Raw genomic sequence first — 57,671 nt, forward strand, 5'->3', positions numbered from 1 at the left:
CCCACTGAAGCCGAATGGGAGTACTCCGCCCGCGGCGGGCTCGCCGGGAAACGCTACGCCTGGGGCGATGAGCTCACGCCGGAGGGCGAACACCGCTGCAACATCTGGCAAGGCACCTTCCCCACCCTGAACACGGAAGAGGACGGCCACTTGGGCGCCGCCGCCGTGAAATCATTCCCGCCCAACGGCTACGGACTCTACGAAGTGGCCGGGAACGTGTGGGAATGGTGCGCGGACTGGTTCCTGCCCAAGTACTACCGCAACTCCCCCGCCCACAACCCCCAAGGCCCCACGATCGGCGCTGGCCGGGTCATGCGCGGCGGCTCCTACCTCTGCCACGATTCCTACTGCAACCGCTATCGCGTCGCCGCCAGAACCTCCAACACCCCCGAATCCTCAAGCGGTAACTGCGGCTTCCGCACGGTGGCAACAAGGTGACCGACTGAGCCCCTCGCACGATACTGCGCGCGGAATGGGAGGGGGCTTCTTGGAGAATCCGCCAAGCAGCCGCATCACACACGGCTAGTGCGCTTCGCTCGCCATGACGGGCAGATCTTCAATCCCGAGCGCGATCGCCTGTTGCCGTCGTTTACGCATCGAGGGAGCCGCGAGGGAGCCGATTATCGCGAGGACGGCCACGGCGGCGCAGACCCAGAAGCCGATCGTGAATGCATCGTTCGTCAGCAGGCCTCTCGGTGTGCTGTGCGAAGAGATCAACGCCGCGATGATCGCCGTGCCGACACTGCTTCGAATGGTACGGGCGATGGTATTCGCCCTGATCGCTTCTCCGGTTTGGGTGGCCGGGACGCTTTCGATGATGGCGTTCGAGGTTGCAGCGAGTGCCATGCCGATGCCTGCGCCCGTAAGCATTCCAGAAGCGACGATCTGCCAGAGCTCGCCGTGGGCGATCGCGGGGAGAATAAAAGCCGCAGTGACCCGCTTCGAACGCAGAACTAGCGGTCTGCCGGCTCTCCCCTGCTCGCAACGATCAGGCTTCCCCCTTGACAGAAACCTGAGCTTAGTCATAATTGATTGTGATCATATTAGTCCTTTCAAGTCCAGGGAGTGCCGTACAGACCGCTGCACGCGGAAAGGGCTCCCGAGACATATCGCTGCACCAAGGAACCAACTACTAACGAACACCTCCAGAAGGAGCATCACAGCATGCGGGCATTCGTCGTCACCAAGTACAAGGAGCCGCTGCGCGAAGCGGAGGTTGCTGAGCCGACCGTCGGCGAGAGCGACGTGCTCGTGCAGGTTCAAGCGGCAGGCCTGAACCAGTTGGACGAGAAGATCCGGCTGGGCGAGTTTAAGCAAATCCTCCCCTACAAGCTCCAGCTGATCCTCGGCAATGACGTGGCCGGCACCGTCCTGCAGGTCGGGGCTAAGGTGCGCGGGTTCAAGCCCGGTGATGAGGTTTACGGCCGCCCCGATAAGGACCGCATCGGCACGTTCGCGGAGCGCATCGCCGTCGCCGAGGATGACCTTGCGTTGAAGCCTGCATCGGCCAGCATGGAGGAGGCCGGCTCGCTGCCGCTGGTGGCGCTGACCGCATGGCAGGCCCTCGTTGAGCGGGGCAACGTGCGCCCCGGACAGAAGGTTCTCATTCACGCGGGAGCCGGTGGGGTCGGCTCTATCGCCGTCCAGCTCGCCAAACACCTCGGCGCGACCGTTGCAACCACCGCGAGCGGCTCGAACGCCGGCTTCGTGCGCGACCTCGGAGCCGACATCGTGATCGACTACCGCACCCAGGACTTCGAGCAACTCCTCAGCGGCTACGACCTCGTGCTCGACAGCCTCGGCGGGGAGAACCTTGAGAAGTCACTGCGCATCCTCAAACCCGGTGGCAAGACCATCGGTATCTCCGGACCGCCGGATCCGGCGTTCGCCCGCGAAGCCGGGCTGAATCCTGCGCTTCGCCTGGCAATCACTGTACTCAGCACTAAGATTCGCCGGCATGCCAGGAAGCTCGGCGTCAGCTATGAGTTCCTCTTCATGCGCGCCAGCGGCGACCAACTGCGCCAGATCGCATCGCTGGTCGACGACGGCGTGCTGCGCCCCGTCGTAGGGAAGGTCTTCAGCTTCGACCAGACCCGAGAGGCGCTGCAGTACCTGGCCGAGGGCGGCATCCGCGGCAAAGCAGTGGTCGCCCTGAGCAACTGAACCGCCACCTTTTCCACCTCACGAACCACGCAGGAGAACAACCGTCATGGACAACACCGGCACCCCGCACGACTCTGTCGTTACCTCGTACGCGATAGCACCTACCAAAGCCATCACAGCCGAAGGTGTCACCTACGCCTACCGGGAGCTGGGGCCGAAGGGCGGCATCCCCGTCGTGTTCTTCGTGCACCTAGCCGCCACATTGGATAACTGGGATCCCCGGATCATTGACCCCATCGCGAAGAACCGCCACGTCATCACCTTCGACCAGCCCGGTGTCGGCGCTTCCACCGGGCAAGTTCCCCGCAACATCGAGGCAATGGCCGACGACTCCTACACCTTCATCAAGGCCCTCGGGTTCGACAAAATCGATGTCTTCTCCTTCTCATTGGGGGGCATGATCGCCCAGGACCTGGCCCTCAAACATCCCGACCTTGTCCGCAAGCTCGTGCTCACCGGAACCGGCCCGCGCGGCGGCAAGGATATCGACAAAGTCGTCGGCACCACCTACTGGGACATCCTCCGCGCAATCCTGACAAGGTCCGATCCCAAGGAGTTCCTGTTCTTCAACCGCAACACCACCGGCAAACCCGCAGCGAAAGCGTTCATCAAGCGCCTCCAGGAGCGCAGCGCCGACCGTGACAAGCCGATCAGCACCCACGCATTCCAAACGCAGTTGAAGGCAATCCAGGCCTTCGGCCGCTCCGCCCCGTCAGACCTGTCCACACTCACGCACCCCACCCTCATCGCCAACGGCGACAACGACCGCATGGTGCCATCCGTCCTCTCCGAAGACCTGCACCGGCGCATCCAAGGATCCGAGCTGATCATCTACCCCGACTCCGGCCACGGCGGCATCTTCCAGCACCACGCCACATTCACTCCGGCCGTCGTCGACTTCTTGGCCACCTGACCAGAAATGCCGCTCGCGGAGGACTACACTCCTAACTGAGCCCAGTCAGTTATCTCGAGAAGAGAGAGGAGCCTGCATGCCTGTCGCATCCCAGCCGCTTGGACGGCGTGAGCGGAACAAGCAGCAGAAGCTGGACCGCATCACCGCCGCAGCCAGCGAGCTGTTCGCCAAGCACGGCGTGGAGGATGTCACCACCCAGCAGATCGCCGATAAGGCTGACATCGGCACCGGAACCCTGTTCCTCTACGCCAAGACCAAGGGAGAACTCCTCCTGCTCGTGCAGAACGCCCACTACGCCGAAGCGCTCGAGCGGGGCCGGGCCGATGCTGAAACCATCCCGAATGCACTGGATGCAGTGCTGTCCATCGTGCGGCCGATCGTGGAGTGCAACCGTGTCCAGGTCGATAACGGACGCACTTATCTGCGGGAAATGGTCTTCGGCGACCCGGCCGAGCCGCAACACAGCCATGCTCTCTCCATCGTCGCTCAGACCGAGGAAGCCATCGCCGCCGTCCTGGGCCGCGATGAACTTCTCAATGCCGATGATGCCGCAACAACCGCACGCATCGTCTCGGCGATCATGTTCCTCAGCATGGCAGTGAATGCAAATCCCGCTCTTCGCACCGAGGACATTGTGCAGGACATCAGGACCCAGATCCGCCTGCTCCTGCCCCGCTGACATGAACCTTCAGCTATCGCCGCCAGGCTTGCCGCATGTCAGCCGGAACTACACCCCAACCTGAAGTCAGGCAGGTAGCCGAAAGGCTGTCCGAATAGGGTCCGATTCGGCACTTCTAGCAATGGCTCCAGGGGATTCTCAGATCCCAACCTGACAGTAGTGTCTACTAAGACTTGCGAGGACACCGAGATCGAGCCCCGTTGCGAGACATAACAACGAGACGTTTCATCAGACGGTAGTGATGGGGGCCGCCCATGTCTTGGTTCGACGTCCTTCAACCCTCAGTTTGCCGGACAAACTCCGTACGCCCAAGACCCGCCGCGTGATGCGCCGGCTATCTCCGGTCATCCTCGCCTGCTAGCAAGCCCATGGCCGTTGATGAGCAGGCTTAGGCAGTCACCCAGATAGCCGCGCGTCCAGACTCGGACCGGCCATGACGGATCAACCAAACCAAGACCGCCCGGGAAGAAGGTCCGGATCCCACACACCTGCGCTCTGTCAACGGATCGGACGCCATAACCGCAGATACCTCCTGAGACATTCCCACTGAACCCGAAACGTCCTACGACATCCACGGCCTGGCCGAAAGGTCAAGCCGTCTGCAACAGAGAACTGCAGGAAGCGGCAACGGAAAGGGACCAAAATGAAGGCCCAAAAGCTGCCCGTGCACAAAAGTGTGCACAGTAATGATGAAATTGGTTGTGTTGCGGTGTGGCTCCAAGTGTGCCTGACGCCCGAAATAGCCAGTTCAAAGCATCGACAGCCACTGGCCGCATCTCCCCATTTCACGGCGGCACCGGATTGATCATGAGGGCCACGTCCGGTCTGGAGTTGAGTCATTGACAACTGCGGCCCCGGGGTCCAATATCGGCTCCAAAGATGGGGGGTGCGGATGCCACAAGGATCACTGGGCAAGAGCGGAGCCGCCCAAGACCCGAGTCCGCTGGGCGCCCTAGCGGATCGCATACGGGGCAAATTGCTGACGCCCCGGCACCCGGACTACGACCGCAGCCGCCGCGTATTCAACGCCATGATCGACCGCCGTCCGGCAGCCGTCCTCCGCTGCGCCGGGGCAGCGGACATCATCCAAGGCGTGCGCTTCGCCCGCGCACAACAATTACCGCTCTCGATCCACAGCGGCGGACACAGCGTCTCTGGGGCGTCCGTGTGCGAAGGCGGGCTGATGCTCGACCTCTCCCCCCTGAAAGGCATACGGGTGGACCCTGCCCGCCGAGTAGCCCAAGCACAAACTGGGCTGCTGCTCCGTGAATTCGACCACGAGACCCAGGCATTTGGGTTGGCCACCACTTTGGGCGTCGTCTCGGTCACCGGCATCGCCGGCCTTACCCTCGGTGGGGGTCTGGGCTGGCTGAACGGCAAATACGGTCTCGCCTGCGACAACGTGCTCGCAGCAGATGTCGTAACCGCAGACGGGGACTTCCTCACGGCAAGCCCTACCGAAAACGAAGACCTCTACTGGGCCCTGCGCGGAGGCGGCGGAAACTTCGGCGTCGTCACCTCACTGACATACCAACTCCACCCGGTCAGCACTGTGCTCGCCGGCGCGCTGGTCTTCCCACCCGAGCAGGCCAAGGCAGCGCTGCGCTTCTACTACGAATTTTCCAGCCGCGCGCCTGATGAACTGTCCACCAGCGCCTCCGTGGGCCGGGACCCAGAGGGCCGGCCCCTCGTTTCCATAACAGCGTGCTACTGCGGCCAACTCAGCGAGGGAGAGCACACTCTCCAACCACTACGGGACTTCGGCAACCCCATCAATGGAGAAATTAGCTCACTGCCCTATCTGGCGTTCCAGTGCTCGCGCGACGGCGGCGCTCCCGGCGGGCGCCAGCACTACTGGAAATCAAGCTATCTCAAGGACGTCACCGATAGTGCCATCGAGGTGATGCTGGAGTTCGCAGCAACCAGCCCGTCTCTCTATACGGGCATCGGATTACAGCAGATGACCGGAGTGGCCAGCCGGGTGGACCCGCGGGCAACCGCATTTGCCCACCGAGATCGTCAGTACGACTTCCTGATCCTGTCCCAGTGGGGGGATCCGGCCGACACCGACAGGAATATCGCCTGGACTCGCCGCTGTTTCGAGGCGATGAGCCCCCATCTCAAGGAAGCAGTGTACGTGAACAACCTTGGTGGCATGGAGCAAGAGCGCGTACGGGCCGCCTACGGGGTGAACTACGACCGGCTGACGATCGTGAAAGCCCACTACGACCCCGAGAACGTCTTCCGCCTCAACCACAACATTGCCCCCGCCGCGCCGTGAGGCCGCTGCCCAAACCCGGCACCGCATTTCAACTAAACCACCAGACGGGCCACGACCAGGACCCGCCTAGGCCCAATGCAGTTGCGTGAACGCCTGTCTTCGGTTGAAATGCGCAAACCCTGGCCGGGCAGCGAACCGCTCCCACAAGATCGGGCAGAAGTCATGTAGAACGGTCCTGCCCCCGCCCATGAAGAAGCAAGACCACAGACCACTCCCCCAAACAAGGAGAATGCGGCAGAGGACAACAAAAACGACCCCCCAAGGGCCCACAAAAAAAGCTGATTTGTGCACGCTCAGAGGACCATAGGCCCCTGACCTGCGAAAACACTGTGCCCGAGGTGGGACTCGAAGGCGATTCCTGGCCTTGGAAACACTGGGAAGTGGCGGAAACAAGCGGAATCGGGGCCAGTCCGACGGCAGTACCGGCCAGTCCGGGGTGGAAAGTGTGGACATTGTTCACACTTCTTTTTTGCTCGATCGCCACCGACGAAAAGGGGACCCAAGCTGCTCTGCACAGTCGGAGCGGCACCAGCAAAAGGGGAGCCGCCACACACTGGAGATCGCCTGCTAAGGCTCAGCCTTTTAGCCCGCTTGGAGCCTCCTGCCGGGATGAGGCGGCGGCCCCTGGGGCACGACTCACACCCATCCGTCGAACGAACCAAAATCCGACCACACCCTACCCGGCAGAACGATGAAACATCCAACACGACGGCGGCACCTCCTTCCTTGTTAACATGGCGGAGAAGACCACGAGCATCATGACAAGACCTTCCGACCGACCCGACGACAGAACATCGGTATCGGCCAGCAAGTGGGACGAGTAGAAAGACGGAAGAGAACCCGTCTCGGCATGCTTTTGCGCGTTTTCCCATGTCAGGGGCCCCAAGAAGACTCTGCACCTTCGCAGCACTTCATCGAACACCCACGACCAATCACCTTGGACTCGCAAACATTTTTTCTACCCTGCGTAGAATTGATACGTGCGCAGACACCCTACCCTCCTGGGAGGTCCGCGGCGTCCCGGGAGGAACCCGGCGCCGATGCGCCACTGCTCCGTGCATCAGGGCTATTGGCCGCTGATTACTCACACTCGTTGGAGGAGAGGGGGACGGTCCCACGCACCCGCTGGGGCTAGGCACAACCGTCCGGCCGAGCCAGCCCGATGAGCGTGTGGTCACCCCGGATGGTCAGCAATGCAGCCTTCACAGCTTTAGAAAGGCCACTTCCGGTGCAGTAGACTCTGCCGGGTTTGAACGCGAAAAGAACCATTTGGAGGAATACCTACGGTTCCGAATAGCGGATTCCGACAGGTGTCCGCCCCGATCTGCATCAAGCAAGTATCCCTATCAAGTTCCGGATGTGAGCTCCGGGCAACCCAGGCTTTGGCCTGACGGGAACGAAGTTGGTGTAGCTCGAGGCGGCCTGACGAGGCCACCCCTATGCACCCACTTCAGACGGCTCATCTCGGCCTGCCGTGACATTCCACGGGTGGGCATCAACCGTTTTGGGACGCCGAGGATCTTGAACCGCTATCTCGTTGGGTCCTCGCGCCATCCACGGTTCCGCTGGTCGGCCTTTCGCATTTCGATGGGCAGCCGTAAAAGCCTCTTCCACTCCGCGAAATCGTCCATGGTTTCTCTAGCGTTTGGGCGGACATGACCAGTCAGGTCAGAGTTGGATGCCGGTGTATTTGGTTTCCTGGTAGGCCTCGAGGCCTTCGATTCCCCCTTCGCGCCCGAGGCCTGATTGTTTGGTCCCGCCGAAGGGTGCGGCCGGGTTGCTGATGAGTCCGCGGTTGATTCCTGTCATGCCGGCATCAATCGCGTCGGCGACGCGCAGTGCCCGCCCAAGGTCCTGAGTGAAGATGTAGGAGGCCAGGCCATAAGGGGTGGCGTTCGCTTCGACGATGGCTTCTTCTTCGGTGTCGAAGGTGTAGATGGCTGCGACGGGGCCGAAGATTTCTTCTTCCCTGATGTTGGCGTTGGTTGGAATGTTGGTCAGGACGGTGGGTTGGTAGTAGTAGCCGGGGCCGTCGATGACCTGGCCGCCGGTGAGGCAGGTTGCTCCCTTGGCGACGGCGTCGGTGACGAGGTTGTGGACGGTTGCGCGTTGCTTGTCATCGATCAGTGGTCCTAGGCCGGTGCTGGGTTCGTGGCCGTTGCCTACGTTGACGGCGGCGAGGCGTTCCGTGAAGCGTTTGGTGAACTCGGGCGCGATGCCGGCCTGGACATAGATCCGGTTGGCTGCGACGCAGGACTGGCCGCCATTGCGGAGCTTGGCGAGGTAGGCGCCTTCGATGGCGGTATCGAGGTCGGCGTCGTCGAAAACAATCAATGGCGCGTTCCCGCCGAGTTCCATGGAGGTGTTCATGACGTTCTGCGCGGCTTGGGCCAGGAGTACCCGGCCGACTTCGGTGGAGCCGGTGAAGGAGATCTTTCGGGTCCGTTCGTCGCTCATGATGCCGCCGATCAGATCCCGGGAGTTGCTCGTCGCGACGACGTTCATCACACCGGCGGGCACGCCTGCTTCCTGGAGGACCTGGGCGAGTAGCAGGGACGTCAGTGGGGTCTGGGCGGCAGGCTTGAGGATGGTGGTGCAGCCGGCGGCCAAGGCCGGTGCGATCTTGCGGGCGCCCATGGCAAGGGGGAAGTTCCATGGGGTGATCAGCAGGGAGGGGCCCACCGGGCGTTTGGACACTGCCATGTGGTAGTTGGAGCCCGGTTCGACGCCGAACTGGCCTTCGGTGTGGATCCGTCCGGCGGATTCTGCGAACCAGCGGAAGAAGCCTGCGCCGTAGTCGACTTCGGATTGGGCTTCTGCCCAGGGCTTGCCCATCTCATCCACGATCAGGCGGGCGAATTCGTCGCGGCGGTCGATGATGCCCTGATAGGTGCGGGCAAGGATGTCGGCGCGGTCCCTTGCCGGTGTTGCTGCCCAAGCGTCCTGGGCGGCGCAGGCGGCATCCAGTGCCGCCGCTCCGTCTTGGACGGAGCCGTCGGAAACGTGCGCGATCGCTTCGCCGGTGGCAGGGTTGATGACCGGCAGCGTGGCTCCTGTGCCGGATGGTATCCATTTCCCGCCGATGAACAGCCGGGTTTCGGTGAGGTCCAGTGTGGCTCCAGTACTCATGGGCGTTGCTCCAGTTTCAGGCTTTGTTGGGAAGGGTGCGGGACCCGGCGGTTGACCGGGCCCCGCTGTTTTTGTGGATCATGCGCTGCTAGAAGGCGGTGTATCCGCCGTCTACCGGGAGCGTCGCTCCGGTGATGTAGGACGCTTCCTTGGATGCGAGGAAGAGGATGGCGTCGGCGATTTCCTCGGGGGTGGCGAGGCGTTGGAGCGGGATTTGGCCCTCGCGCTGCCGGCGGTAGGCCTCGGGATCGGGCGTGCGCTGAATTGATGCTTCGATGACTGGCGTGATGGTTAGCCCGGGAGCGACAACGTTGACGCGGATGTTCTGTGGGGCCCACTCGATCGCGGCACCCTTGGCCAGCATGATGAGGCCGCCCTTCGCTGCGGAGTACAGGACTTGATCTGCCATGCCGACCATGCCGAGCCGTGAGCTGACGAGCACGAACGAGCCTCCCGCCGCGGGCATCAGTGGTGCGAAATGCTTCATCACCAGGAAGGCGCTGAGCAGGTTGCTGTTGAGCACGTTCTTCGCGTCCTCGTGCGCCATCTCCGTGAGCGGGCCGGTGACCTGCAAGCCGTGGTTAATAACGACGACGTCGACGGTGCCGAAGGATTCGGCGGCCTGCCGGGCGAGGCTTTCGACGAAGGCCTCGTCGTTAAGGTCTCCCGGGACGTACAGGTCATCTGGCTGGGCCGTATCAAGTTGCTCCCTTCGGCCAGTGAGCAGCAGCCGGGCACCTTCGCGGCGGAAGTGGGCACTCACCGCCTCGCCGATTCCGCTGCTGGCGCCGGTCACCACGGCGGTGGTCTTGTCTAGTCTCAAGTCAGGCACTCCATCGTGAGGTTGATTGTTGGCTGTCGGGTTGGGACGAAAGTCCTCAGGCGGTCAGTTGAGGAATCCGCGGGCGTCCACAGGCCACCGTTCCAGGGTGGTTCCGGTGCTGTCGGTGACGATGTACTCCTCGAAATTGACCACCACCGGGCAGACGTGGTTGGGCACCACGGGAAGCACGGTCCCGACGCGGGGGTGGAATCCGTCCCCGGGCAGGGGAAGGAAGCCGTGGTACTCATTGAGCTTGGACAACACGGCCGTAGTGCCGGCAATGCCGCCGTACCCGATCTCGGGGCTGCCTTCGCGACCGAGGGCTTTGGTGCCGATATCGAGCAGGACCTGCTCCGGGACCCAGCCGCTGACCACTGTGCCGGCGAGGAACAGCGCGATCTGGTCCTCAGTGCAGGCGCCGAGCCTGGTGTTGTTGAGGTCGTTGAAGACGTACTCGCCGGGCCTGATCTCGGTGATGACGCTGTTGGTGGCGAATTCCACAGTGGGTGTGGAGCCGGCGCTGACCACCTCTGCGGTCACGCCAGCTGCGCTGAGGCTCCGTACCGCGGTGATGAGTGCGGCGTCCTGGTCCTCGGCGGCTCGCTTGCGCGCGTCCGGTCCGGCACTGCCATGGCCAGGATAGGTGAAGACGCCCGCCGGGATCAGGCCACGCTTGCGGGCGGCGAGGGCGAGGTCGCCGGCAGCCTCGGGAGCGGCCCCGGAACGGCGCGCACCACAATCGACCTCGATCACCACCTGCAGCAGCTCCGCTTCTGATCCCATCGCATCGGCCAAGGCATCGATCGCCGCCACATTGTCGACTCCGACCCGGAGCCGGGTTGTCTCGGCCAGCTCGCGGATCCGTGGGCCTTTGGTTCCAGCCGGCCAGATCGGGTAGGCGATGAAGACGTTGTCGAACCCGGCCGCGGCGAAGACCTCTGCCTCACCGACGTTGCCTGCAGTGATTCCGACCGCACCCGCTTTGAGCTGGCGCCGGCCGATTTCCACGCATTTGTGGGTTTTGACGTGTGGCCTGACGTCGAGGTTCTGCTGGGTTGCGAAGGCCTGCATCCGGTCGATATTGTCCTGCATCACGTCGGACAGCACGATGGGTGAGGGCGTGTCGATCCGATCGACGAGAGCCTCGAGTGCTTGCTGAATGCGGTTCACGCAGTGCTCCTTATGGTTCATGCCCTCGCCTCCGTGCAGACCATCTGAATCTCGACCGGGCTCCTGCGCGGCAGCCCGGCTACACCGATCGCAGTACGGGCGTGCCGTCCGTTTTCACCCAGTACCCCGATGAGCAAGTCACTGGCTGCATTGGCCACCTGCGACTGCAGACCGAAGTCCGGTGTACTGGCCACAAAAACGAGCATCTGCACGATGCGGACCTTGTCCAGGTCGCCCACCGCTTGGACGGCGGCAGCAAGTGCGTTAAGCGCGGCGTGGCGGGCAAGCTCCTGCGCTGTTTCAAGCTCCACATCGTGGCCGACGATGCCGGTGCCCAGGAGTTCGCCGTCTTTGTACGGCAGTTGGCCTGAGATGTGAATACTGGAGTCCACCGACCGGTGATGCAGGTAGTACGGGTTGTCAGCGAGGCTGGGCAACTTCAAGCCGAGAGCCTGGAGCCGGTGCGATGGCGAGCCGGACACACCGTTGGCGACCAGCCCGACTCGAGAATCAGTGGGGGCAAAGGGAAGGCTCATATCAACGCTTTCACTGGTTGTGGGAAGAGGATTGTCCGGCCGCGGCAGCCTGCATGCTATGGACGCTCATGAACCGTTCCGGACGTACGAAATCCAAGCCATCGAACGTCTGTAATCCGAGCGCTTCGCGGGCGGCGATCTCGCCATATCCGGTGGCCATTTTGAAGCCCCCGCCGGAGAACCCGGTTGCGCAGTAGACCCTGCTACCGGCGTCGAGGCGGCCGAGCAGCGGGTTGCGGTCGGTCGTGAAGAGGTCCGGGAACGCGTCCGAGCGGACGATGTTTGGATACAGGCCGGGGAAGAACTCGCTCACCGTCTCGGTCGTCTCGGCAATCTCTGCCGGAGTAAGTTCCCTCGGAACCGCACTGGGGTTCCCGGTAGGCGTTGGCCGGAAATTCAGGGTTGCCTTGACGGTGACCCCATCAACTGCGGGCGCACCATACATGGACCGGTCTCCGGAGAGCCGCACGAAGACAGGAAACCGCTCTGGGGAGAAGAGCGCGGGATTTTTGGCGACGAACCACGTGAGGAAGACCCTGTTCGGTTGGGTGTGCGCTTGGAGCGACTCCGGCATGAGCTTCTGCGACCAGCCGCCGGAGGCGACGATGACGTTCTCGAACGTCCAGGACTTGTCCCCGGAGGTCACCACTACACCGTCTACGGTTTCCCGGATCCCGTCTACCGGGGTGTTGGTGAGCACTGTCGCACCGTTGGCCTGGGCTGCGGAGACCGCAGCCGTGACGGCCCGATCCGTCCTGAGTGCGCCGCCGTTGGGGTCGAACACACCGATGTCATCGGCACGCAGGTTGTGCTGCGGATACCGCTCGGCCATCTCCGTCCGGGAGAGGATCTGGTGCGCTACGCCGGTCGCCCGCGCCGACTCGAGCAGCTGCGGGATGTACGCCCCGTTCGCCGTACCAATGTAGATTCCGCCGCAGCGCAGGAGGATGTCCTGTCCGGTTTCGTCCTCAAGCTCGGCCCAGAGACGTTGGGAGCTCTGCAGGATGGGATTGAAGCCCGGGTTTAGGTTGAGCATGCGGAACAGGCGGGTGTCTCCGCCAACGGCACTGCGTCCGTGCGCAGGGAGCTGCGCTTCGAATCCGACCACGGAATCGGATAGCCGGGAGGCCTGCCAGAGGGCCATACTGCCAATGGTGCCGAGGCCGATGACGGCCAACTTTCCATCTGTCATTTCAGAGCACTTTCTCGAGGAAGGACTGGGTGCGGGACTCTTGGGGGTTGCGGAGCACTTCGCGGGCGTCGCCGCGTTCGACGACGTAGCCGTCGTCCATGAAGATCAGGGAATCGGCCACTTCGCGGGCGAAGCCCATCTCGTGGGTGACCACCACCATGGTCATGCCCTTCTTGGCGAGCTCCTTCATAACGGTCAGGACTTCACCGACCTTTTCGGGGTCCAGTGCAGATGTCGGCTCGTCGAAGAGCATGATTTCCGGATCCATGGCCAGGGACCTCGCGATCGCGACGCGTTGCTGCTGCCCGCCGGAGAGTTCGGCCGGGTAGCGGTCCCCGAAAGCGCCGAGGCCCACGCTTGTCAACAGTTCCTGGGCGCGTTTGGCTGATTCCTTCTTGTCCGCGCGCTTGACCAGGACCGGTCCGGACATGACGTTCTCCCGGGCGGTCATGTTTGGAAACAGGTTGAAGGACTGGAAGACCATGCCAACCCTGGTGCGCTGCTGGGCCAGTTTCTTCGCAGGCAGGGCGTGGTAGGCCTTGTCGGTTTCGTAGTAGCCGAAGTCCTCGCCGTTGACTTTCAGAATTCCGGAATCCACGGTCTCCAAGCCGTTGATGCAGCGCAGGATGGTGGACTTTCCCGAGCCGCTGGGGCCGATGATGCAGCAGATCTCTCCGCTGGCAATCTCCAGGTCGATGTCCTTCAGGACTGTCTTGGGTCCAAAGGACTTTCGGATTTTCCGGGCAAGGATAGTGCCGTCGGTGCTCATCGCGCGATACCTTCCGGGTCGGTCAGCACAACGGATTTCGACTTCCGCGGAAGCCGGGCTGTTGCGCGGGAGTAGTTCTGTTCGAGCTTGGACTGCGGGTAGCTCAGCAGCAGGGTCATGACCAGGTACCACAGGCTCGCCACGATGAGCAGCGGGATGGTCTCAAAGGTGCGCGCGTAGATCAACTGGGTGCTCTGCAGAAGCTCGGCCACGCCGAGGACGCTAACCAGCGAGGTTTCCTTGAACATTCCGATGAACTGATTGCCGGTCGCCGGGATGATGGACGGCATGGCCTGAGGGATGATGACCTTGCGCATCCTCATGGACGCGCTCATTCCGAGCGAGTCGGCGGCCTCAAGCTGGCCCTTGCCTACTGCGGAGAAGCCGCCGCGGATGATCTCGGCCATGTACGCGGCCTGGTTGAGGGTCAAGCCCACAAGCGCTGCGGTGATCGGGCCCATGATCGTGTTGACGTCGATGGCGGTGCTGATGTCGGTGAACGGGATCCCGATGCTCAGGTTCGGGTAAAGGGCGGAGATGTTGAACCAGAAGATCAGCTGCACCAGCACTGGGGTGCCACGGAACAATGTGATGTAGAGCCCGGCTGTCATGGAGACCGGCTTCACGTGCGAAGCCCGCATGATCGCGAGGGCAAGCCCGAGCAAGGTTCCCAGGGCCATGCTCGCAACCGTGAGGAAGATCGTGAGCATGAGCCCGCGCAGGATCGTCTCAGCGAAGAAGTACTTCCCGACGATCTCCCACTTGAAGTTGGAGTTTGTGAGGACCGAGGTGAGGATCCCGACGCCGACGAGGATGCTAAGGATCCACCCCGCGTATTCCGATCGGGTCCGAAGCCGAAGCCGTGGCTTGAGGGCTGCATCTACGCTTCCCATGGCAACTTTGTTTCCTTTGCTGATAGCCGTTGTCATTCAGGCACCTGCTAGTTCAGCTTGGCGTCGGTAATGGCCCCAAACTCCAGGCCCCAGGTTTTGAGGGACTCCTTGTACTCCGGGTCCGCAAGGATCGACTGGACTGCTGCCTGAATGGCGGGGGTCAGGGGCGACCCCTTCTTCAGCGCAACTGCCGTGATTCCGGTTCCGCCGACGTTCAGCGGAGGGGTGAGCATCTGGAAGGAGCCCGGCTGCTGCGTCTGCGCCCAGGCGAGTGCCGTGGTGTCGTAGAGGATGCCGTCGATGCGCTTGGAGTGCAGCTGGACCAGGGCTTCCTGGATGTTGGGCAGCGTCACGGCATTGATTGCGGGCTGTCCCTTGGAGGTGCAGGTCATCTCGTTCAGGGCTGGAAGGCGCAGCAGCTGACCGGTTGAGCCCTGGGTGACGGCAATGCTCTTCCCACATAGGGTCTCGTTGGTGAGTTTCTGCGGATTTCCGGCGGTCACCCCAATGGAGCTGCCGGCCTTGAAGTAGTCGATCATGTCCACGACCTTGAGCCGGTCCTCGGTCTTGGCCATGGTCGAAACCGTGAAGTCGAAGCGGCCACCGTCAAGGCCCGGAATGATGGTGTCGAACTTCGTGTCCTCGAACTTCACCTTGACGCCAAGCTTCTTGGCAATAAGCCGGGTGATATCCGGGTTGAGGCCGATCGGGGTTTTGTTGTCCTCGGCGAGGAAGACGGTCGGCGGGTAGTGCAGGTCCGCGGCCACCGTGAGCTCACCTTTGTCCTTGTACGACTTCGGCAGGAGGCTCACAGCCTTCGGATCGGGCTGGACACCCTCAGAGATGTCCCTGAGGCCCAGTTCAGTGGGGCTGGCCGAAGGTTCACTACCGGCGGCGCTGCCGCACGCGCTCAAGCCAATGAGGAGGGCCAGTGAGGCCACAGCGGCGTGGACCTTGTTTTGTGTCTTCATGGTGTTTTCCTTGGAATTTATTTTGGTTGGGGATGGTGCGGTTACAGAAAAAGCCGTGTAGTGGTGCCAGATGGATGTAGTTAATGGCTGGGACGGGCCTTGCGTCACCTCACGGGTTCGCCGTCGAGGTCTGGACGGTAAGGAACCGGTCGGGGCTCAGGAGCGGGATCGTGCTGTCACTGGCACCGTGAAGGGCGTAGTCCGCGGCGATTTCGCCGAGCGCCGGCGCAAGCTTGAACCCATGACCGGACAGGCCCGTGAGGACAGTGATGCGGTCCTCGCCGCCAAGCCGCCCAACGATCCCGTGCCCGTCCTGGGTGTAGCCCTCCATGTAGGCGGCCACACGGACAGGATCCGGATAGAGTGCCGGGAAGGAATCGGCCACGAGTTGCCTGAATGCCTTCATTTCGTCGATAGGGACCGTCCGGTCGAGGGCGTCAGGGTCATCGACCAGACGGTTGACGGTGCCGGACAGGCCTAGTTTCAGCCCGTTCCCGTCCATCGCGGGCAGTCCATAAAACTCTTCGGGCGTTGTGCGTATGAAGCATGGGAAGTTGGCCGGATCAAATGCTCCGCGTTCCTTCGTGACGAACCACGCCGATACCGCCTTGCGAACCTGCACGAGTGGCGCGAGTTCGGGAAGCAGCTTGGCAGCCCAGGGGCCGGTGGTGATCACAACGTGGTCGTATCGCTCGCTCCGGCCATGGGCGCTGACCCAGACCCCGCCCTCCTTGACTTCGACCCCTTCAACTGGGCTGTAGGTGCGGAGTTGGGCGCCCAGCGACATGGCCCGGTAGGCGGCCTTCAGCACCGCGAGCTCAGGGCGAAGATAGCCAGCCTCACGGTCCAGGACAACGGCGTCGCCCTCGTGGAACGGATGATGCGGCCAGCGGGTGCGCGCCTCGTCGAGCGGAATGATGGAGGCGTCCACCCCGAACTTGTCGATGGAGTCACTGACGTTGGCCATCTGCGATGATGCCTCCCCCAGCATGAGATTGCCGGCAAGGGTAAGGAGATTGGTGCCTGTCTCGCCCTCGAGCTGTTGCCACAGTGCCTTGGCGGTGCGAAGCAATGGCACGTATTCGGGGTCTTCGAAGTAGGCGGTGCGGAAGATACGGGACTCGCCCGCGTGGGCGCTGCGGTCGTGGGCGATTCCGAACTGCTCGTAACCGACTACCTCCATGCCCCGTGAAGCCAGGCGCCAGGCAGACATGCTGCCTGCCGTTCCGAGACCGATGACGGCCACTCGCTTCTTGGTGGTGCTCACTCTGAAACCTCCTGGGTTAGAACCATAAGGAGTCCGTCTGCGGCGATCGCGGGACTCGTGGTGATGATCATGGGTATTCCGGCGTGCGTTGCCTTGACTTTGTGGATGACGTCGCCGAAGAGGTCACTGACCTGTCCGAGAAGCTCCCCCTTGGAAACAGGCTTGCCAAGTTCGACGCTCGGTTGCCACCAACCGCCCACCGGCGAATGAATCCAGCTCCAGCCTTGGTCGTGCTCCGCCTGGCCAGGGGTCTGCTCAACGTCATAGGGGAGCATTCCCAGGGTCGCCGCCACATTCCGCAGGCCCCTGACATGAATGGCGACAGCCTTGCGATCGATGATGCCGCCGCCTCCTGCCTCAGCGGTGATCGCCGGGACACCGGCATCCGCGGCCGCAGAACTCGTGGTGCCGGTGGTAACCCGTGAGGCGGCAGGCTGCCTGATCACGTGCTGTGTTCCGTACGCCACCGCGATCCGCCGTGCAGCCTCACCCACCGGTGACTCGTCGTAGATAACTACCGGCTCGATAGCTTCCGGTACGTCTCCGGAATGAAGGTCGACGACGAAGTCGGCTTCCCGGATGAAGCGTTCGAACACATGGTGTGCCAGTACGTCCGAAAAGCTGCCGTTCGGGTCGCCAGGAAAGCACCTGTTCAGATTCTTGCCGTCCATTGGAACGATGAAGGGCGTCCGGCTCAGGTAAGCCGGGAGGTTTACCACGGGAACCGCGGTGATGATCCCCCTCAGTTCCGCAGGATTGACCTCTGCAACAAACTCCCGCAGAGCAGCCATGGCCGCATACTCACAGCCATGGACGCCCGCGAGCATCGTCAGCCGCGGCCCGGGCTCCCCGCCATGGATCTCGATGTACGGCAGATCCAAACCGCCGCCAGGGAGAGCAGCGATGTGGAAGTGGCCGCGAACCACGGCCTCTTGGCTTCTGAAGTCATCATGCATTTTGATGTCCTATCCGACCATAGTGTCCGACAATCGTGTCCGACATGATTGTTTGATACTATCGTTTGGTGATCTAGTGTCAAGGCCCACTCCAAAGCGCGGGTGGCTGCCATTAGCCGATAGGGGTGTGAGCGCAATGGAGAGTCAACCTACCTCTGAGCCAGCAAGGACGTCTCTCGCGAGAACGCTTGCGCCTCGGGTTGCGGAGCGAACAACGCTCGTGGATCAAGTGGCGCACCGAATCAGGAGGGAAATCATCCTGGGAACCCTCGATCCGGGTCGGCATCTCGTAGAAAAGAGGCTCGCTGAAGATCTGTCTGTGAGCCGCGGCACAGTCCGCGAGGCCCTGACGCGCCTTGCCGCAACCGGGCTCGTCGAATTCTCGCCGGGTTCAGGTAACCGGGTTCGATACTTCAGCGACGGCGACATCGCCGAGATCGGGGAAGTCTTCGCAGCCCTCGAAGGACGAGCTGCCATGCACGCCGTGCTTCCGCCGTCCGAAAGCGTTGAGAAAGAACTGAGGCGCATCGCCGAACGCATGCGGGGGCTTCGTCTGCCAGAGGACGTAGACGATCTCATGAGGTTGGACCGCGAGTTCCACGGAACGCTGATGAATCAGCAGCCAAAGGCCAAACTGGTGGAGGCATGGCAGAGCCTGGAGTCGCTTCTCGCCGTCATGATGGTGCCGATAATGCGGCGCGGCGTGGGAACCGCCGACAGCCAGGCGGACAGGCATCTGCTGCTGGTCGACGCCGCAATGAGCGGAGAGCCCGAACTGCTCATCAAGGGTCTCGAACAGCACTACTACCAGGAGTAACAGCAGATCGGCCACGCCGTGGCCTCGTATTTCTTTGCGGCACCGAACCAGAATGCTCACCGCTCGAAAGTGGTTGATCGAGACCTGGCCTAAAAGTAGTGGGCTGCTATCTGACGACTCTTTGGATCAGGTAAGGAACCGGTCGGGCGTGGTGCTGCGCACTCGCCCGCGTCACGTTGCCGTCGTTCGCCTCAGCCACGAGGGCACCGGATCCGAACTCGAACCGCAACCTCTGGCGGGCCAAGTCCCCGCCGCGGCTCAGCAATCAAACGGTAGCTCTAGAGACATTTCCCGGGAGCGCCACCAAAAACTGGAGTGAGATTTCGGATCCCTTCCCTAGAATTTCCCACTTTTCTTCCAGGACGAATCACGTCAGAGACAGAATGTCAGGAGTCCCTGACTGCATCGACGAGACGATAACTAGTGAGTTGGAGGCGGATGCGCGTTTCGCTGCCGATGCCATCGCCGCCCGGATCGGAATCACCCGGAGAATGCGCAGCCCGAATCGCATGGTTGGTATGCGTTTCGCCCTCTCCGGGTCCGAGGATCTTTGTGCTCCCCGTCATAATGAGAGCTTGTCTTCTCCGGCGGAAGGTACGGGCGCTGAGTCGGCGGTTACGTCGTTCAGCCACTCCAGCGCTTTGGGCCAATACGAATGATCGGGCTGCAGGACGAACATGTGGTCGCCCCCCTGAACTTCCCGAAGTTCAACATTGTCCCCCACCCCGGCGGCTCTGGAGACGTATGCCTTGCTGTGGCTCAAGGGGACCCGGACATCATCCGAGCCGTGGACGACCAATTGGGGAACACGGATCGGTGCCTGCTCCAAAGGCGAAGCTTCTTCAAAGACTTTCTTGGTAAGACCAGCCTTTTCGAGGAAGACCGGCGTCGCTCCCTCTCCCAGTCCTTCAGCCGCGCAGCGGGCGACATCCGTGATCGGGGCGAGCGCAACGACAGCAGCCAGTCGCGCTGTCTTGGCCGCGAGCAGGGCCAGGTGTCCGCCGGCGGAATGTCCAATGACCGCAATGGATGACGGGTTTACCCGCAGCGGCTCTGAGGTCAGGTGGTGAATGGCTGCCAGGACGTCGTCCAATGTCCCAGGCCAACCGCCGTCGTCGCCATCGATCCTTCGATACTCTACGTTCCAAACCAAATACCCCCTCTGATGCAGATCAGCAGCCAGCTCATCCATCAGATGCAGGTCGTGTTTAGCACGCCACCAGCCACCATGGAGCAGCACGACAGCACTGTCCTGTGACCAGTTCTCGGGAAACCAGGCTTCGACAAACTGAGAAGGATGCTTTCCGTAGTTAATGACTTGCTTTGTCATTGCCACGCCCCATGGAGGACGCTGCGAACCACGGTTTCGGGGTTCTGAACGGTGTGCGCAAACGCCTTGGCACCTTGCGACCAAGGGAACTGGTCAGTGATAACTGATGCCGGATCAACCACGCCCTCCTGGACCAAGCGTACCGCCTCGGAGTACATGCCTGGGCCTCCCTTGATTCCCAGCACCGACAGCTCTTTGAGCAAGATGCTCGCTGGCGACGGGGAATGCGGCCCACGGCCCACGATGGCAACAACGGAACCCGGGGCTGCTATCCGTTCGGCGAGGTCGACGCCCGCGCCGGCCGCGGATGTCTCGATCACCAGTATCGGGCCGCCTTTAAGTGTCTCGATGTCCTCAGCTTCCGCCGGATCGAACATCTTCACGCCAAGGGAGCTGCCCAGGTCCCGGCGTCGCTTCTGGGGCTCGAAGACAACGCAATCCCATCCAAAGTGCTGGGATACCTGTGCCTGCAGGATGCCCAACGGGCCTCCACCAATGATGGCGGCGGCCCCCTGGCCGGGCATTAAGGGCGCCACCCGGCGAAGTGTGTGAAGGGCCACGGCGACGGGCTCCAAGACGGTGGCCGCCAGGTCTGATACCGCGTCCGGCAGCGGAATGAGTTGGGCCGCCGGAAGCTGTACATATTCAGCGGCCAAACCTGGGCCGAGCATGCCGAGGTATCCGCCGTCCGCGCAGAGCTGCACCTTGCCTTGCCGGCACATCGCGCATTTCCCGCATCGGACGACGGGGTCAACGGCAACGCGTTGGCCCTCTTGGAGATCGACTCCAGGCCCTACCGATTGGATGATTCCGGCTCCGTCATGCCCCGTTACCCATGGATACATGGATCCCCGACCGGAGTAGATGTGAAGGTCTGTGCCGCACAGGCCCAGAGCGACCATGCGGACAACGACTTGACCGGGGCCGGGCTGACCTAGGTCAGGGCGTACGACAGTATCCATCTCATAGGGTGCTGTCAGCTCAAGAACACGGCCACCGAGGCTGATGGCTGCAGCACTCATGAGATGCCGTACTTGCCCGGCGCGATGGTTCCCTTGGGATCCAGTGCCGCCTTAATTTGATGCGTGACCTGCTGCAGTACCGGCAGACGGGCCATGGCCCGTTCCTGCCAGTCAGTCGGGGTTCGTCCGATGGGGTAGCCGATCTCGTCGTATGCTTCGACCAAGGCAGCATAGGCGGCGTTCATGCGGGCTACCTCATCAGCGTCCTGACGGTTGAAGATGATGAGGTGCAGGCCGCGTGCTGCCCTGGTGCTGCAAACGAACTCGACGAAGTACTCAAACCCGTGCTCGGCAAGGACGCGGCGTGAGGTTTCGTGCTGAAGCTCAGCAGCTTCGCCGATCATAGGTGTGGCGGGCAGGAACCAGGTCGCGCCACCGCCAGGGCGCCAGTTGAGCATGTCGACTTCACTGTCTGTGGGTTCACCACTGTAGGTGTCGAGATGGATCTTGTAGATGGGGTTATCCAGCATTTCCTTGTGGGAAATGTAGGTGGCCTTACCTGATGCCTCGAAAACGGCGCGGATCCTACCGAGCGTGGGCTGCAGCGCCTCCTCGGAAGGCCCATACAGGGCGCCGGACACGAGCCACGCTCCGGTGCCATGCTTTTCCTGCAGTTCCCGGCGGATGGCATCCGGCAGTGGCACCTGACCGTCGGTGCGGTTATAAGGGTAGGTATCCTCCGTAGCGAAGCCGTAACCGCCGGAGGTCACCTTGATGAGGGTAGGAACCACCGAGTTGAGCTTCAGCGGGCGCACCATTTCAAAGATCTCGGAAAGGTCCTCGTCCTCCGCGAAGGAGAAAGCAAATCCCACAATGACCGGCGGGCGTGGCATCAGCCAGACAGCAGTCTGCGTGACAATGCCGAAGTTGGATTGAGTGAAGATGCCGTCCAGGAGCGGTCCGAACCCCGACTTATTAGTAAAGCGGCTATTGGAATTGGGAAGGGACCCGTCTCCGGTGTTGAAGATTTCCCCGTTGGGCAGAACTACTTCCATCCCGCAGAGCGTGCCGAAGTGATCGAAGTGAGGGGTGTAGCCGGCACCGCGGTCGAGGGCATTGCCGATGATGCTGCCATCGGGCGGACCGGAGGTTCCGCTGATCATGAACTTGTCGCCGAGTTCGGCCATTTTTGCCCGAAGCTGTCGGAAGGTTACTCCCGGTTCGATGACGGCGTAGCCGAGTCGTTCATCAACTTCCAGGATGCGGTTCATCCGTTTGCCCAGGTGCATAACCACCTGGCCTTCCCGGACTGGGGAAAACTCTCCCATGCCCCAGTTATGGCCCGTGCTGGTCGGCCACAAAGACACTCCATGCTCGGCGGCCAGGCGAACAATGGTGGAAACGTCTTCAGTGGAAGAAGGAAAAACAATCCCATCGGTTTGACGGTCTCCGCCAGGGAGCCGGTTGCTGCTGTATGAGGCGCGGCCAGCATCCGAAACGTCAACGGCATCTTGACCAAGGATCTGGGAGACTGCCTCAAAGAACTTTTCTGACATTAGAAGAAACTCCTGTTTGAAGGGTTTTTTGTTTGGCGGCTAAATCGCCGACCAGCCGCCGTCGGAGGCCAGAACCGCGCCGTTTAGGTTGGTGCCGTCGTCGCTGAGCAGGAAAGTGATTGAGGCTGCCAACTGTGCGGCGTTAGCGGGCGTGGGGATATTGGCCTGCATGAGTGGGATGAGCCGTTCGGTGGCCAGTTGGGAGCCGAAGTTTGCCTCGATGCCAGTGAGTGTGGGCCCGGGAGCCACGGTATTGAAGCGAAGACCCTTCGGGCCGTACATCACGGCGGAGTTCTTGGTCAGGCCAACAACGGCATGTTTGGAGGCAGTGTATGCAGCCCCGGCAGCCGAACCGCGGATGCCGGCCTCTGAGGAAACGTTGACTACCGACCCCGCCCCGGCTTCCAGCATCAGCGGTACAACGGCGCGGGTAAGACGCATGAGGGCGGTGACGTTGATCCGGAAAACGCGGTCCCAAAGGTCATCGTCCACCTCATGGATTGGTGCGAAGTTATCCATGATTCCGGCAATGTTCGCCAAGGCGTCGATGCGCCCGCCGGCGGCAGAAACCACAGCGGCAATAGTTTCCTCAGTAGAGATGTCACCGGCCACTGGCACCAGGTCCAGGTTCTTATTCTCTTCAACGAGAGCGTCGAGGCGCTGCTTGCTGATGTCCGCGGCGATAACCTTGCCGCCCTCCTTGGCGATGCGCATGGCAGTCGCCTGCCCTATGCCGGACGCTGCACCCGTTACGACGACGGTTTGTCCCGCAAAGCGGCCATTAGTGATGGTTTCCTGCCACGAGGCTTCGCTGCCCATGATGTCCTTCCAGACGCTGATGATGTCGCAGCCAAGATTACGACACTCAGTGTCATAATGGAAGGGTGAATACTGGTGAGATGCTTTCGAACGATTCAATCACTATCCACCGGTCGCCGGGGCGGCCGGTGAGCATCGACCCTGAAGCGGTTGCCGCCCTTGCCCTCAAAATGTTCGCCGAGCGGGGGTATGAGCAGACCTCGATGGAGGATATTGCGCGGGAGGCCCGCGTTGGGCGGAAGACTTTGTACCGCCATTTCGCCAATAAAGCAGAGTTGGTATGGGGCGGGATGGGACCTGTAATAGAAGCCTCCGCCGCCGCCTTGGAGTCGGCCCCTGCACATCCCCTGTCCCGACAGGCGATTCTGGACGGACTTCGGGAAGCCGTGCTTACGGGTATTGCCGCCCTCCCGGACCTCGCCGTGACCCGCGGGAGACTCCGATTGATCGCCGAACACCCGGAGCTGCTGAGCCGCAGCCAGGAATTCTTAGGGACTCGCAACGACCAGACCCGCTCCTACCTCACCGCCCGTGGCATTCCTGAAGACACTGCCCGGTACCTGTGCGCCGCTCTTGCTGGCGCATTATTCGAAGCCTGGCTGCAATGGGCGGCTAATGATGACACTGACCCTGCCCCCTACCTTCGGCGGGCGCTTGCCGTCCTCCAGCTGGGCTAACCAGGTCTTCGCCCCCATCTTGGACGGATGACGTACGCTCCAGGGTCAAAGTTTGGCCCGGAGGATCAACTGCTTCGCATTTCGATGCTTGAGCTGGTGCGATCCACTGGAGTGGCTCTTCAAGGGCTTTGCTGCAGCCGACACCCATCTGTGCGCCGCGGCCGCTCAATGCACTGCATTCCCAACGGGAAATTTCAGCCCCTATTGACGCGTGTCACCCACGCGTGATTAGATCGGTGACGCGCGTCACCCACGATGTCGCGACTAACCGCGAGAGCGCCTGACTTCACGAATAGTTCACGATCGATCCCCGCAGAGGAGAACGTTCCACGATGACCGAATACCCTGTTCCAACCACCATCAGCCTCGAGGCACAGAATGTATTGGCCATGGCCGCCGGAAGGCCGCCGCAGCCTGATCCCGCCCCTGAGGATGTCGAGGTCTGGCGTGCCCTGGCGGCGGCCGCCGAATCCTCAGACCCTGTCTTCGTCGAAACCATGGCGCGAGCGACAACTGGCGCCGTGACATCAGACGTTGCAGTAGCAGTAGAAGCCGGCGAGGTTCATGGGGCGAAATTCTTTATGGCTGAGCCGTCGGACATCGCAGCTGACGACGAGCGGGTCCTTCTGTACATCCACGGCGGAGGTTTCCTTTGGGGCGGCGGGCCCACTGCGCGCCGCTCCACCGAGCTCATCGCCGGCAACATCGGCGTGCGCACCTGGGGAATGGACTACCGGCAACTCCCGGACAACCCGTTCCCGGCTGGCCTGGATGACTGCATGACGGTATACCGCGAACTGCTGAAGAGCCATAGGCCGGAGACGATCGCCATCGCCGGGCAATCCGGAGGCGGCAATCTCTCAGCAGCCCTTCTCCTTAGGGCCCGAGACGAGGGTCTGCCAATGCCAGCCGCCGCCTGCCTCATTTCTCCTTGTGTCGATTTCACGCTTGCCGGCGACACGTACACCACCCTCGGGTTTGGCCTCAGCGAATGGCACCCGAAGAACATGCTCGAGCTATACCGCGGTGATCAGTCACTCGAGCACCCCTACATCTCACCTCTGTTCGGCACATATACCGCAGACTTCCCGCCTGTCATGCTGACCTCCGGGACGCGCGACTTCCTCCTCTCGGATACCGTGCGGTTGCACCGCAAACTCCTTCAGGCCGGCGTCCGCGCCGAACTTCATGTCTGGGAAGGTGCCCCGCACGGCATGTTCATGGGAGAGGCTCCGGAGGATCGAGAACAGATCGAGCAGGCGCGCCGATTCCTTGAAGCCTCCTGGGCAGCAGCATGAGCTTCATGAGAGACGACGACGCTCAACCGCGGGAATCAACCATCCGTTGACGTGCACCAGCGCGTGGTTAAGCCGTGACGAGTCACTGACAATCGCTATTGATTTTTCTAGGAGTGCTAATGGCCAGGAAACCATTCAACGAAGGATGGGCCGTCCGGACGAGGGTCAGTGCTTTCGCTGAACTGGGCGGAGCAAGTGAACAGTGGGTTGATGTAATGCTTCCGCATGATGCGCTGATCTCGAAGACCAGAAGCGGTGATGCTCCTGCCGGCGCGGCTGGCGGATATTTTCCCAGTGGTGCTTTCGAATACCGCAGGATGCTCGATGTTGATGAGGCAGATCGCGGCAAGGTGTTCGCTCTCGAGTTCGACGGCGTTTACCGGGACGCGATGGTGTACGTCAACGGTGCCCTGGCCGGCCAAGACGCTTATGGCTACTCGCGCTTTACCGTGCGCATTGACCCGTTCCTTCGGTTCGGTGCCGCGAACGAGGTCCGGGTGGTCTGCCGGGCGCATAAGGACAGTCGCTGGTACACCGGTGCCGGGATCTACCGGGACGTGCACCTGATTGTTAAGGAGCCTATCCACATCGGGGTAGATGGTGTCCGTGTCACCACTGCTGACATCGACAGCAATCGCGCGATGGTGGAGGTGACTGCAAGGATCACCAACACCACCGCCGTGACCACCACGGTCAACTTAGCAGCGTCGGTCAATGAAGAAGGCATCGCCGAGGTCGCCAGCGACGAGTCCCCTGTCACACTGCTTCCAGGCACCTCGGCTGTGGTGCGCCATCGGCTGATGGTCGAGAATCCTGCCTTGTGGGGATTCGATTCGCCGTCCTTGTACACGTGCGTCCTGCTGCTGCGAGACGCAGGCGCGGTCATCGACAGGGAATCCGTCACGTTCGGGATCCGTCGGATCCAGGTCGACGCCAAGAGAGGGTTGAGGCTCAATGGTGAGACGGTGAAACTGCGCGGTGCCTGCGTTCATCACGACAATGGACCTTTGGGTGCGGCGACTATTGCCGCGGCCGAGGAGCGCCGGGTCCGGGTCCTGAAGGAAGCCGGTTTCAACGCCATCAGGAGTTCGCACAACCCCGCGAGCTCGGCACTCCTGGATGCCTGTGACCGGCTCGGGATGCTCGTCATCGATGAAGCGTTCGACGTTTGGACCTCGGGTAAATCCGATTACGACTACGCCACTGATTTCGCGCAGTGGTGGGAACGTGATCTTGAGGCCCTTGTGGCCAAGGACATCAATCACCCCAGTGTGATCATGTACTCCATCGGCAATGAGATTCCGGAAACCGGAACTGCTGATGGCGGGGTGTGGAGCCGCCGGCTTGCCGAAAAACTGCGGTCGCTGGACGGGACCCGGCCCATCACCAACGGTATCAACGGTTTTGTATCGAGTCTGGACATTGTCCTGGCCGGCATGAAACAGCACCAGGGCGCAGCTGGCGACACCGGAGCGGGCGTGAACGGGATGATGACCCAGGTCGGAGACATGATGAACCATATCTCGGCCTCCGAAATGGTCAGCGAACGGACCGCCGAATCCTTTTCGGTGCTTGACGTGGCAGGAATGAACTACGGTGACGGACGCTACCTGCTGGATAAGACGCTCTTTCCGAACCGCGTCATTGCCGGCACTGAGACTTTTCCGGGGCAGATCGCCAAAAACTGGGACCTCGTCAAAGCCAACGATCATGTTATTGGCGACTTCGCCTGGACCGGGTGGGACTACCTGGGAGAAGCCGGCTTGGGCTCGGTGGGATACGCCGACGGCGGCCATGGTGCAGCAGCAAGCGTGGCACGTCCCTACCCGTGGCTTACCGCGTGGACAGGCGACATCGACATCACAGGTGAGCGCCGCCCCGCCTCCTACTACCGGGAGATTGTCTTCGGGCTCCGGTCAACGCCATACATCGCGGTCCAGCGCCCGCAGTTTCATGGGCGCACACCGCTCATGACGCCTTGGTCCTGGAGTGATGCGATCAGCAGCTGGACCTGGGAGGGATTCGAGGGACAGCCGATCCAGGTGGAGGTGTACTCGGACGCCGACGACGTCGAACTGCTCCTCAACGGGGTGCCTGTCGGACGATCCAAGGTAGGAGAAAACCTGGCCTTCCGTACCGATTTCGACATCATCTACACCCCCGGTGACTTGACCGCTGTCGCGTATAAGGACGGCCAGGAGCATTCCCGTGTGCAGCTATCCACGGCACGCGACCGATTGCACCTTGACGTGAGCTCCGACGTCGACCTACTCACAGCCGGCACCGGGGACCTCGCCTTCCTGCGAATAGCACTCACGGACGGAAGCGGCGTTCTTCACAACGGCCGGGACCGCGAGGTCGCCGTAACGGTGGACGGACCCGCGGTCCTCCAAGGCCTCGGAAGCGCCAATCCCGCTACAGACGAGCCCTTCACAGCAGGCTCACATACAACCTTTGACGGCCGCGCCCTGGCCATCATCCGCCCAACCGGGCAAGGCCCTGTCACCGTCACCGTGACAGCCTCCGGATGCCAACCGGCCACCGTCACCATCGGTGCCAACGCAACCGAAGCAACGGGAGAACGTCAGCTCGTCTCCTAGCACAAGCACCACCGCTCCAACTGTGTTTACTTCACCTCAATCCCCCAACACCCGTACATCAAGACGACGGAGTCCTGCCGTGAAAAACAACAACAACCTTCCTCCGGCCACCGCCACCATCGGGGGCACACCAGCCGAGGTGGCGGAGGAGCAAATACTTCTTGCTCCTCCTGTCACCGGGCAGGTGGACCTGCCCAAGGTCAGCGCCAAGTACATTTGGCTCCTGCTGCTGGGCATGTTCGGAACCTACATCGCCCTCGTGACACCCATTGCCCTGTCCCTGGCCATCAAGATCAAAGCAATTGCACCGGATCACGAGGAGTACCTGGGGTTCGTCATCGGCGCCGCCGCCGTAGTCTCGCTGGTCTCCGGTCCCATCATCGGGGTGCTCAGTGACCGCACCCGAAGCCGCTTCGGGCGCCGCCGCCCCTGGCTCGTAGCCGGCTCCCTTCTCGGAACCCTGGGCCTGCTCATTATCGCCCTCGCACCGGACGTGCCCATGGTTACCGTGGGGTGGGTTGTCACGACGCTGGGCTGGAACACCGTCATTGGAAACTTGACCAACTCCCAGGCAGATCGCCTGCCGGAGTCCCAGCGCGGAAAAGTCGGCGGCCTGGTCGGCTTCGTCACCATGGCAGCACCGGTGACAGGCGCCATCCTCGCCGGCAGCCTCGCCAAAGACGCCTTGCTGCTCTTTATGATCCCCGCGGTGCTCGGCCTGGTCCTTACCGTTCTGTTCACATTCGTCATCCGTGAGGACGACAGCCGCACCCGCAACTTCGAGGACAGGCTGAACCTTCGCCTGGTCCTGTCCAAATTCGTGTACAACCCCCGCACGCACCCCGACTTTTCGTGGAACTGGCTCGGACGATTCCTTTTCTACTTCGGCCTCACCATGAGCTCAACCTTCACTGCGTTCTACTTCGCACAGCGGCTCGGGGTTCAGATCACCGAAATAGGCACCCTCGTGGCAATCGGCGGGATGCTCGGTATCGTCACGGTGATCATCGGCTCCATCGGAGGCGGCTTCCTTTCCGACAAGCTGCGCAAGCGCAAGCCCTTCGTGCTCAGCGCCGGTTTCATGTTCTCCGCCGGCGCAGTAGTCATGGCTTTCGGTGACAACCTGCCCATGCTTCTCATCGGTTCAGCCATCTCAAACCTGGGCCTTGGCATCTTTTCCGCCGTTGACCAGGCTCTGGTCCTGGACGTACTGCCCGAGCGGGACACCGACGCCGGACGGTTCATAGGCATCAATGGACTCGCTAACTCCCTGGCACAGTCAGCCGCCCCGCTGATCGCACCGCTTTTCCTGGGCATTGGTGTAGCCGCTGGAGRAGACAAAAACTACTCCCTGCTTTACCTGCTGGCCGGAGCCTTCACGATCCTCGGCGGCGTCGTCGTCCTGAAGGTCAAAGCCGTCCGCTGATCCCGCGGTCCGACACGGAATGCAGCAGACAAGCGTGCAACCGGGCCACCCCTACTACAGAGGAATTCCATGCAGAACATCGACGTCAGCCAGCTGACGCTGCAGCAAAAAGCGTCCCTGTTGATCGGAGATACCTTTTGGTCAACCACTGCCATCAAGGACCATCACATTGGTGCCGTGACCATGGCGGACGGACCCCACGGCGTCCGCATGCAGAAGCATGGGACTGACCACCTCGGGCTATACCGCAGTCAGCCCGCAACGTGTTTTCCGCCTGCGGTAGGAATCGGATGCAGCTGGAGCGAGGACGTCGCCGCACGCGTCGGCGCCGCCTTGGCCAAAGAATCACAGGCCCATGGCGTGGACATCCTCCTCGGCCCGGGCGTGAATATCAAACGCTCACCTCTGGGAGGCAGGAACTTCGAGTACTACTCCGAGGACCCGCTGTTGTCCGGCGTACTTGGGAGCGCCTACGTCAAGGCTTTGCAGGAGCACGGTGTGGGAGCATCCGTGAAGCATTTGGCGGCCAATGACCAGGAGACCGAGCGCATGGTCATCAGCTCCGACGTCGACGAACGCACACTCCGCGAAGTGCACCTGTCAGCCTTCGAACGAGTCGTCACCGAAGCGCAACCGGCGACGGTCATGTGCTCATACAACAAGATCAACGGCGTCCACGCCTCAGAAAACCGCTGGCTTCTCACTGATGTACTGCGCGGCGAATGGGGATTCAACGGCGTTGTGGTGTCCGACTGGGGCGCGGTCCGCACACGGCCGGCAGCACTGAACGCCGGCTTGGATCTGGCAATGCCCGGATCAGGGCAGTACGCCACCGAAGCGCTCATCAAGGCCGTCCAAAACGGGAGCGTGAACGAGTCGGCGATCGATCTGGCAGTGGAACGGGTTCTGGACCTTGCCGCCTACAGCGAACCCCGCATCACCGGGACCGCCCCAACTGAGTTCGATTCCGCAGCGCACCATGAACTGGCACGTGAGCTCGCCACCGAGTGCGCTGTCCTGCTCAAAAACCAGGACGGCGTACTGCCCCTGAAACCAGGAACATCCCTTCTGGTTGTCGGAGAATTCGCCACCAACCCCAGGTACCAGGGCGGGGGCAGCTCACACGTCAACGCCACACTCATCGACATACCCCTGGAGGAACTCAAGGCGGGGGCCGCTGTCTCTGATGGCAGCGTCCACTACTCGCAGGGCTTCTCTCTCCAACCCGGCGAGAACGATGCTGAACTCCGTGCCCACGCCGTGGAGGCGGCCCGCACCGTGGACGTCGCTGTCATATTCGCGGGCAACCCCGAAGAGGAGGAATCCGAAGGGTTCGACCGGACGAGGCTGGAACTCGCCGCTGTGCAGGTCGAGCTCATCCGGGCGGTCGCGGCCGCCGCCCCCCGTACCGTCGTTGTCCTGGCGAACGGGGGTGTTGTCTCCCTTGAAGAATGGCATGACCAGGTGGACGGCATCCTGGAAGGTTTCCTCCTCGGCCAGGGCGGCGGTAGAGCGATCGCTGACCTGCTGTTCGGTGTGACGAGTCCCTCCGGACGCTTGGCCGAATCCATTCCTTTCCGGCTGCAGGACACGCCCACTTACCTGTCCTTCCCCGGCGAGCAGGGCCACGTCCGTTACACCGAAGGCGTCATGGTCGGCTACCGCTACTACGAAACGGTGCAGCGGCCCGTCCGGTACCCTTTCGGGCACGGGCTAAGTTACTCCACCTTCGAAACAACGGACCTCCGGGCCGAAGCGCGCGGCCATGACGAAATCGCTGTTACGGCGAATATCACCAACACCGGAAAGATCCCGGCAAAACACGTCATACAGATCTACCTTTCAACCGACGCCGGGCCGGTCCTGCGCCCGGAACGGATCCTCGCCGCCTTCACCAAAGTCCTCCTTCAACCGGGCGAAACCCGGGAGGTCCATTTCCTCCTGGACCGCAGGAACCTTCGGTACTGGGACGTTATCCTTGACCGCTGGGTTGTCGCCCCGGGCTGCTACACCGTGCAAGTATCCGACAATGCCTCACACGTCCTGCTGGAGCAGGACGTGGCACTTGACGGTGACGAACTGCCACGCCTCCTGTCGCTGCAATCCGACGTTGCGGAGTGGCTCGCACACCCCACGGCGGGGCCGGCACTGGCGAACGAACTCAACCCCATCATGGCGGCATCCGGCCAACAGCTGGACGACGACAGCGACGGCACCCGCATGGTGCTCTCCATGCCCATGAACCAGATCCTGAGCATCCTCGGCGGTGCCATTGACGGCGATTGGCTTGTCTCCCTGCTTGAGCAGCCCGCTGAGGCTACTTCCTCCCCCGCCTAGCCCACCGGCCTGAAACCCACGGAAAACACACCCATGACTGAGATTCCCACCCCGCACATGACACCACGCCCCATCGAAAGGACACCAATGACAACGTTTGGCCCGGATTTCCTCTGGGGTGCTTCGACGGCGCCGCACCAGATCGAGGGAAACAACATCAACAGTGACTGGTGGGCCCGGGAAGGGCTCTTCCCTGGTATGGAGCTCAGCGGTGACGCGAACGACAGCTATCACCGTTACCGGGAGGACATGACCCTCCTCGCCGAGGCTGGCTTGAACTCCTACCGGTTCGGAATCGAGTGGGCGCGCATCGAACCCCGGCCCGGAGTGTTCTCCCCTGCACTGCTGGCTCATTACCGTCACATGATTGACACCGCCCTGGAGCTGGGCATCAAACCGGTCATCACCCTCCACCACTTCAGCTCCCCGCGATGGTTCGCAGACGAAGGCGGATGGAGTGCCCCCGCTGCACCCGAACGCTTCTCACGCTACGTGGAGGCCGCTTCGTCCATTCTGGGCGACGTCGGACACGTCATCACCATCAACGAACCCAACATGCTCGCCATGATGCTCAATCTGGAAGCAGCAGCCAGCCGTGGTGAACTGGACTCGTGGCAGAGCCCCACTGTCGAAAACCAGGGTGAGACCGAATATAAGCAGCCTCCGCTGCCGGTTCCGGTGCCAGACGACGGGAAGTACGTCGTCGAAGCCCACCATCTGGCGCGCGAGGCACTGCGCCAGCGCACGGACGCCCAAGTTGGCTGGAGCGTGGCAAACCAGTCCTTCACTGCAGCACCGGGAGGAGAAGAACGCCTCCTGCAGATCCGGTGGAACTTTGAAGACCTTTACCTTGAGGCCGCGAAGGGTGATGACTTCGTCGGTGTTCAGTCCTACACCTCCCAGCAGGTAGACGCCAATGGTCTGGTGCCGCATCCGGCCCATCCGGACAACACCATGATCGGTACCGCATACCGGCCGGACGCGCTTGCTATGGCGGTAAGGCACGCCGCCCAAGTGGCAAACGTGCCCATCCTTGTCACCGAGAACGGTATCGCCACCCCGGATGACACACGGCGCATCGCCTATACCCGCGAGGCCCTGCAGCACCTGGCCGCGGCCATGGAAGATGGTGTCGACGTCCGCGGTTACCTGCACTGGTCACTGTTGGATAACTACGAATGGGGCCATTGGGAACCGAAATTCGGCCTCGTCGCCGTAGACCGGACCACCTTTGAACGTAAACCCAAAGAAAGCCTCGGATGGCTCGGAAACATCGCCCGCTCCGGCGGCGCGAGGCTCAGCGGGTCCTGACAGGCCCGGGGGAACGCCGCCATGGGCAGCCCGCCCTGAAGCCGAAGCTATGATAATTAGACCTCGAACAACGGAAGGCGGGCGGTCGTGATACCCACCAGCCAGGATGTCGCCAACCGTGCCGGGGTGGCTCGTTCCACGGTCAGCATGATCCTTAACGGGAAAAAAGCCTTTTCGCAGGAGACGCGGGACCGTGTTGCCAAAGCTGTGGCTGAGCTAGGCTACGAGCCATCGTCAGCAGGACGTACGCTGGCCCGCGGCGCCAGCGATATCGTGATCGCGCTGATTCCTGACACAACCTTCGGACGCAACCTTCAAGACATCTACGGTCTGCTCACGGATGAACTCGCTGCACGAGGCCTGACACTTGTCCTGCGTCTATCGAGCCGTACTGACGCTGATTTCGACAGGCTCATCGTCGGGCTGAAGCCACGTGCAGTCCTGACGCTGGCTGCCCTTTCCGAGGGACAGCGCGCGCTGCTTGAACGCCGGGGCGTCAAGCTGCTGGAGACCGACGAATCCGGCAGTCACGGCATCAACGCGCAAATCGGAAGACTGCAGGCGCGATACCTCATCGAACGCGGCTATCAACAGCTTGCGTACGCGCACCTGCGGGACGCGCGCAGCGACCCGTTCGGCGGCCCCCGCGAACGCACCTTCAGGGAAGAGTGTCTTAGGCAGGGCCTTGACGAACCCCACGTTCTGCATCTTGATATCACACCCGTGGACGCCCGAAAGGCGCTGGAAGAATTGGGACACCGAGGATTTGCCGTGGCCTGCTACAACGACGACGTCGCCACCGCACTTTTGCACGCTGCCCACGAGAAAAGCTGGAACATCCCCGAAGACATCGCTCTGATCGGAATGGACAACACCCCATTGTCGCAGCTGACCATCCCCCCGCTGACCACGATGGGATACGACCCCACTCAGGTCAGTCAGCTCTCGATGCAGTCGCTGCTTAACCGTTTGGATGAGCAGCAGTCGGACCAACCCCTTCCCGAGCTTCACATCGACATCATCGAGCGGTCGACCGCCTAGGCCACCAGCCCAGGATCATTACCCGCGGGCGGATGAGCCCTGCCCGGTATGCACACCCCTCCGCCCGTGAAAAAAGATCACCCCCGCCCAGGCCTGCGGAGTGTCTAAACAAAAACATCAACGGATAGTGAGGAAGATCATGGACATTAACCGTCAGCAAACAGAAACGCCGGGCATGCTGGAAGTACATGCCAAACATGCTTCCGAAGTAGACGAGGCCCTTACGAAAGCAATCGGCGTCGTCAAGATCGCCGCAATGGAACACAAAACAGGGATTCTTATATCGCGCATCGACGCTGGCATATACATGGTGCGGGCACATCCGGCCGTCCCGTTCGGGCTGGTCCGCCAACAGCACTAACCTCTGGATGGACGGCAGAGTGGTGCAACGGATGATTGATGTAGAGGACACAGTGCAGTCACCTGACGGAGGTTGAGGGAACGTCCGTTGTCGGCGTTTGAGTGGGACGCAGCCGACTCCGTCTTCGTTAGACCCCTGCGCAGGGGTCGTTCGTTCGCTCTTCAGCAGCTAGCAGTCCTGCCAGAGTCAGGAAGACGCTGGAGGTCCACGTGTATGCTCGATCGCGCAGACCGGCGCCGGTGACCGCGTCAAAGTTTTCGGCCATTCCCGAGGCAGAGGCCATTGCGCACAAACTTTCGGCGAGATCCAGGGCCAGTTGTTCTTCCCCGCCATCGATGAGACCGTCAATGATCAAAGCGGTACACGGCGCCCAGATCGGACCTCGCCAGTAGCCATCGGCGATATAGGCCGGGCTATCCGTGGCTTCGGTTGCCAGACCATATTCCGTCCGGAACCGCCCCAGGTCACTGACAAGTGTGTTGAAGACCTCTGATGGTAAACGGGATCCGAGCACTACCGGTAGGAGGTGAAGGAGCGATGCGGACTCGATGACTGTTGAGTCGAGCTTGCGGGCGATGAATCGGCTACCGTCCCACATTTCCTTGAGCAGCGAATTGAGGAGAGAGGATGAAACGGTTGCCCATTTCTTGGCTTCGTCCGGACGCGACAGTCGCGAGGCAATCTCACTGAGCGCTTCTGTCTGCAGGACCAGGAAGGCCGCGAGATCAGGAGACTCTACAGGCACCGTTGTGGCGAAGATCGTGCTGTTGTCCCACCCGGAGTCATTCCCGTGGAAGTAGTGCGGCAGAATGCGTCCGGAGGCGACTCGTTCCGTCAGCCACCATTGCGTCCACCGTTGGAGAGGATCATAGGCACGAAGCAGCCACTCGTCGTTGACCGCGCCCGCCCTAAATAGCGCCATCAGAGCCCATCCGTGAATTGGAGGCTTGGTGAAGGTGTAATCGATGACCTTGTCGTTGACGGAGTCCGGCAGCCGACCGCTTGTCGCTTGGGCGTCAAACGGCACGAAGAACTGGTCTTCAGCGAGCTCGGGAAGCTGTGCTAATGCGATTGCGTTGAAGCAGTTGTCCCAGCTCCAAACGTTGGTCATCGTTCCCTTCGACATGTACATCGCCGGCCGTTGCACTGCTCCGGAGGGCTCTACTATCGAGGACCACATGATGTAGCTGGCGAGCTGTTTCGCCGCCTGATGCTCGGGTTTTACCTCGGGCATAGCGGCGGCGAATACATCGAATGACGGTGGCGACCAGGGTTTCCGAGCGGTCGGCGTCGCATCATTCGTCTCCTCAATGAGCACGACGCTGCCGGGCGCGAACTGGAGTGTAGCCATGGTGTGACGTTCTCCAGCCCACGTCGATTCCTCTATGCCTCTGCCCCTGAGAACGCGGATGGCAATCGTTACCTGTGAGGAGAATCTGAGGTAGCGCCATTCATCTTCGGCCACACGGACCAGCGTGTCGTAGTTGCTTGCCGCCTCCATGATGAGCTCGAAGCCAACGCCTGCGCCGGAAACACTGAGAACGCGGTGTGTGTTGAAGTCGACGCTGACGTGACCTGCCGCTGCGGGAAGCACAAGGTGGTCGATATCGAACGCTGCTTTGCCGTGAAGTCCGTCGCGAGGCGCGATGCGCAGAAGTGCACGCGTTGCCGCCCTGCCCCGGACCGTCCGCAGCTCCACCCATTTCCCGGCGTCTTCAGTGTTCACGGCTGATGTCACGGCGAAGTACGAGCCAGCCGTGGCGAACGGGAGGTGTTCGAGGTCAAAGGGATTCACAGAGTACTCAATTGCAAGGTCGGTTGAGGGGGTGGAAGAGCACTGACTGGACATGGGTCAGACTCCGATGGTCCCGAAAATCGCTGACCCGGACTGAGTCGCGCGGATGACAGCACGGCCGTCCGGGTTTAAGGAAACCTCAACGCCGTCGCCGCTCCAATAGCCTGAATCCACCGGAACTGCCGTCACGTGTTGGATCGATTGCCCGCGGGCAGGGAACAACGACACGATGCCACGACCAGTTTGCGGGAGAATCTTCTCCCGTATCTCTGCGGCTCCCGCACCCAGCCCGATGGTAACCATGCTGGCCCGGGCCGAGTCCATGGCGACTGCCCGGTACCGGTCAAGCGTTGAGCGGATTCCCTCCACGCCGTCCTCAGAGATGGTGAGCAGGTCCCCCCAGATTCCGTGGTGTCCGAGCATGATCGCTGCGAGGCTTTCCTGCTGGTGGCCGTGCGGGTCGTCCGGGAAATAATGGACCAGGGTCAGCACGGACGGGATCCATCGGTCGAAGGCATATGGTTCCCGGCATATCCAACCGCGTGAACGACCCGGGTGGAAGAACATATTGGTGTTCACCCCGTTCAAGTCCGCGGGCAGCTCGTAGTCCGAGTAGTACGGTCCGTTGTTGACGAGGAAGTACTTGCCAGCCGAAAGGAAGCTCAAGCCGAAAGATCGGTGATTCTCGGTCACGTCGAAATCGACAATTGAACCGGGCACCGCGGTCATCAACCGCTCTGCGATCTCCGTCATCCTCTCACTCATCATGAAAGCGAAACGGTCCGCTCGTTCGCTCGGGGTGTTGGTGTCGTCTCCGTGATGGTGTTCCGGGCTGTCGCAGCCGTACTGGCTCACCGCATCAAGTTTGAAGTATGTAATGCCGAGTTCGCGATTGATCCGGATGAGGTGACCCACGAATGTCTCGAACCAGTCACTAACTAAACACATGGGGGCGCTGGGCTCGGTCTCCCACACTTCTCGTGGCCGAAGGGGTTCTCCTTGCCACGTCTTCATGTCACGGGGATGCGCGGCCAGAGCGCGGCTCGAGAATGCCGCCAACGTCGGATCGAACCAGATCCCGAGGCGGAGGCCAAGTTCGCCTGCTCGTTGCCTGACATTCAGCAGGGCGCCAGGGAAACGTTCCGGGTTCACCTCCCAGTCTCCGGTTGCGGTGTACCAGCCGGTGTCGATCACGTAAGTATCGATTCCCATCCGAGCTGCCACTTCCATCTCGGCGAGCACGCGCTCCTCAGTCAGACCATCGATGTAGGTCCTGTCGTGCCAGTAGCGCTCACGCTCCTGGAAGTTCCATGTGTTGTAGAAGATCTGCGGTCGACGGGACTCCGCGTTTTCGGACTGGTACTTCAACAGAAACGTACGGAACGCTGCCGCCACGTCGTCCAGATTGCCTTCGACAGCGGCCGCTAGAAGCCAGGGAGTCCGGAATCCCTGGGCCGTGTCCAGCCGCTGACCGTTAAGGTAGGCACCCTTGACTGAGCCAATTCGAACGCCGCGGGCGCCATCGACCCAGAACCCGCAGAACAGATCCCCGCCAGAGGTTCCATGCTCGTAGGCCAGCAGCCAAGAAGCCCCGTCCTCAACGCCTACCAGAATGGGGCCGATCAAAGGCGACAATGCCTTGGCAGCCGCAGAATCGATGGGGACCTCGTTGGGCATGAAAGAGTGGCCAAGCTCGACGAAATCGGAGATCCTCACTTCAGTGATGGCACTGGTGGGACGGAGCAACTCGACGTATGAAATCCCTTCCTTGCCAGCACTTTTGGTGAGCCGCCGAGGCGTCGAACTGCGCAATTCGTAGCGGAAGCGCACCACTGGGCTTTCCGGTGTCACACGCAGCCGCATCGCGAGCTGGAGCCCGGGCTCGCCGTCGACCTCGCCCTCGAATAGGAATTCCTCAGCGCGGCTGGTCAAGATACGGCGTTTGACTTCGCGATTAAATTCGCGAACTGTGCACGTTACAGCTCGTCCATCGATTTCAAAGACCGGCGCAGCGATAATGAGGCGCATCTGAGTGCTGTTGTTGGTCAGCTCCCAGAGCGGGCTGGTTTCGGTGTGAGATGGCCCAGAGGCGATGATCGACCACGACACGACGGAGGCGGATTTAACATTTGAATCGATGGTCACTGTTTGACAGCTCCAGACAGAAGACCGGCAACGAAATAGCGCTGCAGGAAGATGAATACAAGACATACGGGGATGATGGAGAAGGTTGTTGCCGTGATGAGGGTGCCGTAGTCGGTCAGATTGACATCACGGAAGGAGGCCAGGGCCACCGGCACCGTGTAAGCAGATTCTGCGCGCAGGATCACCAAGGGCCAGACGAATTCGTTCCAGATCGCCAGGAAGAGGAAAATCGCCAGAGCGGCCATTGCCGGGAGGATCGTTGGGAGCACGATCTGGAACAGGATGCGGAACTCGCCCGCGCCATCGATGCGGCCGGCCTGGATCAATTCGTCAGGTACTGATTCCATGGCCTGCCGCATTAGGAATAGTCCAAACGGGTAGGCCAGTCCCGGGAGGATGAGGCCTTGATATGAGTTGAGCCATCCGAGTGTCACCATCGTCTGGAACAGGGGAACCAGGGTTACCTGGCTCGGGATGGCGAGGGTCGCAATAACCACGCCGAAAAGTAGCGTTCGGCCTCGGAACTGAAACTTCGCGAAGGCGTATCCGCCACAGAGGCAGATCAACGCACCAAGAATCACGAAGATGACCGAGACAGCAGCGGAGTTCGCGATTGCACGCCCGAATCCGAGGTCACCGAACAGGACCTGAATGTTTGTCCACAGCTGATCTCCCGGCAATAGATTTGGAGGGTTGGCGAAGATTTCATCTGAGCTGTGCGTTGAGCCGATGACCAGCCAATAGAAGGGTGCCACCATCAAGATGAACCCTAGGAAGATGACTGCCGTGAGCAGTGCGCTCGAAGCTTTGGTGTGCCGGATGCGCGCGGAAGTACGCATTTTCTCTACTGAAGTGCTCAACTTTTCTTCTCCTGAATGAACCGGAACTGGACCAGGCTGACGATGACAACCATTCCGACAAGGACGAAGCCGATAGCTGAGGCATAGCCGAAATCAAAGAACTTGAAGGCGTTCTGGTAGAGATACATGCCGATCGTCATGGTTGCGTTGTCGGGACCGCCGTTGGTCAGGATGTACGGTTCATCGAACAGCTGAAGTGTGCCGATGGTTGAGGTGACGACCGTCAAGAGGATTGCCGGGCGTAACCCCGGGATGGTTACGTTGAAGAACTGTTTGACTGTATCTGCGCCGTCCATGGAGGCCGCTTCGTAGAGGTCCCCGGAGATGCTCTGCCGCTGGGCAAGATAAATGACAGCGTTGATCCCCGTGTAGTGCCACGTCATCGCGATTCCGAGCGAAATTTTCGCCCAGAACGCGTCCTGAAGCCAAGGGATCGCCGGTAGACCAACCGACTGAAGCGCGACGTTCACGATGCCGTTGTCCGTGGCAAGCATCATGCTGAAGACAACACCATAAGAGACGAGACCCATGACGACCGGAACGAAGTAACCGAGACGGAAGACCGCACGGAACTTCAGGAGGGTCGAATGGAGAGCCACAGCCAGCAGGAGCGCCAAAATGAGCATCACCGGTACTTGGATCACCAAGATGATTAAGGTATTGCCCAGAGCGTTGTAGAACAGGGGGTCGCTAAAAATGCGCTCGTAGTTCGCGAACCCAGCGAAGCCCTGCACTCCCCCACGGTTGGTCGTGAAACTTAGCCACGCAGCATAGCCGACGGGGTAGACCTTGAACGCGGCGAAAAGGATGATCACCGGAGAGAGCAGGACATATGGCACCTTGCCCGGAGTAAGCCAGGGCCGCCTGGAAGGGGGTACTCGTCGTGCCACCGGCGGCGATTCAACTTGTGGCGATTGGACGTGCGTATCGGTCATGACCGTGGTGCTCCCTCGGTGGCGCCTGGCTCCGCCACGCCTACCTGGTGGGGCGGGGCCAGACGCTCTATCGGATTTGGTGAAAAGCGGCTTCAGCCGGTGTTTCAGCTGGCGATCTTTCGGCCAGTTTGAGCGGCGAGGAGCTTGGCAGCCTCGTCGAGCGCGGCCTTCGGGTCTGCTCCGGAGAGCATCACTTTTGTCTGGGCATCTGTGTAGATTCTGATTGCGCGAGCGTAGTCGCTTGTGTAGTTCGACACGGCGAGGTCGGGCTGAGTGATCGAGTCGACGAAGACCTTGCTTGGAGAGTCGCCGACCCAGTAGCCGCTATTGTCAGTGAAGCCTGGAGTCTTATACATCGGTACGAAGCCGGGGGTGAAGGGCTGTGCGGTCTGCATCACCCGCTGACCATCCAGTGTGCCCAGGGCAAAGTGAACAAATTTCCACGCCAGGTCCTTGTTGGCGCTATTGCCTGCGATGGAAAGGTAGGTGGATCCCGCCAGGGCAGCAGTTGAGCCTCCTGCGTCTACCACCGGGCGCAGTGCGGTGGCCATTTTTCCTTTGAGCTGAGGTTGCTTGGCCTCGATGTAACCGGGCCACCATGACGCACTCGGGCTTATCGCCACCGACCCGTCTGCGAACCTAAGCCCATTGCTACTTGTAAAGGATGCAGAGTCCGCGAGGACTCCCTTGTCATTCATCTTCTTGAGCAGTGTCAGCGACTTGACCCCTTCCGGGCCATTCAGCGTGATGTCGCCGTCTTTGTTGAAGTAGAACGCGTTCTGCTGCTGCGTAAGTGTCTGCCAAAAGTCGGCTGCGTTCGTATTCGCTGCAGCCTTGTTGAGTTCGAAGAGACTCGCTCCGGTTTTGGCTTTCAGCGTAACACCGGCGTCGATGAGCTCGTCCCAAGTTTTGATGGATGCCATGTCGATGCCTGCGGCATCCAAGAGGTCCTTGCGGTAAGCAAATCCGGCCGTGTTCACCTCAAACGGGATACCCCATACCTGCCCGTCCTTGCCCAGTCCTCCACCCCAGGCGCTAGGTACGAAATCGCCAGCGAGATCCTTGGCCCCCAGGGGGCCCATGTCCGCGAAGCCGTTCGGGAACTTGTCGGTGTAGCCGGGCAGCTGGTCGATGGCGGTGTTCATGATGTCCGGGAGTCCTTGGCCGCCAGCAGCGAGGCCAGTAGTGATTTTGTCCCAGATGGCAGGGTTTCCTACATCGACAATGTCGACTTTGGTTCCCGGGTTGGCTTTCTCAAAAGCGTCCGCGGCCGGTTTGAGAAGCGCACCCGCCGTCGTCCATGTCCAGACGCTGAGAGTCTTGCCGTCGCCGGATGATGACCCGCCCGAGCTGCAGCCCGCGAGTGCCGTTGCGGCGAGGGCGGCGATGCTGAACACGGCAGCAAGCCGTCTGGTGAAGGGTTTTAGCTTCATTGGTAGTTCCTCTTTCATGTGATGCGGGTCCGGTACAACGTTTGGGCTCGATCAGGTGCGCCATTACAGCTGCTGAACGCGTCGTTCTGAGCCTGCCGCGAATACAGCCAGGCATCGTCGACCGGGATACGGAGTGTGACCGGGCACGGAGAATGACCAGGATAAGGAGGGGATAACCGGGTACGGAGGGTCGACCGGGATAGGGAGGACTTAGGAGAGATCGTACCCACAATTTAATGACGTTACAATTCTTTTTTGAGAAAATTTTTGACGTTACAATAAATCCAGCACCCACCGTGGGTGCGTAGTGGCCACGACACCCCTCGCTGCGTTTTCCCCATCCATACTGCCGCTCGTCGCCGAGCCAGCACCCTGGGGACACCGCGTGAGTCAGGTCGGGCTCAACCGGTTCGCTGATTGAGCCCGGCTTGAGGCTGAATGCTCGCGAACTCGAATCCGAGCCGGGGTTAAATGCGTCTCTATAAGCAGGGTTGGGGCCAATCGCGTTCCACTACGAGCTGGCAGGCAGGGAGGGCAAAATGGCAGCCGACTACAACGAACCGGGGGGCGCCCCGCGTCATACCAACATGAACGATGTAGCCTCACACGCGGGCGTTTCGGTGATGACGGTCTCGAATGTCATCAATCGCCCGGATATCGTCTCCGAGAAGACCAAAGCAAAGGTCCTCGCGTCGATGAGAGAGCTCCGTTACCGGAAAAGCACTGCCGCCACGAGCCTGCGCCTGTCCAAGCCGACTCAGATCGGATACGCGCTTCCCTCCACCCAGCGCAGCGGTGACGGGTATATGGATGACTTCCTATACTCGCTCGCGGCCGCGTGCCAGGCAAAGGGCATGCATCTGACCCTCATCGCCGCAGCAGACCCTGAGGATTGGCTCAGTGCATGCGATGCGCTCTACTTCGGAGGCTCAGCCGCAGGCATCATCATGGGCAGTATCGCCCCCCATGATCCCCGCCCTGCGCAGCTGGTATCGCGTTCCATTCCCTTCGCCGGGTACGGCCAGACCTTGGAAGGAAAATCGGCGCCTTGGAGTTGGGTGGAGATCGACGAAGCACGCGGAATTGAGCTGGCAGTCGAGCACGTCGTTGAACGCGGTCACCGGCAGCTCGCCTTCATCGGCCTCGGGGTCGATGCCGTGTGGAGCGCGGCGCGTCTCGAGGGATACGTCGCGGCGTGCCGGAAGCACGGGCTTCAGCGCTCCGTCGTCGCGGACCGCGTTTCCCTCGCGACCGATGAGATCGCCGCAGGGGAAGAAATAGCCATGCAGCTCCTCCAGTCGGAGTCGCCTCCAGACGCCATCATCTGCGCGTCTGATTACCTTGCAGTTGGAGCGATCTTCGCGGTGCGTGCACACGGTCTCGTTCCAGGCGTTGACGTGGCCGTGACCGGGTTCGATGACACATCCTTGACGTCATTGGGCGCCATCGGCATCACGTCAGTACGTCAGCCTTCGACCCGCATCGCCCAGGAACTCGTGAAGATGATCATCGACCCCCCTGACCAAGCGCTCCATCTGCTCCTCGAACCGGGGCTGACGATTCGATCGAGTACGACAGGCAAAGCCCCCACGGCCAGTTTTCGAACACGTATTGGACCAGCCGACCCACTCCCTGACTGAGTCACCGACCTGTTCCGCATGGGCAGCCATGCGGAAATAGCTATCGCAGCGCTCGAAGCCGGTCAATTTCCGGTCCGGTGCAGGAATGGCAGTCGTCGTCGCCGCCATTGCTCTCCGGCCGTAGGAGGCGGTCGGCTGTGGTTTGGCCAGTTCTCATCGGGGTTCTTCATGTTGCGCGTTCCGCTTGGTGAGGTTCTTGGAAATGTACTGACTGAGTAGTGAGGAATTCTTCAATGCCGTGGGCTCCTCGTTCCCGGCCAAACCCTGACATCCGGAAACCTCCAAATGGGGCATCCGGATGGGTGGCCGCCCCATTCACTGAAACGCTTCCGGTCCTGATCTTTGTGGCCACCAAGCCAGCTTCTTCCGGACTTGGCCCCCACACAGCTCCACTTAGGCCATACGGTGAGTTGTTGGCGATGAAGATCGCTTCCTCGACGTCGGCGTATGGGACGACGGCCAGCACTGGACCGAAGACTTCCTCTTGGGCCAGTTCGTCATTGGCGCCGGTGAGAAAAGCTTGAGCCGGGACGTAATAGCCTTCCGGATCCCCTGAAACAGGGCCGGAGGCCAGAACTTCAGCTCCGGATGCACGGGCTGCGGTGGTGAGGTTGAGGACCTTGTCGCGCTGCGCGGCCGTGGCGACCGGTCCCAGGACAGTGGCCGTATCCTGAGGGCTGCCGACGGCAAAAGCAGACACCTGTGATTTCAGTGCCGAGGAGACCTGTTCCAGCGTCTCGGACGGGACCAGAAGCCGCGTGAGGGCTGCGCACGTTTGCCCGGAGTTCTGGAAACTCTTCTCGAGTGTTTTGCCCACCGCGTGCGGGAGGTCGGTACCGGGGAGAATGAGGCTTGCCGATTTTCCTCCGAGTTCCAGCGAGACCTGCTTGATGAGGCCGCCGGCGACGCTGGCGATCCGCCCACCAGCCCGGGTCGATCCGGTGAAGGACACGAAGTCGATTGCGGCGTGGCTGATCAGTGCCTCACCGGTGGTCGGGCCTTCGCCGAACACGACATTGAAGACCCCCGGGGGTAGTCCCGCATCGGCGGCGACATCTGCCAAAATCGCTGCGTTGCTCGGCGCCACCTCGCTGGGCTTGAGCACGATCGTGCAACCGGCCACGAGGGCCGCTGCGACCTTGGATGCAATCTGGTACAGCGGGTAATTCCACGGGGTGATGCACGCTACCACCCCGACTGGAACTTTGTGGATTTGGGTCGAGTCCAACTGTTCGGGAACCAGGACTCCGGGACCGAGCCGGGCCGCGCTGCGGAAGCTGTGCAGGGCTGGAACCACCTGCATGCGCACACATTTGTGCCGCGGCGTGCCCACTTCAGCGGTAATGCCATCGGCCAATTCCTCCGCACTTGCCTCAAGGCCGTCAGCAATCCGGGCGATGATTGCGGCCCGATCCCCTACTGACGTGGTGCTCCACGATGGAAAGGCCTCAAGAGCGGCCAGGCTGGCAAGGTCGACGTCCGTCTGGCTGGCCGCGGCCACCTCTCCGATGAGCTGTCCATTGGCCGGGTTGTACACACCCAGAACATTCGAGCCAGTAGCCGGCCGCCAGTGGTTGCCGACGAAGATCCCCTTCAACACTGCGGTTTCAGCCATTGTCCTTTTCCCCTACCGTGTATAGAATCATATAGGAAAGTCTATAGGAGAACTTAGGATTGGTAAATATGCAGACCACCGCAAATGAAAACGGAGCCGGCCCCAGGATCCGGGCAGCGATCGATGGGCTTCCCCCCTACAGTGCGGGAAGGAGCGTTCGTGATGCCGCTGGGGAAGGCGCCGTACTGGAGCTCCTCGGGTTGGCCGCCAATGAAGGCCCCTACGGCCCGTTCCCGTCCGCCGCGAAGGCCGCACTGGAGCAGGTAGGAAAGGCCAACCTGTACCCAGAGTCCGGTTTCCGCACCCTGCGCGGAGAATTGGCCCGGATGCTAAACGTCGACGTCGCTGAGGTCGCCGTTGGCGCCGGCGGCATCGGACTGATCCACCACTTGTCCGTTGCCCTCCTCGATGAGGGGACTAACATTGTGGTTTCAACCCCCACCTTCCACGCCTACGCCCTCGACGCACGGAAGCAGGGAGCAACCACGCTGAGCACGCCCGTGCGCGAAGATGGCAGCTACGACCTCGAGGCGATGCTGGGCCTGATCACTGAAGACACCCGCATCGTCTACGTCTGCAACCCCAACAACCCCACCGGCGGCATCGTAGGCCGCGAAGAGCTGCTCCGCTTCATCGATACTGTCCCCGAGTACGTCACCATTGTTGTGGACGAAGCCTACTTCGAATACGCCCAGTCCCCTGAATACACCGACACGATTGCTGAACCCGCATTCAACCGCCGCAACCTCGTCACTCTCCGGACGTTCTCCAAGGCCTACGGTTTGGCCGGGCTGCGCGTGGCCTACCTGGTGGGGTCCCGCGAACTCATCGCCGCTGTCCAGAAGGTGCAAAGCAACTACGAAGTTTCCAACGTCGCCCAGGCTGCAGCCCTGGCGAGCCTGCACGAGGAAGCCGAACTCACCCGCCGCGTCGGGCTGAACAAGGACGGCCGTGACGCCCTCACCACCGGCCTGCGCGAGCTCGAATTTGAGCCCCTGGAGTCACATGGGAACTTCGTCTACGTCAAAGTCGGCGACGCCAAGGCATTCACCAAGGCCCTGGAAGGCGAGGGAATCATTGTTCGCCCCGGTAACGCCATGGGGGATCCCGAGAGTGTCAGGATCACCGTTGGAACACCGGAACAGGTGAAGGCAACCATCGCCGCCATGGGCCGCGTCATCCTCAGCACGGCACAGCACAGCACATAAGAGCGGAGATTTTGCGAGTGGATCCCGTCGCAGCCGGACACGATCGCATAGGATTGGCTATACGACCCTTTTGGGTTGTCGTGAGCTGCCCCTGACCGTCGCGGGAAAGGGCATTGCCAATGCCTGAGTTTTCGTCGTTACCGCTCCGAGGGGGAGACATGACAGTTACAACACCAGCCGCTGCTACCCAGTCCAAGGTTGATTTTGCCCATGAAATCCTTCGCAATCGCATAGTTGGCTCACAGTACGCTGCGGGCCAGCGTCTGATCATTGACAATCTTGTCAAGGACATCGGAGTCAGCCAGGCTCCGATCCGCGAGGCGTTGCGCCGGCTCGAGGCTGAAGGTTTGGTCGAGTACGGGGCGAACTCGGGTCCTTCCATCGTGCAGCTGGACAAGACGCACTGGTTCAACCTGATGGAGATGAAGGCCGTCATGGAGGCCTACGCGACCCGGGCGGCGGCGCCGCTGCTCACCGCCGAAGAGATTGCGGCCCTGCGGGAAACCAACGGCCTCCTCATGGGCGCACTGGATGAGTTCGATTTTGAATCCTGGACCAGCCTGAACCGGCGCTTCCACGAGATGATCCATAACCGTTGCCCCAATGCCCTGCTGATCCAGGAACTGCAGCGGCTGTCCCAGTGGACAGACACGGTCAGCAGCCTTGTGTTCGCGCGCGAACGGGGCATCATCATTCAGACCCTTGGGCTTTCTGCGGGCAAGGAAACCATTGGCTTCCACACCCGGATTCTTGATGCCATCGAGAACGGAGAGGCCAACTCCAACCTTGAAGAGATCAGCCGCGAGCACACCCTGGTTCTGGTCCGCCGCGTGCAGGAGAAATTGAGTTCCCGGCCCGCAGCCTAAGTGCCGGAGGCATGCCCGGTAAATCAAAGAAAAAAGAGAGGTGGTAACGGCCGCAGAGCCAGTACCACCTCTCTTTCTGTTGCCATCTTTAAGTCCTGAACCAAGTTGCAGTGCGCTGCATGAGTTCGGTCGAGGACAGCGATGCCACCGAGTGCAGTGATTCACTGACTTCCTGCTCGGTGGCCCATATCCGGTTCGAGCTGACACCCAGTGAGTAGACCGAACCAGTGACCTTCATCAACGCGTCAGGACGGACCAGCAGGACATGCCGGTGGCGCAGGACATGCTGCATGAGACCGGCGTACAGTTCCGGGTCGTACCCGGTGGAGGTAGATCCGGAGATCCCTAACTCTCCGGCAGGAGCCCGAAGCGAGTTGGTCAGTTCATCCAGAAGGTCAGGGGAAGCGTTGTTGCTCTCGTAGGAGCCTTCGCTGGATTCCATGTCCTCAGCCCGCTGGCGTTTGAGCGTGAGCTGCAGCTCCTTGGTAGGAGCTACCACGACAAAAAGTGTCTCTGGCCCGGCCAGGGGTCGTTCTGCCTCATCGCCGGTGATGTGGGACAGCTCAGAGAACCTGCCCCCGATATGAGGAGCTTCCACGATCAGCATTTCTTCGCCGCCGGGGTGTTCTGCGAACCACTTTCCCACCGCCGAACGGACCCAGGTGCCCATGGCGAGCCTGATCCCCGCATGGGTGATCCCGTCAACTTCGGGATAGAGCGCCGACGCCGTGGAATGGGAATCCCAGGACTCCCGTGAGACATCCCATTGCAGGACGGTACTGATTCGCCCGGTCGATTCCACAGCTGCTGCGAGTTCACGCACCAGCAGGCTTTTCCCGGTCCCGGGCAGCCCGACGATGACGACGCAGCGCAGCTCGTCCAGCTTGCCCCAAAGTTCTTCCAGGTACGGCGCCGGCGGCCTTTTCAGCGTCTGGCTCACCGGAACTGATCCACACTGATCATGTTTCCAACCACAACTTCAACTACCGTGGGCTTGCAGGACCGGAAGGCGTCTTCAAGTACCGGCCCCAGTTCCTGCGGGGATGCCGCCCGGCCATAGGAGGCACCAAACGAGGTGACGAACTGTTCAAAGTTCGGGTTGACGAGGTCCGTGGCGATAACCTTGCCGCCGTAGAGATCGCGCTGCATTTGTTGGACGTTGCCGTATTGGGAGTTGTTGAACAGGACCGTTACGAGGCCAATGTTGTGCTGGACTGCTGTCGCCAGTTCCGTAGCAGCGAACATGAATCCGCCGTCTCCGGTAACGGAAAGCACCCGCGTGTCCGGCTTTGCGACTTTCGCACCAAGCGCTGTCGGGAACCCGTATCCAAGTGTGCCCATGTACCCGGTGGAGATGAAGGTGCGGGGTTTGTAGACAGGGAGCAGGATGCGGCTTGCGAAACCAATTTGGGTCAGTTCGTCAACGAAGATCCCGTCCACGCCCAGGGCTTCGCGGATCACTGCGAGGTAAGCTGTCTGCTGGTCCAGGACCGCGCTGCGTTCCTTCCATTCCTTGTGCACCAGTGTCATTTGTTCGGTGATGTCGGCGTTCTGGACACCGCGTTTTTCCAGTCCCTCGATCAGGGCAGGCAGGTGCGATTCGAGGCGTCCGGTGATGGCGGCATCGGGTTGGCCGTAGCGGCCGTGGACCGTCTGGTCGACGTCGATGCGGATGAGTTTACGGTTGCCACGTCCCCAGCCCTGCAGAGCAGACCTGGCACTGCCTCCCAGAGCGATGACGACGTCGGTTTCGGCCCACAGCGGCTTGGCTTCGGGCAGGAAGCAGCTCAGCGGATGGCGGCTGTCAACAATGCCTCGTCCGGTGCGGTAACCGACCACGGGCGCCTGAAGGATTTCGGCGAGCCTGGTGACTTCGGCGGAAACATCCTGGGCGCCGTTGGCGACGAAGATCATGGGGTTCTTTGCGCTGGCCAGGATGCTCAGGGCCTTTTCGATGCCCTCTTCGTCGATGATGTCTTCGGCCGTGTCGGCCACCGGGACGTGGTCCGGGACAGGAGCGCGTTGTTCCAGAACGTCCATGGGGACTTCCAAGGCAGCGGGGCGGGGCCGTCCTGTGTTGAGGGCGCGGATAGCGTCGGCGATTTTGGTACCGGCTTCGGCAGGGTGGGTCACACGGTCGTAATGCTTGGTAAGTGAGCGCAGCAGTCCAGGCTGGTCCGGGACTTCGTGAAGGGTTCCCAGTTCACGGCCGATCAGCTTCTGGGGAATCTGGCCGGTGAGGAACAGCATTTTGGCGTTCAATCCGTAGGCGGTGGCCAGGGCGGCTCCTGCATTCAATGCGCCGGGGCCCGGAACGACGTTGCACACACTGGGCTTTCCGGTAGCCATAGTGTGACCCAGTGCCATGTAGGCGGCGCCTTGCTCGTGCCTGGTGTGGATGATGCGGATGTCATCCCCGGCGTCGTAGAACGCGTTGTACAACCAGTCGTTCTGGACGCCTGGCAGTCCGAAGACAGTGGTCAGACCGTTGGCCTTGAGACTGTTGACGACGGCTTCGCCGCCGGTGTTGTAAGTGGTCATGGAATTAGTTCTCTCCTGGTTATGAAAGTGGTATGCGTAGGAAGTCGCTGCCGACCCGGGTCCTGCCGGTGAATTCGCCGGCCGCCTCGGCGAGGATTTCGTCGTCGGACGCCGGGCCGAACGTGCCTACCGGGCTTAGCAGAAGCTCCCTGGACCCAGCCTCGGCTGCAACATGGGCGGCTCCCCGGGGGTCGCTGTGGACGCTGCGCATGCGGGGAAGCACGCGAGCAGCCCGTTCAGCGCTTAGATAATCAGTGGCGTTGGTCAGGTAGGTCGTCTCATGGATCAAAAGGTCCGCGCCCCGCGCCAGAGAGGTGATCGCTTCGCTGGGACGGGTATCCCCGGAGAAGCACACACTCAGGCCGCCCTGGTCGATCCGGTAGCCGAAGGCGTGTTCAACCGGCGGGTGATCCACCAACACTGCGGTGATTGTGGTGGAGCCGTCATCGATGGTTTCAGGGCCGGTTATTTCCTGCACACGGACAAATTCGCGCAGGTGGGGGCGGCCTTCATCATTCATTCGTGACCGGATATCGAAGTCGAAAGCCTCGTAATGCAGCGCGAACAGACGCGCCAGCGGCGGTGGACCGATGACGTGGACAGGGGCCTTCAGCTGGGACCATGCCAGATGCAACAGCATGGCCACGTCCGCGACGTGGTCAATGTGGTGATGCGAAATCAGGATCCTGCGGAGCCGCCCAAGATCCAAACCGGCGCTGACGAACTGACTGACTGTGCCGTTACCGCAGTCCACGAGGGTGACGTCCTCGTCGATCACCAGTGCATGGGAAACGGGACGCCGACCGGATTTAGGGGTTGGACCGCCCGCTGAGCCGAGCACAACAACTTCGTTGACCTGCGGCGTCAGCCCCGGGTCCTTTGATTCGCTCATGCGTGCCGCTTCCTTCGAGGGATCACTTTGAAAGCACGGGAACGCGCGCGGGGCTCACAGATGCGTCGGTGAGGTTCCTCTTATAGGTCTCCGGCAGCTTCAAGATCGCGATCATCCCGATAGCCCCGATCACGATCAGGTAGAACGCCGGCATGAGTTTCAGTCCTGTGGAAGCTACAAGGAACGCCGCGACATATGGGGCGGTGCCGCCGAACAGGGCGTAGGCGACGTTGTAGCCCAGGGACGCTCCGGAGTACCGGACCTCGGTCGGGAAGAGCTCGGTTTGGGCCACGACCACGGCTACGGAAATGGCTGTTCCCGGGACGATGGCCATGATCTGTCCGACGATGGCCCCGACGAGGCTGCCGGATCCGATGAGCAAAAAGGCCGGGACGGCCAGAACCATGAGTCCAAAGGTGCCGCCGATGAGGAGTGGCTTACGACCGATCCTGTCGCTGAGCATGGCGTAGAAGGGAATCAACGCCGCCGCCAGCAACAAAGTCACCGATGTGGACAGCAGAGCCGCGCTGGAACTCAGACCGATCGTTGAGATGAGGTAAGTGGAGGCATACGTCTTGGCCACGTAGGAGGCGACAGCTTCGACCATGACGATACAGATCAGGAGCAGCAGGGCTTTTTTGTGGTGACCGAGCAGCTGCCTGATCGGCACGGGCCGGTGTTCGGACTCCTCCTTGGCCACGGCTGCCTGGAACGCAGGGGTTTCTTCGACTTTGAATCGGAGATAGAGTCCGATGCCGGCAAGCGGGAGCGACAGCAGGAAGGGAATCCGCCAACCCCAGGCGATCAATGCCTCTTCACCAAGGACGGCCGTCAGGGCCGCTACAAGGGACGCCGCACAGACAAACGCAACGATTCCCACTGCCTGGATGCTGGAAGTCCACAGCGCACGCCGGCCTTCGGGAGCTGATTCGGCAAGGAACGCTGCTGCACCGGATGTCTCACCTCCGGCGGAGAGTCCTTGAAGAAGGCGAAGGGAGATCAGCAGAATGGGCGCGAGGACGCCAATGACCTCGTAGGTGGGCAGCAGGCCGATGGCTGTTGTGGCGGCGCCCATAAGCAAGATCGTGGTGGAAAGGATGGCCCGGCGGCCGAGTTTGTCTCCGAGATTGCCAAAGATCACAGCACCGACGGGGCGGGCCAGGAAGGCTACGCCAAATACCGCCAATGCCGACAGGATCGAGGTTGCCGGATCTGCGCTGGGGAAGAACAGTTTGCCCAGCACCGTCGCCAGGTATCCGTAAACGCCGAATTCGAACCATTCAACGGCGTGACCGAAGCATGCGGCGAGAACGATCCGCGGTTTGGGTCGGGGTAGGTTGTTGGTTTGGGTGGCCACGTGTGGCCTCCTTTCTGTGGTGCAACCCGGGGTCAGGAGCGTGTGACCTGCGGGGCTGTTGCGTGTGTGTGGTCACTTGCCTGGGAGGCGGTTCGGGGTCGGCCCAGGTGTTCTGCCAGTGTGAAGGCCGCTGTGAGGGCCGGGCCAAGGGAAGCTCCTGATCCTGCGTATCCGGGGCCCATTAATGCCGCTGCGCTCTCACCGACGGCGAAGAGTCCTTCGACCGGTACGCCGTCGTGATCCAGGACTCGTGAGAGGTGGTCCGTAGCAAGGCCGCCTTTGGTTCCGTTGGCACCAAGGACGACTGGGACAGCGAAGAATGGCGGCTGCGCGATAGGACCCAGGCAGGGGTTGGGCTTGTGTGTTTCGTCGCCGTTGAACCGGTCGTGGGGGCTGTTCCCCCGGCCGAACTGGATATCAGTGCCGGTTGCAGCCATCTGGTTGGTTTGGGTGACGGTTTGAATCAACGACGTTGCGTCGATACCGGCGCGGTCGGCCAGGGACTCAAGGTCCTCTTCCTGGATAAATTCGTTTGGAAGGCTCGCCGTGGGGGCCACTCCGGCAACCGTTCGGGTGCTGCGGAAGTCGGCGTCGAAGATCAGCCAAGCAGGTTGGTTAGGGAACCGGTGGCTGGCTGGATCAAACGCAAAGAACGCTTTGCCGAGGTCGTTGTAAGAACTTGCTTCATTGACGAACCTCTCCCCTGACGCGTTGACGAGGATGGATCCCGGGTAGGCGAGTTCCCGGACGACGTTGCGATGCAGGGGCGCATTGTCTATGGACTCGCCGCCGATGGATATCGCAGCGGTCCACCACGCTTCGCTCATCCCCCTCAGAGACCCGCCAAGGGAGGTGCCCAGCTTCAGACCATCCCCCAAGGATCCAGGTGCCGCGGTGGGGACGATGTCAACACGGGGCAGGAAGGCGGAGCGAAGGGTCGCATTCCTGGCGAAACCGCCGGCGGCCAATACTACGGTTCCTGCACTGATCTTGCCCTTGGCAGTGTCCAGAACAAACTGTTCGGATGCCCTTGTGATGGCCGTGACCCGCGCATTAATCTGCAGATCGACGCCGCGCCGCAGGGCCGCCTTCACCAGACCCGCAACAAGCCCGGAACCTTGTGTACGCACGTCGGCAGCGGAGCGCTCACGAAGGACAGACTCCTGGACCCCGGTACGTCCTTCAGGGCCGGTAATGGGTCCCCTTATCGGCGATGTCCGGGTGCGATCACGCCAGGGGCCAAGTTCCTCCGTGGAGACCGGCAACGGCTCGAGGGAACGACCGGAGGCGGCGCCCGTCCAGTCTGGGTGGTAGTCCGGACGGTCAATACTGACCACCGGCATGTCCAGTTCGTTCTCAAGGTAGTCAATGAAGCGTGGCGCGTTGGCAACGAAAGACTGCAGGGATGCCTCCGAGGTGGTTCGGAGGGTGGTGCGCCGCAAGTACTGCAGGGCATCGTCAGCGGAGTCTTCGACGCCGGCACGAGTCATGGCCGGAGACCCTGGAATCCACATCTGACCACCAGAGAGCGCTGTTGTCCCGCCAAGCAGACTCGTCGACTCCAGGACGGCGACGGACAAACCGTGGTCGGCCGCGGCGCATGCGGCAACGAGCGCAGCGCCGCCCGAACCGACCACGGCCACGTCGCAAAAGAATCTGCTCATCGCCTGTGTTGCCCCACTTTTGTTGCTTCGCTGGATTGTCTGCTGTCGGTGCTTGTTGCGGGTTTCATCGGCGGTGGTTCTTCCCTCCCGGGCTGCTTAGGGCAAACGGATTGTTCTCTGCGGCACCTACTGCGACGCGAATGATGCTATTGGAAATCCTATAGGAGATCCTTTAATAGTGAAATTGCTTTTGGGAAGATTTTCTGGACGGCGGGGTCCCAGGATTTGATGTGAACCGTACGCTGGTGGACTCAGCCGAGTCGTGGACCTCATGCCCAAAGGACCCGTCGGCCCTACAGCACCAGAATCTTCGAGAGGAAATCCCTGGCACGTTGCGTTGTGGAGTTCTGAAAAAACTCTTCAACGGGCAGGTCTTCAAGGATCCTGCCCTGGTCCATGAAAACCACCCGGTCCGCGGCCCTTTTGGCGAAGCCCATTTCGTGGGTGACACACAGCATTGTCATGCCCTCCTTTGCCAGACCAGTCATGACTGAGAGCACTTCGTTGACCATTTCCGGGTCCAGCGCGGATGTCGGCTCGTCGAAGAGCATGATCTCAGGGTCCATGGCCAGGGTGCGCGCGATGGCCACCCGCTGTTGTTGCCCACCAGAGAGGTTTTGCGGGTATTTGTCCCCGTGCGCTTCCAACCCGACACGGGCCAGTAGTTGTTTCGACCGTTCCATGGCTTTGGCCTTGCTTCGGCGAAGAACCTTGACCTGGGGCAATGCAACATTCTGCAGGGCCGTGAGATGCGGGAAGAGTTCGAAGTGTTGAAAGACCATGCCGACATTGAAGTGGAGTTTGCGTGGCACCTTTTTGCCCGGCTCCAGCTTGAACCCGGCGATGTCAATTCGTCCCGCGTTGATCGGTTCGAGTCCGTTGAGGGTCTTGATGAAAGTGCTCTTGCCGGAGCCGGATGGGCCGCAAATAATGACGACTTCCCCCTTCTCCACCTGCAGGGAACAATCTTTGAGAACCTCCACAGCCCCGTAGGATTTGGAGACGCCCTGAACAGTGATCATGTGATGCGTCCTTTGCTTGCGTAACTGCTGTGGGCTCGACTTGGGGCGAAGCCGGCCGGCGTGTCAGTGGTGAAGTGCACGGAGGAACTCGATGAACCGTGGGTGCGTGGGGTTGTCGATGGTTTCTTTGGCTGGCCCATCCTCGGCAATTTGACCGCTTTCCATGAAAATGACGCGGCTGCCGACCTCCCGCGCGAAGGCAAGTTCGTGGGTGACGACCACCATGGTCATTCCCTCGGATGCGAGCTGCTTCATTTCCTCAAGTATGTCGACCCGCAACTCAGGGTCCAGAGCGGAGGTTGCTTCGTCAAAGAGCATGACGTCAGGCTGCATAGCAAGCGCACGGGCAATGGCAACGCGTTGCTTCTGACCTCCGGAGAGGGAACTGGGGAAGAAGTCTCTCTTCTGTTCCATGCCGACTTTGCGCAGCCCGGCAAGGGCAAGTTTCTCAGCTTCGACACGATCAATGTTCTTAGCCCTGAGCGGACCTATCATGGCGTTCTCAAGCACTGTCTTGTGGGGAAAGAGATTGAAACTCTGGAAAACCATACCCATGGACATCCGCCACTGTGCCATCGCCTGCATTTCTGCCCGGCGACCCCTGAAATCGAAGAAGTCGATCTCACTGTTGGTCCAGGTCTTGCCCTTGAAGGTGATGGATCCCGTGTCTGGGGGCGCAATGAGGTTCATGGACCGCAGCAGTGTGCTCTTGCCGCAGCCGCTGGGGCCGACAAGGACCACTACTTCGCCGGCGTAGACGTCCAGATTAATGCCTTTGAGTACATTGACCTCTTTGGCGGTGCCGGCGTTGTAGGTCTTGGACACTTTGCGAAGTGCAAGAATCGGTACGCGCTGTTCAGTTTCGTCGCGCTGGGGGTCCGCGTCAGGGAGATCTTCAATGTCTCCAACGGCTATATCCTCGTGCGTCATGAGTTCTTCGCCGTTTTCGACTAGCGGATCGTTCATGGCTTGTGGCCCTTTCATACTGTGAGGCCGCCATCAGCCGTGAAGGCAGCGCCGGTGACATACGACGAATCATCGCAGGCAAGGAAAGCAACGAGGTTAGCGATCTCCTCATAGCGCCCCTCCCTCTTAAAGGGAACAATTTCCCGCACTCTGGCCCGCCGCTTTTCCATCATTTCGTCGGAGGAAATGACCTTGCGGTCTGCCATGAAATTTTCCAGAATTCCTGGGCAAACTGCGTTGGCCCTGATGTTGGCATCGGCGAAGTCTCGGGCCGTCACTTTGGTCAGCTGGAGCAACGCTGCCTTGGAGACGCTGTACGCGGCTTCGTTGGTGGAGGCCTTGAACGCGGCGATGGAGGCTGTGTTGACGATGACGCCGCCTCCGGCTTCGATCATCGACGGGATGACGCGTGAAGTCATCATGAACGCTGAGCGGACATTGACTTTCATGGTCAGATCCCAAACGTCCAGCGGGGTGTTCACGACGTTGCCAGTTGGATTGATTCCGGCGTTATTGAACAGCACATCGATGCTCCCGAACGCCTCCAGGCCGGTCGCCACCACCCGGTTCACGACCTCTTCTTCCGAGACGTCGCCGGCCACAGTCACGACCTCCGTCCCGAACCCGGCACGGCACTTGGCCGCCAGAGTCTCGACTTTGTCCTGGTCCAGATCGATCAGGACCAGCGAGGCGCCTTCAGCTGCAAAGCGTCGGGTGCAGGCCTCCCCCAAGCCGCCGGCAGCTCCAGTGATGAGGACTACCTTTGATTGAAAACGCATGGGAGCCTTCCGGTTTGATGTGCACCATATGCCTGGCGTATAAGGGGCGCTGGCTTGAAGATCTGTTGCCCGACGGCCGTGGAAGGCCGCCGGGGAGCATGAGTGGGGGACCAGATCACGGAATCCGCAGCTTTCGCTCGACCCATGAACTGAAGATAGTCATGATGAAAACGACCACCACATACATGAGTCCCACAAGGGTGTAGTACTCGAAGTATTGGAAGGTCTTGGCAGCTGTGTGGCTTGCCCTGTACATGATGTCGGCAACGCCAATAACACCGATGATCGACGAATCCTTGAGGATGATCGTCCACTGACTGACCAACGAAGGGATGGCCACCCGGATGCCTTGCGGCAGGATGATGTCGGTGTAGGTGCGGGTGGCCGACATGCCCAAAACGGCCGCCGCTTCCCGCTGGCCGCTTCCAACGCTGGACAAGGCCGAGCGCAGGATCTCTGCGATATAGGCGCTGTTGAGAATGGTAAGACCGATAATTCCAGCCACGATGGGTGGGATCGGAATGCCGGTGACGGCAGGGAGTGCGAAGTAGATAAAGAGGATGTAAACAAAAGCCGAGAGCGACCGGAAGATCTGCGTCAATGCAAATGCGGTCTTTTCCAGCCACTTGAGGCCGCTCAGACGCATCAGGGTCAGGATGAGCCCACCGATGCAGGCAAGGCCGAAGGATGCGAAGGTCACCGCGAGTGTCACGTAGATGCCCTCGGAGATCGCACCGGTGGAACCCAGAACAGGACCCCACGTGGCCCAAAGCTTTTCGAACCAGTCGCTCATTTGATCCGTAGCCCCCTTTCGGCGAGGTTGAAGGCAAAGGACGCCGCGAAGGCCATCAGGATCAGGATTATTGCCAATCCTGCGTAGGCCTCGAACGGCAGGAACAGGCTTGTCGACATGTCCTGGGCTACGAAAACGGCTTCAGCGACTCCGATGACGGCAGCGTAGGTGGCCCCTTTGAGTTGCATGACGAAGACGTTCCCCAGCTGGGGTAAGGCAATCCGGATTGCTTGGGGAAACAGCACGGAACTGTAAGCCTGCCAGCGTGTCATTCCGAAGGATTTGGCCGCCAACGCCTGTCCCTTGTCGAGGGCAAGGAATGAGGATCGAAAGACCTCGGCCGTGACTCCGGACGTTGCAATGCCTAGCGCGACGATCACGGCAGCCACCGGCGGGATGTTGAAGCCGATGACCTGCGATACGCCGAAATAGACCCAGAGAAGGAGAACGTACAACGGGGCCCCGCGCACGAACTGGACGAGGATGTAGGAAATCGTTCTGAAAAAACCGTTTCCGCGGGACATCGAGGCTAAGCAGAGGCCGACGACGACTGTTAGCACAAAGCTTGCAAGGGCAATGTAAATGTCCACTGCTGCCCCGGCAAGGAAGAGATCATACCGGCTGAGGACTTCGCCCCAATTCATATCAGGCATTATTTCCTAAGTGGCTGTGGGGAGGCTATCCCGGTTAGACCTCAATGAGGGCGCCGCCGGGTCCGACGGTGACGACCGGGAGCTTGAATTCGGTCCGGAGCGCATCTCCGACCCATTTGTTCCACAGTGTCGCGATCGTGCCACGGCCAGCGTGGTGGCGAAGCCAGTTTGAAACCCAGACCTGCGACTTGAAGTCGCCCTGGGGCAGAAGGAAGGTGTTGACGTCTACG

General features: G+C 61.1%; 49 protein-coding genes (1 of these 49 running past the window's edge). 17 read left to right on the plus strand and 32 right to left on the minus strand.

Translation table 11 applies throughout. The annotated features are described in order from the left end of the window. Nucleotides 1-438, plus strand: a 438-nt coding sequence (locus AC1DLO_RS12295; RefSeq protein ID WP_476890145.1) for a formylglycine-generating enzyme family protein, incomplete at its 5' end; no start/stop codon positions are given. A gap of 84 nt (nt 439-522) precedes the next feature. Here AC1DLO_RS12295 and AC1DLO_RS12300 read toward each other — a convergent pair. Then, nucleotides 523-846 carry a hypothetical protein gene (locus AC1DLO_RS12300; protein WP_476890146.1) on the minus strand — a complete coding sequence of 108 codons (324 nt, stop codon included), beginning with the start codon at nt 844-846 and terminating at the stop codon, nt 523-525. A gap of 318 nt (nt 847-1,164) precedes the next feature. Here AC1DLO_RS12300 and AC1DLO_RS12305 point away from each other — a divergent pair, with 318 nt between their 5' ends. From AC1DLO_RS12305 to AC1DLO_RS12320, 4 genes are all read left to right on the plus strand, one after another. After that, nucleotides 1,165-2,163, plus strand: coding sequence for an NADP-dependent oxidoreductase (locus AC1DLO_RS12305; RefSeq protein ID WP_476890147.1), 999 nt, complete (start codon nt 1,165-1,167; stop codon nt 2,161-2,163). Nucleotides 2,164-2,209: 46 nt separating this feature from the next. Next, a complete protein-coding gene (locus AC1DLO_RS12310; protein WP_476890148.1) occupies nt 2,210-3,076 on the plus strand; it encodes an alpha/beta fold hydrolase in 867 nt (288 codons plus the stop codon). Between the two features lie 76 nt (nt 3,077-3,152). Continuing rightward, nucleotides 3,153-3,755, plus strand: a complete 603-nt coding sequence (locus AC1DLO_RS12315) for a TetR/AcrR family transcriptional regulator (RefSeq protein ID WP_476890149.1) — start codon at nt 3,153-3,155, stop codon at nt 3,753-3,755. An 892-nt stretch (nt 3,756-4,647) separates the two neighbouring features. Continuing rightward, a complete protein-coding gene (locus AC1DLO_RS12320; protein ID WP_476890150.1) occupies nt 4,648-6,036 on the plus strand; it encodes an FAD-binding oxidoreductase in 1,389 nt (462 codons plus the stop codon). Nucleotides 6,037-7,704: 1,668 nt separating this feature from the next. On the opposite strand, the gene AC1DLO_RS12325 is transcribed toward AC1DLO_RS12320, so the two are convergent. From AC1DLO_RS12325 to AC1DLO_RS12370, 10 genes are all read right to left on the minus strand, one after another. Then, nucleotides 7,705-9,165 (minus strand): NAD-dependent succinate-semialdehyde dehydrogenase, encoded by a 1,461-nt coding sequence (locus AC1DLO_RS12325; protein WP_441437317.1) that lies wholly within the window; start codon nt 9,163-9,165, stop codon nt 7,705-7,707. Between the two features lie 88 nt (nt 9,166-9,253). Then, nucleotides 9,254-9,988, minus strand: coding sequence for an SDR family NAD(P)-dependent oxidoreductase (locus AC1DLO_RS12330; protein WP_441437318.1), 735 nt, complete (start codon nt 9,986-9,988; stop codon nt 9,254-9,256). A 63-nt stretch (nt 9,989-10,051) separates the two neighbouring features. After that, the gene (locus AC1DLO_RS12335) at nt 10,052-11,158 is read right to left on the minus strand and encodes an alanine racemase (protein ID WP_441437319.1); all 1,107 of its coding nucleotides are present in this window, start codon (nt 11,156-11,158) and stop codon (nt 10,052-10,054) included. Nucleotides 11,159-11,175: 17 nt separating this feature from the next. Beyond that, nucleotides 11,176-11,694 (minus strand): RidA family protein, encoded by a 519-nt coding sequence (locus AC1DLO_RS12340; protein WP_441437320.1) that lies wholly within the window; start codon nt 11,692-11,694, stop codon nt 11,176-11,178. A 10-nt stretch (nt 11,695-11,704) separates the two neighbouring features. Then, on the minus strand, nt 11,705-12,886 hold the full coding sequence (locus AC1DLO_RS12345) for an FAD-dependent oxidoreductase (protein WP_441437321.1): 1,182 nt from the start codon (nt 12,884-12,886) through the stop codon (nt 11,705-11,707). Nucleotide 12,887: 1 nt separating this feature from the next. Further along, nucleotides 12,888-13,655 carry an amino acid ABC transporter ATP-binding protein gene (locus AC1DLO_RS12350; RefSeq protein ID WP_441437322.1) on the minus strand — a complete coding sequence of 256 codons (768 nt, stop codon included), beginning with the start codon at nt 13,653-13,655 and terminating at the stop codon, nt 12,888-12,890. Continuing rightward, on the minus strand, nt 13,652-14,548 hold the full coding sequence (locus AC1DLO_RS12355) for an amino acid ABC transporter permease (RefSeq protein ID WP_441437323.1): 897 nt from the start codon (nt 14,546-14,548) through the stop codon (nt 13,652-13,654). The genes AC1DLO_RS12350 and AC1DLO_RS12355 overlap by 4 nt, the downstream gene beginning before the upstream one ends. 47 nt (nt 14,549-14,595) lie before the next feature. Continuing rightward, entirely contained in the window at nt 14,596-15,519 is a 924-nt protein-coding gene (locus tag AC1DLO_RS12360; protein WP_441437324.1) for an ABC transporter substrate-binding protein, read from the minus strand. Nucleotides 15,520-15,628: 109 nt separating this feature from the next. Then, the gene (gene solA, locus AC1DLO_RS12365) at nt 15,629-16,786 is read right to left on the minus strand and encodes an N-methyl-L-tryptophan oxidase (protein ID WP_441437325.1); all 1,158 of its coding nucleotides are present in this window, start codon (nt 16,784-16,786) and stop codon (nt 15,629-15,631) included. Next, the gene (locus AC1DLO_RS12370; RefSeq protein WP_476890151.1) at nt 16,783-17,742 is read right to left on the minus strand and encodes a succinylglutamate desuccinylase/aspartoacylase family protein; all 960 of its coding nucleotides are present in this window, start codon (nt 17,740-17,742) and stop codon (nt 16,783-16,785) included. The genes solA and AC1DLO_RS12370 overlap by 4 nt, the downstream gene beginning before the upstream one ends. 136 nt (nt 17,743-17,878) lie before the next feature. On the opposite strand from AC1DLO_RS12370, the gene AC1DLO_RS12375 reads away from it, so the two are divergent. Further along, entirely contained in the window at nt 17,879-18,559 is a 681-nt protein-coding gene (locus AC1DLO_RS12375; protein ID WP_441437327.1) for a GntR family transcriptional regulator, read from the plus strand. Nucleotides 18,560-19,121: 562 nt separating this feature from the next. Here the strand turns inward: AC1DLO_RS12375 and AC1DLO_RS12380 are convergent. The 4 genes from AC1DLO_RS12380 to AC1DLO_RS12395 are packed head-to-tail and all read right to left on the minus strand — an operon-like array spanning nt 19,122 to nt 23,226. Then, nucleotides 19,122-19,889 carry an alpha/beta hydrolase family protein gene (locus AC1DLO_RS12380; RefSeq protein ID WP_441437328.1) on the minus strand — a complete coding sequence of 256 codons (768 nt, stop codon included), beginning with the start codon at nt 19,887-19,889 and terminating at the stop codon, nt 19,122-19,124. Then, nucleotides 19,886-20,911: a zinc-dependent alcohol dehydrogenase gene (locus AC1DLO_RS12385; RefSeq protein WP_441437329.1), complete on the minus strand. Its 1,026-nt coding sequence runs from the start codon at nt 20,909-20,911 to the stop codon at nt 19,886-19,888. Before AC1DLO_RS12385 ends, AC1DLO_RS12380 begins: the two co-directional genes overlap by 4 nt. After that, the gene (locus AC1DLO_RS12390; protein ID WP_441437330.1) at nt 20,908-22,407 is read right to left on the minus strand and encodes an FAD-binding oxidoreductase; all 1,500 of its coding nucleotides are present in this window, start codon (nt 22,405-22,407) and stop codon (nt 20,908-20,910) included. Before AC1DLO_RS12390 ends, AC1DLO_RS12385 begins: the two co-directional genes overlap by 4 nt. 39 nt (nt 22,408-22,446) lie before the next feature. Continuing rightward, nucleotides 22,447-23,226, minus strand: a complete 780-nt coding sequence (locus AC1DLO_RS12395; protein ID WP_441437331.1) for an SDR family NAD(P)-dependent oxidoreductase — start codon at nt 23,224-23,226, stop codon at nt 22,447-22,449. An 80-nt stretch (nt 23,227-23,306) separates the two neighbouring features. Between AC1DLO_RS12395 and AC1DLO_RS12400 the strand changes: the two genes are divergently transcribed. The 8 genes from AC1DLO_RS12400 (at nt 23,307) to AC1DLO_RS12435 (ending at nt 34,277) form a co-directional block, all read left to right on the plus strand. Next, nucleotides 23,307-23,903, plus strand: a complete 597-nt coding sequence (locus AC1DLO_RS12400) for a TetR/AcrR family transcriptional regulator (protein WP_442003129.1) — start codon at nt 23,307-23,309, stop codon at nt 23,901-23,903. A gap of 332 nt (nt 23,904-24,235) precedes the next feature. Continuing rightward, nucleotides 24,236-25,201, plus strand: coding sequence for an alpha/beta hydrolase (locus tag AC1DLO_RS12405; RefSeq protein ID WP_441437333.1), 966 nt, complete (start codon nt 24,236-24,238; stop codon nt 25,199-25,201). A 119-nt stretch (nt 25,202-25,320) separates the two neighbouring features. After that, the gene (locus AC1DLO_RS12410; protein WP_441437334.1) at nt 25,321-27,801 is read left to right on the plus strand and encodes a glycoside hydrolase family 2 TIM barrel-domain containing protein; all 2,481 of its coding nucleotides are present in this window, start codon (nt 25,321-25,323) and stop codon (nt 27,799-27,801) included. A 79-nt stretch (nt 27,802-27,880) separates the two neighbouring features. Beyond that, nucleotides 27,881-29,227 (plus strand): MFS transporter, encoded by a 1,347-nt coding sequence (locus tag AC1DLO_RS12415; protein WP_476914490.1) that lies wholly within the window; start codon nt 27,881-27,883, stop codon nt 29,225-29,227. A gap of 69 nt (nt 29,228-29,296) precedes the next feature. After that, nucleotides 29,297-31,564, plus strand: a complete 2,268-nt coding sequence (locus AC1DLO_RS12420) for a glycoside hydrolase family 3 C-terminal domain-containing protein (protein ID WP_441437336.1) — start codon at nt 29,297-29,299, stop codon at nt 31,562-31,564. An 87-nt stretch (nt 31,565-31,651) separates the two neighbouring features. After that, nucleotides 31,652-32,875 carry a glycoside hydrolase family 1 protein gene (locus AC1DLO_RS12425; RefSeq protein ID WP_441437337.1) on the plus strand — a complete coding sequence of 408 codons (1,224 nt, stop codon included), beginning with the start codon at nt 31,652-31,654 and terminating at the stop codon, nt 32,873-32,875. Nucleotides 32,876-32,962: 87 nt separating this feature from the next. Beyond that, nucleotides 32,963-33,916, plus strand: a complete 954-nt coding sequence (locus AC1DLO_RS12430) for a LacI family DNA-binding transcriptional regulator (RefSeq protein ID WP_441437338.1) — start codon at nt 32,963-32,965, stop codon at nt 33,914-33,916. Between the two features lie 139 nt (nt 33,917-34,055). After that, nucleotides 34,056-34,277 (plus strand): hypothetical protein, encoded by a 222-nt coding sequence (locus AC1DLO_RS12435; protein ID WP_441437339.1) that lies wholly within the window; start codon nt 34,056-34,058, stop codon nt 34,275-34,277. Between the two features lie 127 nt (nt 34,278-34,404). On the opposite strand, the gene AC1DLO_RS12440 is transcribed toward AC1DLO_RS12435, so the two are convergent. The 5 genes from AC1DLO_RS12440 to AC1DLO_RS12460 all read right to left on the minus strand — a co-directional run bounded on the left by AC1DLO_RS12440 (nt 34,405) and on the right by AC1DLO_RS12460 (nt 41,445). Next, on the minus strand, nt 34,405-36,072 hold the full coding sequence (locus AC1DLO_RS12440) for an amylo-alpha-1,6-glucosidase (RefSeq protein ID WP_442003126.1): 1,668 nt from the start codon (nt 36,070-36,072) through the stop codon (nt 34,405-34,407). Between the two features lie 57 nt (nt 36,073-36,129). After that, nucleotides 36,130-38,217 (minus strand): alpha-galactosidase, encoded by a 2,088-nt coding sequence (locus AC1DLO_RS12445; protein WP_442003125.1) that lies wholly within the window; start codon nt 38,215-38,217, stop codon nt 36,130-36,132. Further along, nucleotides 38,214-39,077: a carbohydrate ABC transporter permease gene (locus AC1DLO_RS12450; RefSeq protein ID WP_441437342.1), complete on the minus strand. Its 864-nt coding sequence runs from the start codon at nt 39,075-39,077 to the stop codon at nt 38,214-38,216. The genes AC1DLO_RS12445 and AC1DLO_RS12450 overlap by 4 nt, the downstream gene beginning before the upstream one ends. Continuing rightward, the gene (locus tag AC1DLO_RS12455; RefSeq protein WP_441437343.1) at nt 39,074-40,012 is read right to left on the minus strand and encodes a carbohydrate ABC transporter permease; all 939 of its coding nucleotides are present in this window, start codon (nt 40,010-40,012) and stop codon (nt 39,074-39,076) included. Before AC1DLO_RS12455 ends, AC1DLO_RS12450 begins: the two co-directional genes overlap by 4 nt. A gap of 104 nt (nt 40,013-40,116) precedes the next feature. Then, complete coding sequence (locus AC1DLO_RS12460; RefSeq protein WP_441437344.1) at nt 40,117-41,445, minus strand: ABC transporter substrate-binding protein; 1,329 nt, start codon at nt 41,443-41,445, stop codon at nt 40,117-40,119. A 539-nt stretch (nt 41,446-41,984) separates the two neighbouring features. Between AC1DLO_RS12460 and AC1DLO_RS12465 the strand changes: the two genes are divergently transcribed. Beyond that, on the plus strand, nt 41,985-43,085 hold the full coding sequence (locus AC1DLO_RS12465) for a LacI family DNA-binding transcriptional regulator (protein WP_441437345.1): 1,101 nt from the start codon (nt 41,985-41,987) through the stop codon (nt 43,083-43,085). Between the two features lie 166 nt (nt 43,086-43,251). On the opposite strand, the gene AC1DLO_RS12470 is transcribed toward AC1DLO_RS12465, so the two are convergent. Continuing rightward, complete coding sequence (locus AC1DLO_RS12470) at nt 43,252-44,700, minus strand: aldehyde dehydrogenase family protein (RefSeq protein ID WP_441437346.1); 1,449 nt, start codon at nt 44,698-44,700, stop codon at nt 43,252-43,254. A gap of 68 nt (nt 44,701-44,768) precedes the next feature. Between AC1DLO_RS12470 and hisC the strand changes: the two genes are divergently transcribed. Continuing rightward, on the plus strand, nt 44,769-45,908 hold the full coding sequence (gene hisC / locus AC1DLO_RS12475) for a histidinol-phosphate transaminase (protein ID WP_441437347.1): 1,140 nt from the start codon (nt 44,769-44,771) through the stop codon (nt 45,906-45,908). Between the two features lie 158 nt (nt 45,909-46,066). Beyond that, entirely contained in the window at nt 46,067-46,774 is a 708-nt protein-coding gene (locus tag AC1DLO_RS12480) for a GntR family transcriptional regulator (RefSeq protein WP_441437348.1), read from the plus strand. Nucleotides 46,775-46,862: 88 nt separating this feature from the next. On the opposite strand, the gene AC1DLO_RS12485 is transcribed toward AC1DLO_RS12480, so the two are convergent. The 11 genes from AC1DLO_RS12485 to AC1DLO_RS12535 all read right to left on the minus strand — a co-directional run. Then, on the minus strand, nt 46,863-47,714 hold the full coding sequence (locus tag AC1DLO_RS12485) for a P-loop NTPase family protein (protein ID WP_441437349.1): 852 nt from the start codon (nt 47,712-47,714) through the stop codon (nt 46,863-46,865). After that, complete coding sequence (locus AC1DLO_RS12490) at nt 47,711-49,315, minus strand: thiamine pyrophosphate-dependent enzyme (protein ID WP_441437350.1); 1,605 nt, start codon at nt 49,313-49,315, stop codon at nt 47,711-47,713. Before AC1DLO_RS12490 ends, AC1DLO_RS12485 begins: the two co-directional genes overlap by 4 nt. A gap of 19 nt (nt 49,316-49,334) precedes the next feature. Continuing rightward, nucleotides 49,335-50,207 (minus strand): MBL fold metallo-hydrolase, encoded by an 873-nt coding sequence (locus tag AC1DLO_RS12495; RefSeq protein ID WP_441437351.1) that lies wholly within the window; start codon nt 50,205-50,207, stop codon nt 49,335-49,337. Between the two features lie 22 nt (nt 50,208-50,229). Continuing rightward, on the minus strand, nt 50,230-51,564 hold the full coding sequence (locus AC1DLO_RS12500) for an MFS transporter (protein ID WP_441437352.1): 1,335 nt from the start codon (nt 51,562-51,564) through the stop codon (nt 50,230-50,232). 32 nt (nt 51,565-51,596) lie between these two features. Beyond that, nucleotides 51,597-53,228 (minus strand): FAD-dependent oxidoreductase, encoded by a 1,632-nt coding sequence (locus tag AC1DLO_RS12505; RefSeq protein WP_441437353.1) that lies wholly within the window; start codon nt 53,226-53,228, stop codon nt 51,597-51,599. Nucleotides 53,229-53,521: 293 nt separating this feature from the next. Next, nucleotides 53,522-54,250, minus strand: coding sequence for an amino acid ABC transporter ATP-binding protein (locus AC1DLO_RS12510; protein WP_441437354.1), 729 nt, complete (start codon nt 54,248-54,250; stop codon nt 53,522-53,524). Between the two features lie 63 nt (nt 54,251-54,313). Beyond that, nucleotides 54,314-55,216 (minus strand): amino acid ABC transporter ATP-binding protein, encoded by a 903-nt coding sequence (locus AC1DLO_RS12515; protein WP_441437355.1) that lies wholly within the window; start codon nt 55,214-55,216, stop codon nt 54,314-54,316. Nucleotides 55,217-55,230: 14 nt separating this feature from the next. Beyond that, nucleotides 55,231-55,995 (minus strand): SDR family NAD(P)-dependent oxidoreductase, encoded by a 765-nt coding sequence (locus tag AC1DLO_RS12520; RefSeq protein WP_441437356.1) that lies wholly within the window; start codon nt 55,993-55,995, stop codon nt 55,231-55,233. A 115-nt stretch (nt 55,996-56,110) separates the two neighbouring features. Continuing rightward, nucleotides 56,111-56,788 carry an amino acid ABC transporter permease gene (locus AC1DLO_RS12525; protein WP_441437357.1) on the minus strand — a complete coding sequence of 226 codons (678 nt, stop codon included), beginning with the start codon at nt 56,786-56,788 and terminating at the stop codon, nt 56,111-56,113. Next, nucleotides 56,785-57,441, minus strand: coding sequence for an amino acid ABC transporter permease (locus AC1DLO_RS12530; protein WP_441437358.1), 657 nt, complete (start codon nt 57,439-57,441; stop codon nt 56,785-56,787). Before AC1DLO_RS12530 ends, AC1DLO_RS12525 begins: the two co-directional genes overlap by 4 nt. Nucleotides 57,442-57,475: 34 nt before the next feature. Beyond that, a protein-coding gene (locus AC1DLO_RS12535) for a transporter substrate-binding domain-containing protein (protein WP_441437359.1) crosses the window boundary here: on the minus strand, nt 57,476-57,671 show its 3' end. The gene runs 761 nt beyond the window's last position; the window shows 196 of its 957 coding nt (coding positions 762-957); the start codon falls outside the window, past its right edge; the stop codon is at nt 57,476-57,478.

Source organism: Arthrobacter sp. 01T419 (assembly GCF_056398865.1).

Coding starts and splice junctions, on each gene's coding strand:
- AC1DLO_RS12525 (WP_441437357.1), bottom strand. CDS start 56,788: ATGAGCGACTGGTTCGAAAAGCTTTGGGCCACGTGGGGTCCTGTTCTG.
- AC1DLO_RS12495 (WP_441437351.1), bottom strand. CDS start 50,207: ATGAGCGAATCAAAGGACCCGGGGCTGACGCCGCAGGTCAACGAAGTT.
- AC1DLO_RS12530 (WP_441437358.1), bottom strand. CDS start 57,441: ATGCCTGATATGAATTGGGGCGAAGTCCTCAGCCGGTATGATCTCTTC.
- AC1DLO_RS12375 (WP_441437327.1), top strand. CDS start 17,879: ATGGAGAGTCAACCTACCTCTGAGCCAGCAAGGACGTCTCTCGCGAGA.
- AC1DLO_RS12390 (WP_441437330.1), bottom strand. CDS start 22,407: ATGTCAGAAAAGTTCTTTGAGGCAGTCTCCCAGATCCTTGGTCAAGAT.
- AC1DLO_RS12425 (WP_441437337.1), top strand. CDS start 31,652: ATGACAACGTTTGGCCCGGATTTCCTCTGGGGTGCTTCGACGGCGCCG.
- AC1DLO_RS12410 (WP_441437334.1), top strand. CDS start 25,321: ATGGCCAGGAAACCATTCAACGAAGGATGGGCCGTCCGGACGAGGGTC.
- AC1DLO_RS12515 (WP_441437355.1), bottom strand. CDS start 55,216: ATGAACGATCCGCTAGTCGAAAACGGCGAAGAACTCATGACGCACGAG.
- AC1DLO_RS12305 (WP_476890147.1), top strand. CDS start 1,165: ATGCGGGCATTCGTCGTCACCAAGTACAAGGAGCCGCTGCGCGAAGCG.
- AC1DLO_RS12405 (WP_441437333.1), top strand. CDS start 24,236: ATGACCGAATACCCTGTTCCAACCACCATCAGCCTCGAGGCACAGAAT.
- AC1DLO_RS12350 (WP_441437322.1), bottom strand. CDS start 13,655: ATGAGCACCGACGGCACTATCCTTGCCCGGAAAATCCGAAAGTCCTTT.
- AC1DLO_RS12490 (WP_441437350.1), bottom strand. CDS start 49,315: ATGACCACTTACAACACCGGCGGCGAAGCCGTCGTCAACAGTCTCAAG.
- AC1DLO_RS12340 (WP_441437320.1), bottom strand. CDS start 11,694: ATGAGCCTTCCCTTTGCCCCCACTGATTCTCGAGTCGGGCTGGTCGCC.
- AC1DLO_RS12455 (WP_441437343.1), bottom strand. CDS start 40,012: ATGACCGATACGCACGTCCAATCGCCACAAGTTGAATCGCCGCCGGTG.
- AC1DLO_RS12385 (WP_441437329.1), bottom strand. CDS start 20,911: ATGAGTGCTGCAGCCATCAGCCTCGGTGGCCGTGTTCTTGAGCTGACA.
- AC1DLO_RS12465 (WP_441437345.1), top strand. CDS start 41,985: ATGGCAGCCGACTACAACGAACCGGGGGGCGCCCCGCGTCATACCAAC.
- AC1DLO_RS12470 (WP_441437346.1), bottom strand. CDS start 44,700: ATGGCTGAAACCGCAGTGTTGAAGGGGATCTTCGTCGGCAACCACTGG.
- AC1DLO_RS12400 (WP_442003129.1), top strand. CDS start 23,307: ATGCTTTCGAACGATTCAATCACTATCCACCGGTCGCCGGGGCGGCCG.
- AC1DLO_RS12420 (WP_441437336.1), top strand. CDS start 29,297: ATGCAGAACATCGACGTCAGCCAGCTGACGCTGCAGCAAAAAGCGTCC.
- AC1DLO_RS12360 (WP_441437324.1), bottom strand. CDS start 15,519: ATGAAGACACAAAACAAGGTCCACGCCGCTGTGGCCTCACTGGCCCTC.
- AC1DLO_RS12370 (WP_476890151.1), bottom strand. CDS start 17,742: ATGCATGATGACTTCAGAAGCCAAGAGGCCGTGGTTCGCGGCCACTTC.
- AC1DLO_RS12325 (WP_441437317.1), bottom strand. CDS start 9,165: ATGAGTACTGGAGCCACACTGGACCTCACCGAAACCCGGCTGTTCATC.
- AC1DLO_RS12310 (WP_476890148.1), top strand. CDS start 2,210: ATGGACAACACCGGCACCCCGCACGACTCTGTCGTTACCTCGTACGCG.
- AC1DLO_RS12300 (WP_476890146.1), bottom strand. CDS start 846: ATGGCACTCGCTGCAACCTCGAACGCCATCATCGAAAGCGTCCCGGCC.
- AC1DLO_RS12520 (WP_441437356.1), bottom strand. CDS start 55,995: ATGCGTTTTCAATCAAAGGTAGTCCTCATCACTGGAGCTGCCGGCGGC.
- AC1DLO_RS12380 (WP_441437328.1), bottom strand. CDS start 19,889: ATGACAAAGCAAGTCATTAACTACGGAAAGCATCCTTCTCAGTTTGTC.
- hisC (WP_441437347.1), top strand. CDS start 44,769: ATGCAGACCACCGCAAATGAAAACGGAGCCGGCCCCAGGATCCGGGCA.
- AC1DLO_RS12435 (WP_441437339.1), top strand. CDS start 34,056: ATGGACATTAACCGTCAGCAAACAGAAACGCCGGGCATGCTGGAAGTA.
- AC1DLO_RS12345 (WP_441437321.1), bottom strand. CDS start 12,886: ATGACAGATGGAAAGTTGGCCGTCATCGGCCTCGGCACCATTGGCAGT.
- AC1DLO_RS12355 (WP_441437323.1), bottom strand. CDS start 14,548: ATGGGAAGCGTAGATGCAGCCCTCAAGCCACGGCTTCGGCTTCGGACC.
- AC1DLO_RS12315 (WP_476890149.1), top strand. CDS start 3,153: ATGCCTGTCGCATCCCAGCCGCTTGGACGGCGTGAGCGGAACAAGCAG.
- AC1DLO_RS12480 (WP_441437348.1), top strand. CDS start 46,067: ATGACAGTTACAACACCAGCCGCTGCTACCCAGTCCAAGGTTGATTTT.
- AC1DLO_RS12395 (WP_441437331.1), bottom strand. CDS start 23,226: ATGGGCAGCGAAGCCTCGTGGCAGGAAACCATCACTAATGGCCGCTTT.
- AC1DLO_RS12505 (WP_441437353.1), bottom strand. CDS start 53,228: ATGAGCAGATTCTTTTGCGACGTGGCCGTGGTCGGTTCGGGCGGCGCT.
- AC1DLO_RS12320 (WP_476890150.1), top strand. CDS start 4,648: ATGCCACAAGGATCACTGGGCAAGAGCGGAGCCGCCCAAGACCCGAGT.
- AC1DLO_RS12510 (WP_441437354.1), bottom strand. CDS start 54,250: ATGATCACTGTTCAGGGCGTCTCCAAATCCTACGGGGCTGTGGAGGTT.
- AC1DLO_RS12460 (WP_441437344.1), bottom strand. CDS start 41,445: ATGAAGCTAAAACCCTTCACCAGACGGCTTGCTGCCGTGTTCAGCATC.